This window comes from Brevundimonas sp. BAL450, assembly GCF_015767455.1.
Lineage (GTDB): Bacteria > Pseudomonadota > Alphaproteobacteria > Caulobacterales > Caulobacteraceae > Brevundimonas > Brevundimonas abyssalis.
Genome location: NZ_JADWOW010000031.1, coordinates 1 through 57,671 on the forward strand (window position 1 = coordinate 1; position 57,671 = coordinate 57,671).

The window sequence follows — 57,671 nt, forward strand, 5'->3', positions numbered from 1 at the left end:
GGGTGGGGCCAACTGGGCCAGATCCAGACGTTCCGGGGCGGCGGGCGCGCGGGGCGCTTCCGGCGCGGGCGGCGGCGCAGGCGGCGCCTGGAGCTCCACGGCGGCGACGGGGGCGGCGACGGCGGCCAGCAGGGCCACGGCGCCGAGGGCGACCAGGGGACGGCGGCGTGTGGGGACGGCGGTCATGATACAGGCGATCCTTCTTTTCAGGGCGTGGGGGCGAGCGGCCATGGCGAGGGCGGCCGAGGGGGCGGGGGCGCAGGCCAGGCCGATCAGGGCGTTTGCGTATTCGGCCCGGTCCATGCGGCCGGCGGCGATGGCGTCGGCGGCTTCCTCGGAGCGGGCGGCAAGGTCGGCGTGCAGACGCCAGACCAGCGGGTTGAACCAGAACAGGGCCAGGACCAGACGCGACAGGATCAGGAAGACCCAGTCGCCGCGGCGCAGGTGGGCCAGCTCGTGGGCCAGAATGGCTGGCGCGGCCTGGGGCGCCCTGAGGCTGGCGTCGTCGATCAGGACCACGCCGGGGCGCACGCCCCAGCTGAGCGGACCGGGCGTCTGGCGGCTGGACAACAGGCGGGGTCGGGGCTGATGCGCGGCCAGGGCCGCCAGCCAGCGGGGACAGCGCACGGGCGCGGCGTCGCTGGTCCAGCGGTGCAGGGTCCAGACCCCGGCGGCGAAGCGGGCGGCGATCAGCACGGCGCCGAGAGTCCACAGGCAGGCGAGGATGACGGCGGCGTCCGGCATGGCCAGGGCGCCGGATACAGCCACGCCCTCAAGCGGCTCGACCTGGCCGCTCCAGACCGGGGGCGCGATCGGAGCGGGAGCGGGCGCGGAAGGCAGGACCGCGAAGCGCAGCGCCGGACCCACGGCCATCAGGGCGGGCAGGGCCAGCAGCATCAGGACGGTTCCGCGCAGGATGTCGACCCGCTCCACCGGGCGGCGGGTGGCGAAGCGGGCCAGCAGCAGGCCCACGCCCGCGATCAGGCTGGTCTTGGCGAGAAGGGCGATGAGGAGGGCGAGCGTCATGACGGGTCTCCCTTGGCCCCGTCAGTCTTGGCCTTGTCGATCAGGCGGCGCAGGGCTTCGGCCTCGTCGGAGGTCAGGCGGTCGCCCATGCCCAGAAGGGCGGTGGCGGCGCTGACGGCGGACCCGGCGAAGAAGGTGTCCACCATGCGCTTGAGGGCGCCGGCGGCCAGGGCGTCGGGGCGCGGCGCCGGGCGATAGACGAAACCGCCCTGACCCGGTTCGCGGCGCACCAGATCCTTGGCCTCAAGCCGGGACAGCAGAGTGCGCACGGCGGAATCGCTGAGCGGATCGGACAGGGTGGCGCGGACATCAGCCGCCGTGGCGGCCTCAAGCCGACAGAGGGTTTCGAACACCTCCCGCTCGCGCCGGGGCAGGGACTCGATCACGGGCCGTCTCCTCTACAAATGTAGCGTTACACTTGTAGCGAATTGGGGCGGCAATGGGGCGGCCAGATGAAAAGGCGGTCAGGGTTCCGGTCAGACGCCGCTCTGACTCTGGCCGCCGATCCAAGTGCGGACGGTCTGGCCGTCGCGGTCCAGCAGGACCAGGTCGGCCATGAGGCCGGCTTCGATGCGGCCGCGCTCGTCGGACAGGCCCATGAAGGCGGCGGGGGCGGTTGCGGCCATGAAGGCGGCCTGGGGCAGGGTGAGGCCGAGGCGGTCGACGGCGTTGCGGACGGCCGAGGCCATGTCCAGATCGGCGCCGGCGAGGGTGCCGTGCTCGTCCATGCAGACGCCGTCCTGCACCGTGATGCGGCGGCCGTGCAGGTCGAAGACCTTTTCGGTCATGCCCACCGAGGGCATGGCGTCGGTCACCAGCATGAAGCGGTCCAGCGGCCGGGCGCGCAAGGCGATCTTCAGGGTCGCGTCATGCACGTGGCGGCCGTCAACGATCAGGCCGCACCAGCAGTCGGAATCATTCAGGGCGGCGCCCACCACGCCGGGCTCGCGATTGCCCAGCTGGCTCATGGCGTTGAAAAGGTGGGTGACGCCGGTGGCGCCCGCGTCCAGGGCGCGGCGGGCCTCGTCATAGCCGGCGTTGGTGTGGCCGATGGCGACCACCACCCGGGCGGCGGCGAGACGGCCGATCATGGCGGGCGTCGCCGCCTCGGGCGCCACGGTGACCAGGGTGCGGCCGCGCTTCAGCGAGGTGAGTCGGACCAGGCCTTCCTCGTCCAGGTCGCGCAGGTGATCCAGACTATGGATGCCGCGGCGCCGGGCGCTGAGGTAGGGGCCTTCGATATGGATGCCCAACACGCCGGGCACGCCCTGTTCGATGGCCGCCTCCACCGCGCGCATGGCCCGGTCGATGACGTCCAGATCGTCGCTGATCAGGGTGGGCAGGAAGCCGGTGGTTCCGAAGTGGCGGTGGGCGGCGGCGATGGCGGCGATGCCCTCCACGGTCGGTTCGTCGTTGAACAGCACCCCGCCGCCGCCGTTGACCTGGGTGTCGATGAAGCCGGGCAGCAGCACGCCGCCGTCCAGATCCACGCGCGCGCCGTCGGGCGCGGCGTCGGCGGCGACCAGGTCGGCGATGCGGTCGCCCTCCAGAACCACCGCCACGTCCTCGCGCAGGACTTCGCCGGTCAGCACCCGGCCATTGATCAGAACCGTGCGCATCAGACCGTTTCAGTGACCTTGTTCAGATGGGGCGGGCGATCGGGATCATAGCCCCGGGACACCGACAGGGCGTTGGCCATGCGGTAGAAACTCTGGATCATCAGGATCGGCTCCAGTCCCGGATCGGCGGCCAGGGCGGGCAGGCCGCCGGGCTCGCCCGATGCGGCCATCAGGACGTGGGCGCCGCGCGCGGCCATGTCGGCGGCCATGGCGCGGACGCCGTCGCGGGTCTCGTCATTCTGGGCGAAGACGAGGGCGGGAAAGCCGGGCTCCACCAGGGCCATGGGGCCGTGCAGAACCTCGGCGGTCGAGAAGGCCTCGGCGTGCAGGCCGCAGGTCTCCTTGAATTTGAGCGCCGCCTCCAGGGCGATGCCGTAACCGACGCCGCGGCCCAGCACATAGAGATTGCGGGCGTTCCTGAGGGCCTCGACCCCTTGCGACCAGTCCAGCGCCCAGGCCTGGATCAACTGGGCGGGCAGGGCGGACAGACCGTTCCGCAGACCCGCGTCATCGCTCCATTCCGCCGTCAGATGGGCGAGGGCGCTCAGCGATGCGATGTAGGATTTGGTGGCCGCGACACTACGCTCGGCGCCGGCGTGCAGGGGAATGACGATGTCGGCGAGCTCGGCGAGGGGCGAGGAGGCGTCATTGACCAGGGCGACCATGCGGGCCCCGGCGTCCTTGGCTGCGCGCACGGCGGACAGAAGGTCCGGGCTCTTGCCCGACTGCGAGATGGCCAAGCCTAACACGCCGTCGAGGGTCTGGAGCGTTTGATAGACCGAGCTGACCGACAGGCCGGCGGCCGAGGTCAGCACGCCCAGCCGGGTGCCCATCAGATAGCGGCCGTAGGTGCCCGCGTGGTCGGAGCTGCCGCGGCCGAAGGTGACGACGGCGCGGGGCGGTTCGCGGCGCAGGGTTTCGGCCAGGTCGCGCACGACCTCGGTGTTGGCCGCCAGCTGGCGCGCCACGACGGACGAGGCCTCGGCGGCTTCGGCGAACATGCGGGTGGACTCGGCGGGCGGGACGGTCACGGCGGCGGCTCTCACGACAGGGCGTTCAGTTCGGCGACGAAGTCATAGGCGTCGCCACGGTAATAGGATTGCGTCACCTCAACGGCCCGACCGTCCGCCAGGATGCCGCGCCGCTCGATCAACAGGGCGGGATCGGTGGGACGCAGGCCCATCAGTTCGGCGTGTTCGGCGCCCAGAAGCACGGCGCGCAGGCGCTGCAGCGCGCGGGCGGGGCGGTGGCCGGTCTTCTCCAGCGCCGCATAGAGGGAGTCGCCGACGTCATCGGGCGAGGCCAGGCAGAAGCCGGGAATGGTCGAGAACTCCAGCGCCATGACCGCGCCGTCGGCGTAACGGATGCGGCTGAAGCGATAGACCGGGGTGCCGGGTGACAGGCCCAGGGTCATGGACTCCTCGGGCGTCACGGCCCCGCGCGACTTGGTCAGCCAGGCGCTGTGCGGGGTGCGGCCGCGCGAGATCATGTCCTCGGTGAAGGACGACAGCTTGGAGAAGTTCTTCTCGACGCGGGCGGCGACGAAGGTGCCCGCGCCCTGGCGGCGGGTCAGCAGGCCTTCGCCGACCAGGCCGTCCAGCGCCTTGCGCACGGTGATGCGCGAGATCTTGTACTCGGCCGCCAGGTCCCGCTCGGCGGGCAGGGCGTCGTCGGGCGCCAGCACCTTGGCGTTGATGGCGTCGCGCAGGGCCTTCTGAAGCTGCTTGTAGAGGGGCGCGTGATCGCCCTGGTCCAGCGCGCCGATCCGTTCAGAAAACATGGACGAAACCTCCCCCGTGCGGGCCGATCATCCCGCGTCGTCGGTGACGGTAACACCGGACCAATGAGATACCAATATCAAATTTGTTCGGAATTGGCCTCATTTTGGGCTTGTCATTTTTTCGTAATGGGGCAGTGTTCGGTTCATTGGCCTGATACACCCGTGTTCCTGCAACGAGAAAGCGGGCTCATTGGTATTATATTGGGCTTCAATCGGCTTGGGGACGGGGGTCCCCATCTTTGAGGGGAGAGTGCCGGGTGACCAGAGTTCGTAAATCGCTCATTGCAGCATCCGTCAGCGGTCTGGCCATCATGGCCGCCGGCGCCGCCATGGCCCAAACGGGACCGGATGTGACAGAGGTCGACGAGGTCGTCGTCACCGGCATCCGCGCCTCGCTTCAGCAATCGCTGGAGACCAAGCGCAGCTCCAACTCCATCATCGACGTGGTGACGGCCGAGGATGTGGGCCGCTTCCCGTCCTCCAACGTGGCCGAGGCCATCACCATCATCCCGGGCGTGACCATCGACCGGGAGTTCGGCCAGGGCGAGAAGGTCTCGATCCTGGGCACCGACCCCGCGCTGAACCGGACCCTGCTGAACGGCCAGACGGTGGCCTCGGCGGACTGGTTCATCCTGGATCAGCCGGGCCGGACCTTCAACTATGCGCTGCTGGCGCCGCAGATCGTGGGCAGCGTCGAGGTCTACAAGACGCCCGAGCCGCGCATCGACGAGGGCTCCATCGGCGGCACGGTGATCGTCAACACGCGGCGTCCGCTGGACGCGGGCATCGACCCCATTTCGGGCGCGGTGACCTATCTGTGGAACGACCGCTCCGAGGAAGGCGACTTCCAGTATTCGGTCATGGGCAACTGGACCAACCCGGAGCGCACCTTCGGCGTGCTGGTGGCCGCCCAGCGGGCCAGCGACTTCCTGCGCCGCGACGGGGTGCAGTCCTACGGCACGGTGACGGCGTCGGACTATCTGCCGTCGACCCAGCCGTCGTGGAAGCCGGGCTCTCCCACCTGTGTCGGCGCCTGCGCGGACACCCTGGCGGCCAATCCGGACGCCATCGGCCTGAACGCCCTGGCGGCCTCCTATTTCGAGCAGCAGCGCGACCGCGACAGCTACATGGCGGCCCTCCAGTGGCGGCCGACGCCGAACCTGGAGATCAATTTCGACTGGCTGCGCATCGACGCCAGCTATGACAACACCAACCAGTCCATGTTCGCCTTCCAGGGCAACACATGGAACGCGCTCGACCGTCTGACCGACATCACGGTCGAGGACGGGATCATCACCCGGGCGACGTTCGACAACGCCCTGTCGGTGCTGGACGTGCAGTACCGCGAGGCCGCCATGACCTCGGACAGCTACCGGCTGAACCTGGAATGGACCGGCGACCGCTGGGATGTGTCGGCGGTGGCGGGCTACACCACGGCCGACGGCGGCACCCAGCGCCAGCTGTTCGGCGAGTTCCTGAACTGGTCGAACTATACGGTGGACATCTCGGGCGCGCCCGGGCGGCCCGGCGTGGTGACCTATGAAGACAACATCATGGACGATCCGACGGCCTTCGCCTTCGACGGCGGGTGGGGCGCGGGCGATCCGACCCAGGGCCCGACGGGCTGGAACTCGGGCTGGGGCGGCAACATCGTCGCCAAGCCGACCACCGACGAGGAGCAGTACGCCCAGATCGACCTGGGCTATGAGCTCATGGGCGCGATCAACCGCATCCAGTTCGGCTACAAGTACCGCGACCATGAGACCGACCAGCGCATGTCCGGCGTGTCGATCCCGATCTACGGCTATGTGGGCGACACCTCCATGTTCAACCCGCGCCAGGTGCCGTCGAACTATCTGGAAGGCTTCGACGTCAACGACCAGATGCGCACGCGCTTCGTCATCGACGGGGCGGCCCTGGCGGACTACCTGGCGTCGGGCGGCTATCTGCAACCGTGGCAGACCGCCCCGGAAGTGACCGTGTTCGGCAACGCCGAGTTCACCTCGCAGAACTGGAACATCCAGGAAGCGGCCCACGCCGCCTATGTGCAGGCCGACTTCGACACCGGCCGGATGCGCGGCAACTTCGGCCTGCGCTATGTGCGCACCGAATCCGAGAGCGGCGGCTACACCTGCATCAACCAGACGGCGTCCGGTTGCGGCACGACCGAGGCCGACTGGGAGTGGGTGGTGGCCACCAAGGAGTACGACAACTGGCTGCCCAGCGTGAACGTGGCCATCGATCTGGCCGACGACCTGATCCTGCGCCTGTCGGCGGCCCAGGTGATCGCGCGACCGAACTTCGCGGACATGTCCAACTACTTCTGGCTGTCGGACCAGATTCTGACCGGCGGCGGCGGCAATCCGGACCTGAACCCGTATGAATCGCTGAACCTGCACGCCTCGCTGGAGTGGTACTTCCAGCCCGAGGCCATCCTGGGCGCCGAGTTCTTCTACAAGGATATCGACAACTACATCCTGCAGCAGACCTCGCCCGAGGATCACTTCAACCAGGCCCAGCAGGCGGTCACCACCTATCAGATCAGCCGCCCGGCCAACGCCGGCTCGGCCCAGGTGCGCGGCGTGGCCCTGGCCTATCAGCAGACCTTCGCCTACGGCTTCGGCCTGCTGGCCAACTACACCTATGTGGACGCCGAGGCGGATAACGGCGATCCGCTGCCGTACAACTCCAACCACCAGCTGAACATCAGCCCGTTCTACGAGAACGGACCGTTCTCGGCCCGCCTGGGCTACAGCTGGCGCTCGGAGTATTTCACCGGCGTGGACCGGGCCAACAACATGTACGTGGACGACCATGAGAACCTGGACGCCACGGTCAGCTGGGCCTTCAGCGACCAGGTCAGCATGACCTTCGCGGGCCAGAACCTGCTGGACAGCGAGTACTACAACTATGCGGACACGGTGGCGCTGCCGCGCGGCGTGTACCGGACCGGCCGAAAGCTGATGGCGACGCTCGCCGTCAACTTCTGACGCAGGGGCGCGGGGCGGACGATCCCGCCGTCCCGCGCCGCCTTCGTCAGCCTATCCCCTGAGCGAACTGGGGCGGCCGCATTGCGCCGCCCCGTCTTTCGCCGGAAAGTCTTCCCGAGTGCGAGGGGCATTTCATGATCAAGACCATTTCATCCGCCGTCGTCCTGTCCGTAGCCGGACTGATGACGGTCGCGGCCCCGTCGTGGGCGCAGGCCCCTTCCCTGATTCCGGCGCCCGTCGCCGCCACGCCCGCTGAGGGCGTGTTCCGCCTGGACGCCGCCACCGTGGTGCGGATCCCGCCCGGCGATGCGGAGGCGGCGCGGGCCGCCGCATACTTCATCGACCTGATCCGGCGCACCCGAGGGCTTGAGCTGGCCGTGTCGGACGCGCCCGGGGCGGGCATCGTCTTCGAACGCAATGAGGGCGGCGCCGAGGACGCCTATGGGCTGGCGGTCGGACCGGGCGGGGCGACCATCGGCGCCTCGGACTTCGGCGGCCTGCTGTATGGCGGGGTGAGCCTGTGGCAGCTGGCCACCGCCGAGGCGGGGCAGGGCGCGGTCGAGATCGCCGCGACGACCATCGAGGATGCGCCGCGCTTCGGCTGGCGCGGGCTGATGCTGGATTCGGCGCGCCATTTCCAGAGCATCGAGATGGTCCGCGACCTGATCGACGTCATGGCCACGCACAAGCTGAACGTACTGCACTGGCACTTGACCGACGACCAGGCCTGGCGGCTGGAGATCAACGCGTATCCGCGCCTGACCGAGGTGGGCGCGTGGCGGCAGCAGGCCGGGGCGGCGGGCTTCGACGAGACCGGCGAGCCGCTGCTTTACGGCGGGTTCTACACCCAGGATCAGGTGCGCGAGATCGTGGCCTATGCGGCCGCGCTGAACATCACGGTGGTGCCCGAGATCGAGATGCCGGGCCACGCCCTGGCGGCCGTCGTCGCCTATCCGGAGCTGGGATCGGTCGAGGACCTGCCGGACGCGGTGTTCACCGACTGGGGCGTGTTCCCCTGGCTGTTCAACATCGAGGACGGGACGTTCGAATTCCTGGAGACGGTGCTGGACGAGGTCATGGCCCTGTTCCCCAGCGAATACATCCACATCGGCGGCGACGAGGCGGTCAAGGACCAGTGGGAGGCCAACGCCCACATCCAGGCGCGCATGGCCGAGCTGGGCGTCGCGGACGAGAATGAACTGCAGAGCTGGTTCGTGCGGCGCATCGAGCGCCACCTGAACGCCAATGGCCGACGCCTGATCGGCTGGGACGAGATCCTGGAAGGCGGCCTGGCGCCCAACGCGACGGTCATGTCCTGGCGCGGCATCGACGGCGCCATCGAGGCGGCGCGGATGGGGCACGACACGGTGCTGACGCCCGCGCCGGTCCTGTATTTCGACCATCGCCAGAGCCACAGTCCGGACGAGTCGCCCGGACGCGGCGCGGTGATCAGCACCCGGGATGTCTACGCCTTCGACCCGGCGCCGGACGCCCTGACCGAGGACCAGCTGGATCATATCCTGGGCGTGCAGGGCAATGTCTGGACCGAGCACATCCGCACCGAGGAGCGGCTGTGGGACAAGCTGTTCCCGCGCATGGCGGCGGTGGCGGAGCTGGCCTGGTCGCCGCCCCACGTGAACGACTGGGCGGGCTTCGCGGCGCGCCTGCCCGACCAGCTGGATCGTTATGAGGCCCTGGGCGTGACCCACGCGACCATCTGGCTGGAGCCGATGCTGTCGCTGGACCTGGCCGAGGACGACGCCGGGATCGCGGTGGCGCTGTCCAATGAACTGGGCGCGGGCGAGATCCGCTACACGACCGACGGCGGGGATGTGACGTCCGACGCGGCGGTCTATGAGGACGCAGTGATCGTCCAGTCGGGCGCCGTGGTCCGGGCGTCCACCTGGCTGAACGGCGAGCCCATCGGCCGCGAGCGCGAATGGACCGTGTCCGCCCGGGACGCGGTGATCCGCACCAGCCATCAGCTGGCCCAGTGCACGGGCGGGCTGGTGCTGGCGCTGGAGGATGACGCGCCGCGTGGCCCGGACACGGACGAACGCGCCGTGCTGGTGACCGACATCCTCAATCCCTGCTGGGTCTATGAGGCGGCGCCGCTGGACGGGGTGACCATGGTGACCGCGCATGTGGGGTCTCACCCCTTCAACTATCAGGTGGGCGCGGCGCGAGACTCTGTGCCGCTGCATCCCATGTCCACGCCGCACGGCGAGTTGGAGATCCGGCTGGACAACTGCGAGGGGCCGCTCATCGGCGCCCTGTCGCTGACGCCCGCCGTGGACAATGACGGCATCACTGTCCTGACCGGCGAGATCGCGCCGCAGGACGGCCGCCATGACCTGTGCCTGCGGTTCACGCGGGACTCGGTCGACCCGATCTGGGCGGTCGAGCGCATCACCCTCGGCAGCCGGGAGCGCCCATGACCGACATCGTCCTCGTCGCGCCCATGGCCGGCTGGGCCGCGCCGCTCTCCGAGGCGCCGGACCCGGTCTTCGCCGAGCGGATGATGGGGGACGGGGTGGCGGTGGACCCCATCGAGGGCGTGTTGCGCGCGCCCTGCGACGGAGTGGTGACGATCCTGGCGCCTGCGCTCCACGCGGTGACGCTCCGTGGCGAGAGCGGAGTCGAGGTACTGATGCACATCGGGCTGGAGACCGTGGCCCTGAAGGGCGAGGGCTTCACCGCCCGCGTCATCGAGGGGCAGGCGGTGAAGGCGGGCGACCCGCTGATCGAGTTCGATCTGGACCTGATCGGGGGGCAGGCGAAGAGCCTGATCACACCCATCATCATCACCAACGGCGAGGCCTTCGAGGTGGCGAACCGGGTCACCGACCGCGAGGTCCAGGCGGGCGATCCGCTGATGACACTGCGGGCGTCGGGCAGGACGGGGCCGGTTGTTGAGGCTGCGGGTGTCGAGGCTGAACGCAAGGTGGTGACGCCGCTGGCCCACGGCATCCACGCCCGCCCGGCCGCGCGCATCGCGGCCCTGGCCAAGGGGTTCGACGCCGAGGTGACGGTGGCGGCCTTCAACCGCCGTTCCAGCGCGAGGAGCCCGGTGGGCGTCATGGCCCTGGCCATCCGGCACGGGGACGCCATCACCCTGTCGGCCAGCGGGCCGGACGCGGCGCGGGCGGTCGAGGCCCTCGCCGAACTGATCGAGGGCGGCATGGGCGAGGCGGGGGCGGCGCCCGCCGCGAAGGTCACGCCGGAGCCGGTCCCAAGGCCCCGGCGGGCGCTGCACACCGGAGTGCTGCGCGGGGTGACGGCGGCGCCGGGCGTGGCCATCGGCCAGGCCGCGCGGCTGATCCGCACCGAGATCGAGGTTTCCGTCGACGGGCGCGGCGCGAGCGCCGAGCACGATGCTTTAAACGGGGCGCTGGAGACGGTGCGCGAGCGGCTGCAGGCCCTGACCGGCGGCGACGCCACGCGCGGCGCCATCGCCGGCGCCCATCTGGCCTTTCTGGACGATCCGGAACTGCTGGCCTCGGCACAGCGCGGCATCAACGAAGGGCGCAGCGCGGGACATGCCTGGCGAACCGCCATCGACGGTTTCGTGCAGGCCCTGAACGCCCTGGGCGACCGGCGCATGGCCGAGCGGGTGGACGACCTGAAGGATCTGGAGCGTCAGGTGCTGGCGGTGCTGACCGGCGAAGGCGAGGGCGGCCCCGATGTGCCGCAGGGCGCCGTGGTCATCGCCGAAGAGCTGGCCCCGTCGCAGGTCATGGCGCTGGACCCGTCGCGGATCGGCGGGCTGTGCATCGCGCGGGGCGGGCCCACGTCCCACGTGGCCATCCTGGCCGCGTCCATGGGCCTGCCGTGTCTGGTGGCGGTGGGCGACGCGCTGATGGATGTGATGGACGGGGCCGCCCTGATCCTGGACGCCGACGCCGGGACCCTGCGGGTGTCGCCCGACGCGGCGGCGCTGGGGGCCGCGCAGACCGAGCTGGCCCGGCGCCACCAGCGCCACGCCGCCGCTCTTGAGAACGCGGGCGAGGACTGCCGCCTGCTGGACGGAACCCGCATCGAGGTGTTCGCCAATCTGGGCGCTGTGGGCGAGGCCGAACGGGCGGTGGCCAACGGCGCGGAAGGCTGCGGGCTGCTGCGCACCGAGTTCCTGTTCCTCGAACGGGACACGGCGCCGGACGAGGACGAACAGGCGGCCCAGTATCAGGCCATCGCCGACGGGCTGGGCGGACGGCCGCTGATTGTGCGGACCCTGGACGCGGGCGGCGACAAGCCCATGCCCTATCTGCCCATTCCCCATGAGGAGAACCCGGCGCTGGGCCTGCGCGGGGTGCGGGTGGGCCTGTGGCGGCCGCAGATGTTGATGACCCAGCTGCGCGCCATCCTGCGCGTCGCGCCCGCCGGCCAGTGCAAGATCATGGTCCCCATGGTCGCCAGCCCCGACGAACTGGCCGCCGTGCGCCGCATGCTGGAGGAGGCGCGGCGCGACATGGGCGTGGCCACGCCGGTGCAGCTGGGCGTGATGATCGAGACGCCCGCCGCCGCCGTCACGGCCGACCTGATCGCCGAACAGGCCGACTTCCTGTCCATCGGCACCAATGACCTGACGCAATATGTGCTGGCCCGCGACCGGGGCAATCCGGCGGTGGCCGCCGACATCGACGGGCTGCACCCCGCCGTCCTGCGCCTGATCCGCCAGACCTGCGAGGCGGGTCAGGCGAAGGGGCGCTGGGTCGGGGTGTGCGGCGGACTGGCGGGCGACATGGCCGCCGCGCCGATCCTCGTGGGGCTGGGCGTCACCGAACTGTCGGCGGCGCCCGCCGTGCTGCCGGACCTGAAGGCGCTGCTGCGCGGCCTGACCATGGATGTCTGCCGCGATCTGGCGACGCGGGCGCTGGCGTGCGCGTCGGTGGACGAGGTGCGCGCCCTTGCCGATGATTTCCGAAGGGGAGCCGACCGATGAAGGCCCTGCTCGAACGCCTGCAGCCTCTGGGCCGCGCCCTGATGCTGCCCATCGCGGTGCTGCCCGCCGCCGCCCTGCTGCTCAGGCTGGGCCAGCCGGACCTGCTGGACATCGCCTTCATGTCTGCGGCGGGGGACGCGGTGTTCTCGAACCTGGGCCTGCTGTTCGCCATCGGCGTGGCGGTGGGCTTCGCCCGCGACGGCAACGGTGCGGCGGGACTGGCGGGCGTGGTCTGTTTCCTGATCGCCACCGAGGGGGCCAAGGCCCTGCTGGTCGTGCCGCCGGAAGTTGTGGCGGGCCTGCCCGAAACCGCCGTCGCCCTGGCCGAGGCGGCGTGGCGGGACGGGGCGCTGGCGCGGCTCAGCGTGCCCATCGGCATCATCTCCGGCCTGATCGCGGGCGATTTCTACAACCGGTTCTCGACCTTGAAGCTGCCAGAGTATCTGGCCTTCTTCGCCGGGCGGCGCTTCGTGCCCATCGTCAGCGGCGTGGCGGGACTGGCGCTGGCGGCCATCATCGGCTTCGGCTTTTCCGGCATCAGCGGGGCCATGGACGGCTTCAGCCGCGCCATCGTCGGCTCGGGCGAGGTGGGGCTGTTCCTGTACGGGGTGCTGAACCGGCTGCTGATCGTCACCGGCCTGCACCACATCCTCAACAACATCGCCTGGTTCGTGATCGGGGACTATCAGGGCGTCACCGGCGACCTGCGCCGGTTCTTCGCCGGAGACCCCGAGGCGGGCGCGTTCATGTCCGGCTTCTTCCCGGTGATGATGTTCGGCCTGCCTGCCGCGTGCCTGGCCATGTATCACGCCGCGAAACCGGAGCGGAAAAAGGCCGTGGGCGGCATGCTCATGTCGCTGGCCCTGACGGCGTTCCTGACCGGGGTGACCGAGCCCATCGAGTTCACTTTCATGTTCCTGGCCCCGGTGCTGTACGCCGTGCACACGGTGCTGACCGGCGCGGCCATGGTGATCATGAGCCTGCTGGACGTGAAGCTGGGCTTCGGCTTTTCGGCGGGGCTGTTCGACTATGTGCTGAACTTCAACCAGTCCACGCGGCCGCTGATGCTGATCCCGGTGGGGCTGGTCTATTTCGCGCTCTACTACGGCCTGTTCCGGCTGGTGATCCGCTGGATGGACCTGAAGACGCCGGGGCGCGAGGACGAACCGATGGCGGCGTCCGGCGCCGTGCAGACCACCACGTCCGGCGGACGCGGCGCGGCCTATCTGGCGGCGCTGGGCGGGGCGGCCAATGTGGAGAGCGTGGACGCCTGCACCACCCGCTTGCGGCTGATTCTGAACGACCAAAGCGCGGTGGATGAGGCCGGGCTGAAGGCGCTTGGCGCGCGCGGGCTGGTGAGGCCCTCGGACCGGGCGCTGCAGGTGGTGCTGGGCCCCATCGCTGATCAGGTGGCGGATGAGATCCGCGCGGCTCTGACCGCTGCGCCCGTTGCGGGCGCCGGGAACGCCGACGACTGGCTGGCGGCCTTGGGCGGACGGAGCAATGTCCTGTCGGTCGAGCGACGTGACGGCCGGGTGCTGCTGCGCCTGAAGGCCGTGTCCGGACTCGACGTCGCCGCGCTCAAGGCCTTGGGCGCGCGGGGGGTGGCGGTGACGACGGTCGGGGCGCACCTGATCCTGGGGCCGCGCGCCGAGGCCGTGGCCAGAGACCTCGCCGCCGCGTCCTGACCGGGGCCATCGCGCGCCGGCGTCACGGGATCACGGAGAACCGCCAGATCGTGTGGTGGCGATAGCGCTGGCCCGGATCGAGCCGCGCCGAGGGGAAACCCGGCTGGTTCGGCGCGTCCGGGAAATTCTGGGGTTCGAGACACAGGCCCTGGCCCTGGCCATAGGCGACGCCGTTGCGGCCGATCAACTCGCCGGTCAGGAAATTGCCGGAGTAAAACTGCAGCCCCGGCTCGGTGGTCAGCAGCTCCATCGCGCGGCCGGAGGCTGGATCGGTCACCCGCGCGGCGAAGGTCGGCGTGTCGGTCCGCCCCTCGTCGCGGACGAAATTGTGGTCATAGCCGCGGCCGATGCGGATCTGGGCGTCGTGCGCGTCCCGGACCCGGTCGCCGATGCGTCGCGCGGTTCGGAAGTCGAAGGGTGTGTCGTCCACGGGGCGGATTTCGCCCGTGGGAATCAGGCCCTCATCCACGGGCGTATAAGCCGAGGCGGCGAGAGTCAGATGGTGATCCATCACGTCGCGCCCGCCGTCCGCCCCGGCCAGGTTGAAATAGCCGTGGGGCGCCAGCGACACCACGGTGGGTGCATCGGTGACCGCTTCAAGGATCAGGTCCAGCTGGTCGGCCTCGGGGGCCAGCCGGTAGGTGGCGGTGATGGTGAGCTCGCCGGGAAAGCCCTGATCGCCGTCGGGGCTGACGTGGCGCAGCACCACCTGATGCGGGTCAGCCGACTCGATGCGCCAGACCACCTTGTCCAGCCCCCGGACCCCGCCGTGCAGGGCGTTGGAGCCTTCATTGGCGGTGATGCGGAAGCGGCGGCCGTCGAGGGTGAAGGCGGCGCCGCCGATGCGATTGGCGTAACGCCCGACGCAGGCGCCCATGAAGTGGGGCTGGCGCAGATAGGGCTCCAGCGTGTCGTGGCCCAACAGCACATGGCCGAGGCGGCCCTCGCGGTCCGGAACCTGAACCCCCTGCAGGGACGCGCCCAGGGTGATGACGTCCACCTGCATGCCGCCGGCGTTGCGCAGGGTGACGCGCTCGACGACCTCGCCGTCCGGGGTGACGCCGAACCGGGTCCTGTCCGCAGTGGGCATGGTCATCTCCTTGCGCCGGACGATAGCGCGCGCAGCCGGTTCAGCCAGCGGCTGTCGCCGGCGGCGCGCAGCACCAGGAACAGCAGGATCATCAGGCCGATGACGATCTTCGCCCACCAGCTGGTCAGCGAGCCCTCGAAGGTGATGTAGGTCAGGATCAGCCCCTGGATCATCACCCCGAAGAACGAGCCGATCATGCCGCCCGAGCCGCCGGTCAGAAGGGCCCCGCCGATGACCACCGCGGCGATGGCCTCAAGCTCCACGCCGACCCCGGACAGGGCGTAGCCGGCCCCCGTGTAGATGGAGAACACCACGCCCGCCAAGGCGGCCATGAAGCCGGAGAAGGCGTAGATCAATATGGTGACCCGGCCCACCGGGGCACCCATCAGCAGGGCGGCGCGCGCGTCGCCGCCGACGGCGTAGACCTGGGATCCGAAGCGGGTGCGGTGCAGGATCAGGCCCCCTAGCACGAAGGCGGCGATCATGATCACGGCGATCAGGGTCAGGCCGCCGCCGCCCGGCAGCGGCACGCTCCATGAGGCCATCTGCGCATAGAGCGGATGCTGCACCGGCACGGAGTCCTGCGACAGCACCAGCGCCGCGCCCCGCGCCAGGAACATGGCGGTCAGGGTGACGATGAAGGGCGGCGCCTCCAGATAGTGGATGGCCGCGCCGACCAGGGCGCCGAAGCCTGCGCCGAGGGTCAGGGCAACGGCGAAGGCGGCCAGCGGGTGCAGGCCCCAGTTGCCGATGGCGATGGCGATCAGCAGGGAGGAGAACGCCATCACCGCGCCCACCGACAGGTCGATCCCGCCGGCCACGATCACCATGGTCATACCCACGGCCAGGATGCCCAGATACGCGCTGTCGGTCAGCAGGTTGCCGGCCACGCGCGGGGTGGCCATGTAGGGAAACTGCAGGGCGAAGACGGCGTACATCAGCACGAACAGGCCGATGGTCACCATCGTCGGGGCGCGAAGACCGATCATGGGGCGATCTCCCGGCGAGAAGGGGTCAGGCGGCGCCACGCGCGCCCGCCCGCCGGCGACTGCAGCGCCAGGATGACGGCGATCAGCAGCGCCATGACGATCAGATTGTATTCCGCCGGCAGGCCCGAGCGCAGGATCGCCAGCTTCAGGCCCTGCAGGGTCCATACGCCCAGCAGGGCCAGCGACAGCCCCAGACGCCCGCCGTACAGGGACGCGCCGCCGATCACCGCCGCCAGAATGGCGTCCAGCTCCAGCCAGAGGCCGGCGTTGTTGGCGTCGGCCCCGCGAATGTCGCCGGCCACGATCAGCCCGGCCAGGGCGGCCATCAGGCCCGACACCATATAGACGCAGATCAGCACCATGCGGCTGTTGACGCCCGACAGGCGGCTGGCGGCGGGATTGACGCCGATGGCCTCGATGAACAGGCCCAGCGCCGTGCGGCGGGTCAGGACGATGAGAGCCATGGCGGCGGCCAAGGTGATCCAGACGGGAATGGGCAGGCCCAGCCAGGCGCCCCCGCCGATGGCCGCCAGTCCCGGATCGTTGAAGGTCAGGATGCGACCGTCGGTGATCAGCTGGGCGACGCCGCGCCCCGCCACCATCAGGATCAGGGTGGCCACGATGGGCTGGATGCCGATGACCGCCACCAGCACGCCGTTCCACAGGCCGCAGGCCAGCCCCGCGCCCAGGGCCGCGGCGACGGCGACTGGCCACGGCGCCCCGCTGTTGACCAGCACGGCCGCCACCGCGCCCGCAATGGCCATGACCGCGCCCACCGACAGGTCGATGCCCCGGGTGGCGATGACCATGCTCATGCCCAGCGCCAGCAGGGCCACCGGCGCGGCGCGGTTCAGCAGATTGATCGGGCTGCCGTACAGCCGCCCATCGGACCAGGTCAGCTCCAGAAAACCGGGCGCGATGACCATGTTCAGGCCCAGCACCAGCGCCAGGGCCGCCAGTTGCGGCCGGGCGGTCATCAGCCAGCGGGTGGTGTCCTTGAAGGCGCTCATGCGGCGTCCGTGTCCGCGATGGCGCCGAGGATGCGGTCAGGATCGATCTGGTCGTGGGACAGGACCCGGACCTGACGCCGGTCGCGCATGACCGAGACGGTCTGGGACAGGGCGGTGAGCTCCTCGATCTCGGAGGAGATCAGATAGACGGCCATGCCGTTGGCCCGCATCTCGTCCACCAGCTTGAGGATTTCGGCGTGGGCGCCGATGTCGACGCCTTGGGTGGGCTCATCCAGCAGGAACAGGACGGGCTCGGTGGCCAGCCAGCGGGCGATCAGGGCCTTCTGCTGGTTGCCCCCCGACAGCTGCTCGATGGGCTTCTCCGCATCCGGCGTGCGGATGTCGAGCAGGCGGATGAAGCGGTCGGCGATCTCGTTCTGGCGCGCGCGCGGGATGGGTTTCAGCCAACCCTGACGGGCCTGAAGCGCCAGGATCATGTTCTCGCGCACGCTGAGGGCGCCGACGATGCCGTCGGACTTGCGGTTCTCGGGCAGCATGGCGAATCGCCGCGCGAGGGCCTGACGCGGGGTGCTCATCCGCACCGCCTCGCCGTCGATCTCCAGCGCGCCCGCGTCCGCCGTCAGGGCGCCGAACATCAGCAGCGCGGTCTCGGTGCGGCCCGATCCCAGAAGGCCGGCGGCGCCCACCACCTGACCGGCGCGGAACTCCAGATCGAACGGCTCGACCACGCCTTTCAGGCCCAGCCCGTTCGCGCGGGCGACCACCGGGGCCTCCGGGTCTGGCGGCGGCGCGGTTCGGCGCGCGTCATCGAAGGCCCGGCCCAACAGCAGCTCCACCAGTTCGCGGCGCTCCAGCCCGGCGATGTCCCGCTCGCCCACCATGGCGCCGTTCCGCAGGACGGTGAGCCGGTCGGCGACCTCGAACACCTGATCCAGAAAGTGGGTGATGAAGATGATGCCGACGCCCTGTTCCGCCAGACCGCGCATGACGCGGAACAGAGCCTGCACCTCGGCCTTGTCCAGACTGGCCGTGGGCTCGTCGAGGATAAGCACCTTCGCCCCAAGATCTACAGCGCGGGCAATGGCGGTCAGCTGGCGCACGGCCAGGGAGAAGGCCGACAGGGGTCGCGACACGTCGATGTCCAGGCCGAAGGGCTTCAGCAACTCGGCGGCCTGCCGGTTCATCTCTCCGCGCCGCACAAGACCGAAGCGGGTCGGCTGGCGCCCGAAGAAGATGTTCTCAGCCACGCTGAGGTTGACCGGCGCGGGCGCTTCCTGATGCACGGCCGCGATCCCCAGCCGCTCGCTTTCGGCCGGGGCGTGGGGATCGATCTCGCGGCCGTTCAGGAACAGGTCGCCCCCGTCACGGCGCAGGACCCCGGTGATGACCTTGATCAGGGTCGATTTGCCCGCGCCGTTCTCGCCCAGCAGGGCGTGGATCTCGCCGGGCCGAAGGGCGAAGTCCACGCCGTCCAAGGCGCGGACGCCGGGGAAGATCTTGTCCACGCCCCGCGCCTGCAGCAGGGCCGGGGCGTCGGTGGCGTGCGCCATGGATCAGTACCGGTCGCGGCGCTGTGCGTACTCAGCCTCGGCCGTGTCCGCCAGATAGAGCGGCGAGTCCGTGCGCACCCACTTCTCGGGGGCGGTTCCGTCGTCCAGATAAGCCTCCAGCAGGTCAAAGGCGGGGCCCGCCATGTTCGGGGTCAGCTCGACCGTGGCGTTGGCCTGACCCTCGGCCATGGCGCGGAAGATGTCGGGCACGCCGTCGATGGAGACGGTCAGGATGTCCTCGCCGGGGTTCAGGCCCGCCTCGGTCATGGCCTGGATGGCGCCGATCATCATGTCGTCGTTGTGAGCGTAGACCGCGCAGATGTTCGGGCCGCCCACCGAACGGATCAGGCTCTCCATCACCTCCTTGGCGCGGGAGCGGGTGAAATCGCCGGACTGGCTGCGCACGATGGTCAGGTTGGGGTTCCCGGCGACGATCTCGGCGAAACCTTCGCGTCGGTCATTGGCCACGCTGGCGCCCACGGTGCCCTGAAGCTCGATGACGCCGCACTGACGGTCGCCCACTTCTTCCGCCAGCCAGCGGGCCGCGACACGGCCCTCCTCGACGGCGTCAGAGGCGACGGCGGCCAGATAGAGATCCTCGTCCGCTGTCTCGATGCGGCGGTCCAGCAGGACCACGGGGATGTTGGCCTCACGCGCCTCGGCCAGGACGGCGTCCCAGCCGGTCTCCACCACCGGGGCCAGCAGGATGGCGTCCACGCCCTGGGCGATGAAGGTGCGGATGGCGCGGATCTGGTTCTCCTGACGCTGCTGGGCGTCGGACACGCGCAGGTCGATGCCGCGCGCCTCGGCCTGCTCGCGGGCCACGCGGGTCTCAGCCGCGCGCCAGCCGGACTCCGATCCGATCTGGGAGAAGCCGACCACCAGCTGGTCGCTGTCCTGGCCCTGACCGCATCCGGCGATGACGGCGCAGGCGAGGGCGGCGACGCCCAGTTTGAGCAGGGACTTCATGGCGTTCTCTCCTTAGCGCCGACTGAGCCGGTCGTTCGTCAGGAGCGCACCATCGAATACTCAGACATTTCCCGCAAGCCTCCCACTCGCGGTAAATGGATACGCCGTGTGGGCGCCTCAGAAATGAAAGGCCGGCGCGGCGACCCGCTCGCCCAGCATGAAGGCGTCCGCCACGTGGCTGAGCGGCGTCAAGTCCACATCACTGCGCCCGGCCGCGATCAGGTCGGCGAAGCGGTCATAGAGGGCCGCATATTCGCCCCCCAGCACGACGTGGTGGGCGGGGCCGGACTGCTGTTCGCCGTCGATGAACAGGTCCGCGCCGCCGTTGGTCAGGGTCAGGACCCCGCCGTCGGTCTCGACCCGGATGGACCAGGTCTGGTCGCCGGTCTGCAGGAAGTCGAACACGGCCGTCACCGGCGCTCCGTCCACGGTCTCGAAGGCCAGGTCCGCAAGGATGGGGGTCTGGCGGTTCTCGGGGAAATGCAGCCGCGCGGCTCTGAGCAGGAAGGCGACGGGCAGGATGCAGGTGACGATGGACAGAGCGTTGATGCCGGGATCGAACACGCCCAGGCCGCCGGGCGCGAAGATCCAGTCCTGTCCCGGATGCCAGACCCGGACGTCCTCGCGCCATTCGATGTGGACGCGCCGGATGGTCTTGTCGGCCAGCCACGCGCGGGCCGGCTCGACCCCGGCGGCGTGGCGCGAATGCCAGGTGGCGAACAGGGTCAGGCCCGCCTTTTCCGCCTGCTCCGCCAGGGCGCGCACCTCGGCCAGGGTGGCGCCGGGCGGCTTCTCGAGCATCAGGTGCCGCCCGGCCGACAGGGCCAGCCGGGCGTCGGTGAAGCGGGGCGCGGGGGGCGTGCACAGGGACACGGCCTGGATGTCGGGCACGACGTCCAGCAGGTCCGCCAGGCTGGTCCGGGTCGGGACGCCGTCGAGATCGCCTTTGCGGTCGGCGGCGCCGATCAGGTCGAAACGCGGGCTGGCGGCGATGGCGGGCAGATGCTGGCTGCGGGCGATGACGCCGACGCCCACGAGACCCAGCCGGATGGGATCGGCGCTCACAGCGAACGCACCGTCACGGACGCGGGCGCCTCGATGGCCAGCGGATTGCGCACGGGCGTCAGGAACGGGGCGGCCTCGACCTCGAACACATCGCCCGGCCGGGTCTCGATTCCGTCGCTGAACGACAGGGTGGCCGTGCCCATGAAGTGGACGTGCACATCGCCCGGCCGCCGGAACTGGGCGTATTTGAAGTGGTGATGCTCCAGGTTCGCCAGGCTGTGGCACATGTTGGCCTCGCCGCTGAGGAACGGCTTCTCCCACAGCACCGCGTTCCCGCGATGGATGCGCACCGTCCCGCGCACATCGGCAGGCGGCTCGCCCAGCAGAATCTCGGCCCCCAGCGAGCAGGCGCGCAGCTTGGAATGGGCCAGGTAGAGGTAGTTCCGGCGCTCGGTGACATGGTCCGAGAACTCATTGCCCAGGGCGAAGCCGAGCCGGAAGGGCGTTCCGTCCGGGCCGATGACATAGATGCCGGCCAGCTCCGGCTCCTCGCCGCCGTCCAGGGCGAAGGATGGGGAGGTCAGGGGCGCGCCGGGCGCGGCGATGACGCCGCCGTCCCCCTTGTAAAACCATTCCGGCTGGACGCCGATCTGGCCGGGCTCCGGCTTGCCGCCCTCCAGGCCCAGCCTGAACATCTTCATGGAGTCGGTCAGGGTCGCCGCATCCTTCAGGTCGCGGTGCATCTTGTCGCGGCCTTCGGCGGAGCCCAGGTGGGTCAGGCCGGTTCCGGTGACCAGCAGGTGGGCCGGGTCGGGGTGGTCGATGGGGGCGCGGACCCGGCCCTCGGCCAGGGCGTCGCGCACGTCCACGGCCTCGCCCAAGCCGGCGGCCTCGACCGCCTCGCCCAGGCTGGAACCGGCCGCGATGGCCGCCCGGGCCAGATCATAGGTGGTGTCATGGCCGTTGACCCGGCGGGCCCGGCCGTCGTCGGTCATGGCGGCCAGCAGACGATCGCCTGCGGCGTCGTCCAGCTGCACGAGTCTGAGAGGCATGGGGGCTCCATTGTCCGGCCAGACATAACTCATACAAAATATGCCGGCGGAAAGGACCCGCTCCTGGCGAGAAATATTCCGGGATGCTGAAGCTCCCGCCTCAGGATCGCGGCAGAACGCCGTTTTCGATGAAGCGGCGATCGGCCCAGACCGAGTGGGTGCCGCTGGAGATCTTGTGTGGCAGGGCGATGCGGACCACCGGCCCGGCCTCGAAGTCCTTGCAGTCGATCAGCACGCACTCCGACGTCTGGGTGTTTTCGTCGATCAGGAAGCTGACCAGATAGCCGTCGTCCTCGTCCTTCGCGTCGATGCGCGGGACGAAGGGCGACTCGCTGGCGTAGACGCCTTCGGGCAGGTTGACCGCCCATGACTGGCCGGTCTCGAGGTCATGCTTGACGAAGCCGGTGAACAAGAACCAGCCGGGCTTTGTGGTGGTGCTGTAGGCGTAGCGGTAGGGCACGCCGGCATGGCGCTGGTTGAACGTGCCGAACTCCAGCAGCCGGTCATCCATGTGATGCTCGCGGGTTTCGCCGGTCTTCAGGTTGAAGCGCCAGCGGTGCAGCCGGGGACGGAAGCTGTGCTCATCCAGGAACGCCATCATGTGGCTCATGCCCGGGGGGTAGCCCTCCAGCGGCTCGGGGCAAGGGTTCTCCTGAAAGTAGCCGTCCAGAACGATCTCGTCGCCGTCCTCCCAGGCGTTCAGGAAGTGCAGCACATAGGTGGGGTCGGCCTCGAACCAGCGGATGTCCTCCGGCCGGCCATACCGGGGAATGATGCCGAAGCGCGACTTCAGCCCGTCGTGCATGCGCGAGGCGTGGACGCCCTTCTTCAGGAGATCCTGATCCCAGAACAGCGGGAAGTCGTTGAGGATCGAATAGTTGGTGGTGAACGCCATGTCGTGGGGCAGGCGCGGCCCGGGCAGATCGATGGGCACGTAGTGGACCAGCGTCCCGGTCCGGTCCACAACCCCGTAGTGCATGTAGGGCGCATGGACGCCGTAGTTGAAGAACAGCATCTCGCCGGTGGCCTCGTCCACCTTGGGATGGGCCGAGACCCCGTCCAGCGGACCCCATGGCGCCACGCCGGACTGCTCCAGGGTCTCCGGATCGAGGCGATAGGCCTCGCCGCACTGGTAGAAGGTGGACAGGATCTGTCCGGCGTGAACCACCACGTCGGTGCTGGAGGAATCCTTGATGCCGCCGTGGGCCCCGAACCCCGGACGCACGGATGTGCCCGGCGGGTCCATCAGCCCGCCCCACAGCGACCCTTCCGCCTCCTGTTCGGCCTGGAAGCAGCGAGTGCGCACGAAGCGGTTGCGATAGTCCGCCTTGCCGCCGCGAAAGCTGATGGTGTGGACCATGCCGTCCCCGTCGAAGGGGTGATAGCGGCCCAGCGGCTGGTGAATCTGGTTCTCGGTGTTGCGCACATAGACGCCGTCGATGTCGTCCGGGATGCGGCCTTCCAGCACCGTCAGATCCGTGGCGTCCACCTCGGTGAGGATCGGCGTCCAGGCCCCGGTCAGATAGGGGTGGTTGGACGGCTTTAGCGACGATTTGATCGGCGGCAGTTGATGGACTGACATGGTGCGGCTCCTCGGGCGCGAACGCGACGTGCGAGGACCATAGGACTCGATGGTCTGCTTACGCAAGTAATGGGGTGAGGATAGCCGCCCGCTCCGGCGCGACAGATTGTTGCGCCCCCGCGCCCCTGTGTTAGCTTGGTTGCATAAGCAGACCAAAGAGAAGCAGGGAAACGTCCATGACCGCGCAGGCTGCCCAGTCCCCGACGACGGACGCCCCGCCCTTCCGCGATGCGGGGCTCATGGCGGTGGACCTTGAGGTGACCGGGCGTCCGGACGGCGCGCTGCTGGTGCGCTCCCGCATTCCTTTGGCCGAGCACGACTGGAACGTGCCGCGCGCCATCCTCGCAACGGCGCGGTCGCGTCCGGAGGCGCCCGCCATGGCGCGGCGCGAAGGCGGGACGGGGGATTGGCGTTTCACCACCTATGGCGAACTGGCCGACCAGATCGATGGCTTCGCCCAGTGGCTGCTGGATCGCAAGCTGCCGTCCGGCGCCGCGGTGATGATCATGGGCGCCAACTCGCCCGGTTTCGCGGCGGCGGCGCTGGGGGCCATGGCGGCAGGGGCCCCGGCCGCTCCGGTGAGCTTGCTGTACGCCATGCTGGGCGGCGATCTGGGACGGCTGCGCCATGTGATGGACCGCATCCGGCCCGCCGTTCTGGTCATCGAGGACGCCCGGCCCGTCGCCGCTGCCCTGGCGTCGCTGGATCTCGACGGCGTGACGGTGGTCACCGCGACCCCCGAGGTGGTGGACGCGCCCCATGTGGCGGATCTGGCCGAGGTCTTCGCCACGCCCGCGACCCCGGCGGTCGAAGCCAGTCTCGCGGCGCTCAAGCCCGACGACCACGCCAACTATCTGCTGACCTCCGGCTCCACCGGCCTGCCCAAGGTGGTGGCGGTATCCTACGCCAATCTGGCCGCCAATACGGCCCAGGGCGTGCAGGCGACGGGCGAGAGCCTGCGCTGGGACGGCCGCATCCTGAACTGGCTGCCGTGGCACCATACCGCCGGGGCCAGCGTCCTGCGCGCGACCCTGCTGGCGGGCGGCGTGTTCTATGTGGACGACGGCAAGCCGTTGCCGGGCCTGCTGGACATCTCCCTGCGGAATCTCAAGGAAATCCCGGTCGAGTATTACGCCAATGTGCCGCTGGGGTTCGCCCTGCTGGCCGACGCGCTGGAGGCGGATGCTGATCTGCGCCGCACCTTCTTCTCGGAGCTGCGTCTGATGCTGTTCGGCGGGGCGGCCCTGGCCCAGCCCGTCTACGACCGCATCCAGAAGATGGCGGTCGCGGAGACCGGCAAGCGCATCATGATGACCTCGGCCTATGGCTCCACCGAGACCACGGCCGGGTTCCTGGCGGGCTATGCCTATACCGACAAGGTCGGGCTGGGCCTGCCCCTGCCGGGGGTGACCCTCAAGCTGGTGCCGCACGACGACAGCCGCTGGGAGGTTCGGGTCAAGGGCCCCAACGTCACCCGCGGCTATCTGGACGACCCGGAGCGCAGCGCCCAGGCTTTCGACGACGAGGGCTTCTACTGCATGGGCGATCTGGCCACCTTCATCACCCCGGGCGAGGTGAGCGGCGGCCTGGCCTTCGCCGGGCGGCTGGCGGAAGAGTTCAAGCTGTCCACCGGGACCTGGGTCTATGGCGGCCCCGCGCGCGAAGCGGTGCTGACCGCCCTGTCGCCGCTGATCACCGAACTGGTGCTGTGCGATGAGAACCGGCCGTATCTGGGCATTCTCGCCTGGCCCTCGGTGGAGGGCGTCAAACGCGAGCTGGGGCTGGAGATCGGCGAGGCGATCACCTCCGGGCGGCTGGGCGAGGCTGTGCGCGAGCGGCTGGCGGCGCACAATGCGGCACACCCCATGGCCTCCATGCGCATCGAGCGGGCCGTGATCCTGACCGCGCCGCCGAACCCCAACGCCCACGAGGTGTCGGACAAGGGCAGCATCAACCGGCGCGGGGTGATCGACAACCGCAGCCAGGACGTGGCGCGCCTCTACGCCGACCAGCCCGATGCGGGCGTCATCGTCGTTGCGAAAGGAGATTGATCCGATGGTCTATATTCTCGGCGGCTGGCAGTCGGACTTCAAGCGCAACTGGGTCCGCGAGGGCATGGAGATCGCCGACGGGTTCGCCGAAACCCTGACCGGCGGGCTGGAGGCGACGGAACTGGAGCCCGGCGACATCGACGTGGGCCATGTGGGCAATTTCGTCGGCGACCTGTTCGCGGGCCAAGGCATGCTGGGCGGCTTCTTCGCCCTGTCAGACCAGCGGTTCGACGGCATGCCGGCCTCGCGCCACGAGGGGGCCTGCGCCTCGGGCTCGCTGGCCATCCTGGCGGCCATGGCGGACATCGAGTCCGGCCGCTACGGAACCGCCGCCGTGCTGGGGCTGGAGCTGATGCGCAATGTTCCGGGCCAGACGGCGGCCGAGCATCTGGGTGCCGCGGCCTGGGCGGGCCACGAGTATCAGGATGCGCGCTATGTCTGGCCGCGCGCCTTTTCTGACCTGACCGAGGAATACGACCGCCGCTACGGCATCAACGAGGCGCACCTGCGACGCATCGCCCAGATCAATTTCGCCAACGCCCGGCTGAATCCCAACGCCCAGACCCGGGAGTATGTCTTCCCCGACGCGGCCTTCGCCAATGACGACGAGGCCAATCCGGTGATCGAGGGGCGGGTGCGCAAGACTGACTGCGGTCAGGTGACCGACGGCGGCGCCATGGTGGTTCTGGCCTCGGCCGAGCGGGCGGCGGACTACGCACGCCGCCGCGGGATCGCGCTGGAGTCCCTGCCGCGCATCAAGGGCTGGGGCCATCGCAACGCGCCCATCAGCTACGCCCGCAAGATCGCCGCCAGCGCCGATGAGGCTTACGTCTTCCCGCAGGTGAAGCGCGCCATCGACGAGGCCCGCGCACGGGCCGGAATGTCATTGGACTCCATCGATGCGGTGGAGACCCACGACTGTTTCTCCATGACCGAATACATGGCCATCGACCATCTGGGCCTGACCGCGCCGGGCGAGGCGTGGAAGGCCATTGAGGCGGGGGATATCGAGATCGGCGGGCGGCTGCCCATCAACCCCTCCGGCGGCCTGATAGGCTGCGGCCACCCGGTGGGCGCGACGGGCGTGCGCATGGCCCTGGACGCGTTCAAGCAGACGACGGGGACGGCGGGGGCCTATCAGGTTGAGGGCGCCAGCACCGTCCAGACCCTGAACATCGGCGGGTCGACCACCACCACCGTCAGCCTTGTGATCGGCGTCTAGTTCTCGCGCCTTCGGATCGAGACGGCGGCGGTGCCGTGGGCCACCGCGCGGCCGTCGGGCAAGGACACCGTCACCTCGGTCACCACCTTGCGCGGGTCGGCATAGGCGGCGCGCGCCTCGGCGATCAGATGATCCGCCTCGATGGGAGCCGCGTTCAGGAAGCGCAGACTTAGATCAGTCGACAGCAGGTGCTCCCCCGGCTTCAGCAGGGTCATGGCCACCCCGCCCCCGGCGATGTCCACCAGCGCCGCCGTCACCCCGCCGTGGACCAGTCCGACGAAATTGGCGTGACCGGGATCCAGATCGCAGCGGATCACCATGCGGCCCCGCTCCACCTGGACCGGCCAGGCGCGCAGCCGCTCGGCGAAGCCCCCCGCGAAACGCGCCTCGGCCCAGCGCCGCGCCAGCTCGAGCCCGTCGGCGGCCGGGTCCAGCTGGAAGCGCGAGGCGAGGGACGGGGACGGCTCGCTCACGCCGCCGCCGCCCGGCTGTTCAGTCGGATGAAGCGGTCGGCCGCCGCGCGGTATTCGCGCTCCAGCCGCGCCACCACCTCGGCGGTGGACTCCACAGCCTCGATGCGGCCCACGCCCTGGCCGGCGGCCCAGATGTCCTTCCAGCGTTTGGTGCTCTGGCCGCCGGAATAGTCGCGCTGGATGGCGCCGCCCATGGCGTCGGGGTCGAGGCCCGCGGCCTTGAGGCTGGGCTTGAGCCAGGAGGCGTCGGTGCCGGTGACGGCGGGCGAGACGATCAGGTCGTCGGCGTCGCAGTCCACCACCATCTGCTTGTAGGCGTCCTGGGCCAGGCTCTCGCGCGTGGCCAGGAACCGGGTGCCCATGTAGACCATGTCCGCCCCCGCCGCGATGGCGCCCGCCACCCCCGCGCCGTCGGCGATGCCGCCGCCGATGGTCAGATAGCCGTCGAAGAACTCGCGCACCGCCGAGACGAAGGCGAAGGGCGACAGGTGGCCGGTGTGCCCGCCCGCCCCCGCGCTGATGCAGGCCAGACCATCCACGCCCGCCTCGGCGGCCTTTCGGGCCAGCTTCATGTTGACCACGTCGGCGAAGACCATGCCGCCGTAGCCCTTGACCGTCTCCATCACCGGCTTGGGCGACCCCAGGGCGGTGATGACGATGGGCGGCTTGTAGCGCGCCACCATGGCCAGGTCGTCGGCCAGCCTGGGGTTGGTGGAGTGGGTGATCAGATTGGCGATCCACGGCCCGTCGCCGGGCTTAAGCGCGCTTGTGATCTGGTCCATCCAGCGGTCCAGATCCTCGGGCGTCCGACAGTTGGGCGTCGGGAACGCGCCGCCGATCCCCGCCTTGCAGGCGGCGATGACCAGCTCCGGCCCGGAGACCAGGAACATGGGCGCGGCGATGACGGGCAGCCGCATGGACTGGGGGAAGGCGGAACTCATGCTTGAGCTGTTTCTCCAAGACGGTCGCGCAGATCCCGTTTGAGGACCTTGCCGACCGGGTTGCGCGGCAGGGCGTCGATGATCTCCAGCCGCTCGATCTGTTTGTAGACGGCCACCTGTTTCTCTTCAGTCAGATAGCGGTTGATCCCGGCCATGTCGGCGCTCTGGTCGGGGCGGAACACCACGAAGGCGCACAGGCGCTCGCCCAGCCGCTCGTCGGGCGCGCCCACAACGGCGGCCTCGGCGATGGCGGGGTGGCCCATCAGGTGGCCCTCGATCTCCTCGGACGAGATGTTCATGCCGCCGCGGATGATGATGTCCTTCAGCCGGCCCACGAAGCGGATGAAGCGGTTGTCCTCGCCCGCCAGCTCGAACAGGTCGCCGGAGCGGAACCAGCCGTCGGCGTCGAACGCCCGCTCATTGACCTCCGGCGCGCGCCAGTAGCCCGAGAACACCGTCGCCCCCTTCATGCGCAGCTCGCCGGGACGGCCGGGTTCGCGGATCTCCTCCTCGGTCTCGGGGTCCACCAGACGGGTGGAGATGCGGTCGTGCAGCATGGCTTTCCAGCGCAGGCCCTCGCCGAAGCGCGGGAACAGCACGGCCCGCTCCGCCGGGTCGGGCACGTCCTGCCAGGCGCTGGGGAACGAACAGCCCTCGTTGGAGCCGAAATAGTTGACGATCTGGACGCCGTATTTCTCGTGGAAGGTCTTGACCATCCACGGCGACAGGGGCGCCGAGCCGGAGCCGATGGCCTTCAGCCGCTTGAAGTCGATGCCCGCCAGCAGGGCCTCGTTCTGCAGCAGCAGGTTCAGCACGGCGGGCGGGGCGACGGTGTAGTCGATGGTCTCGTCGCGCATCTGCTTCAGCAGCACCTGCAGGTCGAACGGGTGGTGCTGGATCAGCACCCCTCCGGTCAGCAGCCAGCTGACGAAGCCGGTGGAGATTCCCGCCATGTTGACCATGGGAAACGGATTCAGGATGCGCGCGCCATGGCCCAGGTCGGCGGCGTCCACCACCCCCGCGCCCATGATGATCCACTCGTTGTGGCTGCGCGGCACCCCCTTGGGCTGGGCCTCGGTGCCGGAGGTCCAGCAGATGGTGAAGACGTCGTCGGCGCTGATCTTCGCCGTCTTCATGGCGTCGCGGGCGGCCTTCATCTGTTTCGGCGTCACCGCGTCCAGCAGCGGCTCCAGATCGATGGCGCCGGCGGGGCAGGTCTCGCCCATGACGAACACATGCTTCAGGGCGGGCGAGCGGCCGGCCACGGTCATCAGCATGTCGCCGTGAGCGTGCTTGCCGATGCGGTCGGTGGTCAGGGCGGCCACGGCGTCGGTCTTGCCGACGATGTAGCCCAACTCGCTCTCGCGGTATTGCACCGGGGCGGGCGAGACGATGATCCCCAGCCGCGCCGCCGCCAGATAGGTCAGGCTCAGGTCATTGATGTTGGGCAGCTGGACGACCAGCACGTCGTCCTTCTTCAGGCCGTGGGCATGGAACACCGCCGCCAGCCGGTCGACCGACGCGTCCGCCTCGGCCCAGGTCAGGCGCTCCGGCTGGCCGCCCATGATGTCGGCGGCGTTGAACGGATCGATCAGGGCCTCGGCATCGGGATGAGCCTTCAGATGGCGGCGGAACAGGTCGTCCAGGGTGTCGTCACCCCACCAGCCCTTTGCGCGGTAGTCGCGTATGCGATCCTGCGGCACGACGATCATGGCGTTTTCCTCCGTCTCTCGTTTTGTCTCCCGGTCATTGAGGCGCCGGGTAGATCAGGGTTCTCACATCCCCGCGCACCACCTTGCCCACCGGATTGCGGGGCAGGGCGGCCAGCGGATGCAGCGTCTTGGGGGTGCGCACCGGGCCGATGGTCCGGCGCACATGGTCGATGAGGGCGGCCTCGTCGGCAAGGGCGGGATCGTAGGCCACGGCGGCCTCCAGCCGTTCGCCCCACACCGGGTCCTCCACGCCGAAGGCGCAGGCCTCGCGCACCGCCGGATGGGCGCCCAGGGCCGCCTCCACCTCGGCGGGATAGATGTTGTACCCGCCCGAGATGATCATCTCGCGCGACCGGCCGAGAATGGTCAGCAGGCCGTCGGCTTCCAGCCGTCCCAGATCGCCGGTCCTGAGCCAGCCGTCCTGGCGGGCCTCGTCCGTGGCGTCTGGATCGTCCAGATAGGCGGTGTCGGCCAGATCGCCGCCCACCAGGATCTCGCCCTCGCCCTGGTCCGCCACATCGCCCCCGGCGGTCAGCACGCGGACGGGCGTGTCGGGGAAGGGATAGCCTGCGGCGCCGCGCAGCTCCGGCCGCGCCACCTGTTCAGGCGTCAGGGCGGCGATGGTCATGGGCGCCTCGGTCTGACCGAACAGGGCGCCCAGCACCGGGCCGAAGCGCGCGACCGCCTGTTCGATGCGGGCAGGCGGCATGGGGGCGGCGGACCAGGTCAGGTGGCGCAGGGCCGTGAAGTCCCCCGGCCCGAAAGCGGCCTCCTCCATCAGCAGATAGATCAGGGTCGGCGGCATGAAGGCCACGGTGACCCGGTGCTTCAGTTCGTCCAGCATGGCCGCCCGGTCCGGCTGGGCCATCAGCACATGGGCCCCGCCCACCGCCAGCACCGGCAGCACATAGTGGGACGAGCCGTGGGTCAGGGGCGCGACCGCCAGATTCACATCGTCGGCGGTGAAGCCGTAATAGGCCTGCATGGACCGCAGGGCCGCCATGGCGCTGCGCCGGCTCTGCACCACGCCCTTGGGCTTGCCGGTCGAGCCGCCCGTGAACTTGATAGCGAAGACGCCGTCCGGGTCGTGGTCGATGGCGGGTGGCGAGCCGGGCTCGACCGCGTCGACCCAGTTTTCCAGCTCCAGACGGCGGGCGCAGGGCGCGATCTGCTCCCGCGAGGGCTGATCGACGAACAGCATGTCCAGCTCGGCGCGGCGCTGGAGGTCCGCGTTCAGGCCGGGGCCGTTGCGGGGGTTCAGCGGAACCCAGACGGCGCCCGCGCGCAGGATGGCCAGATAGGCGACCACATGACGCCAGCTGTTGGCCGCGCACAGACCGATGCGGCGGCCCCGGTCCAGCCCCCGGCGGTGGAGGTCGGCAGCCAGGGCGTCCACTCGCGCGATGAGCTCGCCATGGGTGACGATCCGGTCGCCGTCGATCAGGGCAGGGCGGTCGGCCCGCGCGCGCCAGCCGTCATAGATCACGCCGACCGGGTTCATGCGGCGCGCTCCAGAACAGTGACCACGGTGGCCGCCTCCTCGACGCCCAGAAAGCCGCCGCCGTTCTCGGCCGCGGCCATGCGCGCGCCCTCGATCTGGGCCGCCCCGGCCTCGCCCCGCAGCTGGCGGGTCAGGTCGTGCAGCTGGATGATGCCCGTGGCGCCCACCGGATGGCCCTTGGCCACCAGACCGCCCGAGGCGTTGACCGGGGTGCGGCCGCCCAGGGCGAAGTCCCCCCGCCGCAGCCGCTCGCCCGCGGTCCCCGGCCGGGCCAGACCCAGGTTCTCGATCTGCTGGATTTCGGCGTAGCTGGTGGCGTCGTGGACCTCCACCGCGTCGATGTCGTCCGGTCCGACGCCGGCCTGCTCCCAGGCCGCCAGCGCCGCGCGACGGCCGATGTGGTTGTCCATGTCCGCCGCCTCGCGCGCCGAGGCGCTGACGAGGGCGCAGCCTCGCACCCGCACGGCCCGCGCGGCGGCGCCGAGCCGCTTCAGCCCGGCCCTGTTGCACACCACCATGGCCGCCGCCCCGTCGCTGACGGGCGCGCACATGGCGCGGGTGAAGGGGAAGACAATAGGCTTGTCGGCCAGCACCTGCTCCGCGGTCATGGGGGTGCGGTATTGGGCCAGCGGGTTCAGGGCGCCCGCCGCGTGGTTCTTGGCCGCCGCATGGGCGAAGTCGGCCTGGGTCGTGCCGTGCCGGGCCATGTGGGCGCGAGCCTGGGCGGCGTACAGATCCATGAACAGGCTGCGGCCCTCGCCCGGCTCCTCGCCGCCCATCTCGCGGATGTAGGCCAGCACGCCGTCGCGGTCGTGGATGTCTGTCCCGCCCGCAAAGGCCGCAGCCACCCGCTCCGGGCGGTCGGGCCAGACCATCTTCTCGGCCCCTGCGACCAGGGCGATGTCGCCGGCGCCCGACCGCAGCCACTGCATGGCCAGCCACAGGGCGGTGGAGCCCGAGGCGCAGGCGTTTTCAACGTTGATCACCGGGATGCCGGTCAGGCCCAGCGGACGCAGGGCGATCTGGCCGCGCACGGTGTTCTGGCCCTCCAGCATGGGCTGGCGCGTATTGGCGAACCAGGCGGCCTGGATGTGGGCGGTTTCCGCGCCCGCGTCGGTCAGGGCGGCCTGCACCGCCTTGGCGGTCAGTGATTTGACGCTCTGATCCAGCCGCTTGCCCAGCGCCGTCATGCCGACCCCGGCGATGAAGACATCCGCTGTCATGCCGCCGCCGGGCGACGCCGCTGGACGATGCGGAAGCGGGAGGCGACGAAGGCGAGGTCGGCCAGACAGGCGTTGCCCGCCGGGTTCAGCCCCGAGACATGATAGTCGCTGTAGGCGGCTGCGAAATTGATCCACATGGCGCCGGTCAGATTGACGGTCAGATTGGCGCCCGCCTGCTCGTACAGCGGCGTCGCGCGGTCGATGAAGGCCTCGTCGGTGGAGTACAGATAGGACGAGATCGAGCCATGTTCGCGGGCCAGCCGGGTCGCCTCGGCCACCGCCGCATCGCCGTCCATGCGCACGACGAACAGCACCGGCCCGAAATGTTCCTCGGCGTAGAGGGCGGGGTCTGACCCGTCGACCGCGACCACCAGCGGCGTCAGGGTGCGCGCCTCGGGGAACTGCGGGTGGACGTAGGGCGCGGCCTCGCGCAGCACGCGGGCCTTCGGATGCTGGTCGAGGGCGGCGCGCACATCAGCCACGGCCTTCAGGCTGACCGCGCCCTGGATGGCACCCATGATCCCTGCGGCCAGCGCCGGATCGCCGGCGATGGCGTCGATCTGCTCCACCAGCGCCTGCCCGAAGGCGTCGGCGAGATCCGGGCGCACATAGATCACCTGCGGGCTGGTGCACATCTGGGCCGAGAACAGGCACGAGGCGCGGGCGATGGCGCGGGCGGCGGCGTCCATGTCCCCGGCGGACTCCACCACCACGGTGTTGACCCCCGCTGTCTCGGTGAACAGCAGCTTGCCGGTCACCGTGCGCTCCAGATGGCCGCCGTAGCGGGGGCTGCCGGTGAAATCGACGATCTGCACCGCCGGGTGGTCCACCAGATGCTGGGCCACGGGCGCCTCAAGCGTGTCCACGGCCAGGGTGACGAGGTTGGGATCAAAGCCGTGGTCCGCCAGCACCCGGCGGCATTCGCGCACCACGATGGCCATGGGCAGCACGGCGATGGGGTGCGGCTTGACGATCACCGGGTTGCCCGTTGCGAGGCTGGCGAACATGGCCGGATAGGCGTTCCAGGTGGGGAAACTGGCGCAACAGATGACCAGACCGACGCCGCGCGGGACGATGGAATAGGTCTTGTCCAGAACCACCCGCTCGCCCGCGAAGTCGCGCTCGTAGCGGCCGTTCGGCGCCACGTCGCGCATGGCCTTGACCGCATAGGCCAGGGCCTCGATGCCCCGGTCCAGCGCATTGGGCCCCGAGCCGCTGAAGGCCTGGGTGTAGCTTTGCCCCGCTACGTGCATGACGCCGTGGGCCATCTCGAAATTGACGTCGTAGAGCCGCACCGCCATCTCGACGCATAGCGCCGCGCGCAGGTCGGGCGAGACGGCGGCCCAGTCCGGCATGGCGGCCTGCGCCGCCGCGATCAGGGCCTCTGGCGTGCTGACCGGATAGGTGACGCCCAACGGCTGCTGCGTATAGGGTGAGACCTCGGCCCCGACCCACTCGGTGACGCCCGGCAGATCCAGCGCGAACCGCTGGCCCAGCTGCGCCTCGAAGGCGGCCTTTCCGGCCACCGGCTTGTCCGGGCCGTGGATCTTCGTCGAGGGCGAGTCCTTGAACGGCGACCAGGCGCGGCGGGTGCGGATGGCGTCCAGCGCGCTTTCGATCAGGTCCGCGTGACGGGCCACGACGGCGTCGCGGGGCGCGGGCGAGCGGGCGTCCATCAGCGGCCTCCCATGCGCTCGACGATCATGGCCGAGCCGACTCCTTGCGCGCCCGCCGCGACCACCAGGCCATAGCGGCCCTCGCACGCGTCCAGCGCGTCCAGCAGCGACGACAGCAGGATGGCGCCCGTGGCCCCCATGGGGTGCCCCTTGGCCAGGTGGCCGCCGCCTACATTGACCTTGTCCGGATCCACGTCCCGCTCACGCAGGAAGGTGACGATGGTGACGGCGAAGGCCTCCATGAACTCGATGCGGTCCATGTCGGACAGGGTCAGGCCCGCCCGCTCCAGCACCCGGTCCATGGCGGTGAAGCCTGCGGTCAGGGAGGCGGCCGGATCGCCGCCGACCTCCACATGGGCCACGATGCGCGCCCGGGCGCCCTCGGTCTCGGACGAGACCAGCGTCAGCCCGGCGCCGTCGGCCATGGGCGGGGCGTGGGCCACGGTGTGTCGATGATCGATGGCCCGGCCTTCCAGGGCGTCCGCATAGGGCGCGGCCATCTCGGCGAAGGCGGCGGGCAGCTTGCCCAGTTTCTCCAGCGTCGTCGGCCGGGCGCATTCGTCGCTGTTCAGCCCGTTCAGCGCGATGCGCGAGGCGACCAGCGGGCCGCCTTCGGCGTCGACCGTGCGGGACTGGGAGACCAGCGCCGCCTGATCCATCTCGGCTCGGGACACGCCCGCATCCTCGGCCAGCCGGTCGGCGGCGACGGCCACCGGCAGATAGCGGGTGCGGGCCGGGAAGGACGCGTCGGCGTAATAGTCGGCGCGGTCGCCCATGAACGGCACGCGCGACATCATCTCGACCCCGCCCGCCAGCACCGAGCGGGCGCGGCCGGTCTGGACCATGTCGGCGGCCTGTCCGATGGCGGTCAGACCCGACACGCAATAGTTGTTGATGCTCCACGCCGCCGTTTCGTCCGGCAGGCCGGCGTGCAGCTTGGACACCAGCGCCACATTGGCGCCCTGGGCGCCAACCTGTCCGACACAGCCGACGATCAGCGCCTCGGCTCCGCGGGCGTCATGGCCGCGGGTCTCGATGGCGTCGATCAGTCCGCCGATCAGTTCGTGGGGCTTCAGCGCCGCCAGCCCGCCGTCGGGGCGGGCCCTGGCGCGGGGCGTGCGGACGGCGTCGTGGATGTAGGCGTTCATCAATCAGGCGGCCTTCAGCTGGTCGCCGCGCGCCCAGGTGCCATGGAAGCCCGCGGGCACACGCACCGGCAGGATGACCCGCGCCACCGGCCCGGCCTCCATGTTCTGCGCATCGATCACCTGCACCTCGGACTTGCCGGTCTCGGCGTCGGTCACGAAGGCGATGACATAGCCGTCGTCCTCGGCCGTCGCGCCGACGCGCGGGGCGAAGGCGGGCTCGGAGCCGAACTGCGACGGCTGGTAGTCCCAGGTCCGCGCGGCGCCGGTCTCGAGGTCGTACTTGATGAGGCCCTTGAAGCTCTGCAGCTCCCTGGGCGCCATGGCCACGTGATAGGACCACTTCGTGGGCCGCGAGGCATAGTCCAGATTGACCACCGGGAACTCGCCGATGCGGTCGTCCAGCTGGCGCTTCTTCACCTCGCCGGTCTTCATGTTCATGCGCCATTCCACCGGCACGGCGTGCAGGGCCAGCACGTTCACCATGGCGGCGTAGGGGCCGTACTCCGGGTTCGGCGGGAAGCCGTTGGGCGTCATCATGCAGGCGGTCATGACCACCTCGTCGCCGTCCTCCCAGGCGTTCACCACGTGATAGATGTAGCAGCTGTCGGTCTCGAACCAGCGGACCTGATCCCCCGAGCCGTTGCGCGGGACCACGCCGAAGCGGGCCGGCTGGTCGGCGAAATGGATGTTCCAGGTGCTGCGCTTCAGCCCGCCGTCGGTGAACACCACCGGCAGGTCGTGCAGGATGACGTAGTTCTCGGTCAGACCCATGTCGTGGGGCAGGCGCGGTCCCGGCAGCTCGACGCGGGCGAAATGGGTCAGCTCATTGGTCGGGCTGACCACGCCGAAGGTCATCCAGGGTTCGTAGAGCGAATAGTCGAAGAACACGAACTCGCCGGTCTTCGGATCCACCTTGGAGTGGGCGGAGACGTGGCGCGACAGGGCTCCGCCGAAGGTCTCGGTCCCGATGGTCTCCAGGGTCCGCGCGTCGATGCGCACCGGATGGCCCGAGATGTACCACAGCGCCATCAGCGACCCGTTGTGCAGCACCAGATCGGTGTTGGCCGTGTCCTTGTAGACCTTGTCGCCGCGCGTGGACGACGGATCGGCGCGGGTGGAGGGCTCCATCACCCCGCCCGCGCCGCAGCCGCCGTTGAGGTCCGCCACATGGTCCGCCGAGCGGACGTAGCGGTTGCGGTACTCGGCCTTGCCGTTCTCGAACCAGACGGCGTGGACCATGCCGTCGCCGTCGAACCAGTGGTGCATGCCCTGGGGCGCCTGGGCGGGATTCGGCCCGTTTCGATAGAAGGCGCCGTGCAGATCCTGCGGGATTTCCCCGATCACAGGCAGGTCGATGGCCGTGGTCTCACGTGAGACCGGCTCATAGGCGCCCTGGATATAGGGGTTGAGCGTATTCAGCGGGCTCAGCGGCCCGGTTTCGATACGGCGTGCGGCGGCGGCGTCGTCGGCCATGGCAATTGCCTCCAGAAACTTTTCAGAACAGACCTTCGGACATTTGGTCGCTTAACGCAAGCGTTGGCGTCACGCCTCGACCCCGCCGCGAATTGGAGTAGAGGGAGATATGCAGACCAGTGAAGAGCGTGCGGACGAGCCGGACATGCGGGCCCTGATCATGGGCAATCCGGTGGCGCGGGCCTTCGCCATCACCGGCGACGCCTGGACCCAATTGATCCTGCGCGAGGCGTTCTACGGCGTGCGCCGCTTCAGCGCCTGGCGCGATCAGCTCGGCGCGCCGCGCAGCGTTCTGGCTGACCGCCTGCAACGCCTGACGGCCGCCGGAATGCTCGAAACCCGGCCTGTGGCCGAAGGCGGGGCGAGGCTGGAGTACCGCCTCACCGCCATGGGGCTGGACATGTTCGGCGTGGCGGTCATGCAGGGACAGTGGGAACGGAAATGGGCCCGCTCGCCGCTGCAGGAGCGCTATGCCTTGCGCTTCTATGACCGCCAGACCGGAGACCGGCTCGAGCCGGTGGTGCTGGGCTATGAGCATGGGACCCCGGCGGGGATCGACAATGTGGTCTGGGCGGTCACGGCGCCCATGACGCCGATCGCCCCGCCGACCTCGCGCAGACGCCGCTCGCAGCCCATCGAGACGGACCGGCCCATCATCGACCGCTCCACCGACATCATGGGCGACTATTGGAGCTGGGCCGTGCTGTCGGCGGCCTATTTCCGTCTGCGTCGCTTTGACGAGATTCACGCCGCCCTGGGCGTCGCCACCAATATTCTGGCGGACCGGCTGTCGCGTCTGGTGCTGCACGGGGTGCTGGAGCGCAAACCCTATCAGGACGCGCCCGTGCGTTACGAATACCGCCTGACCGAGGCCGGGCGCGACATGTACCCCATCGTTCTGGCCATGCACGGCTGGAGCGAGCGCTGGCTGTATCCGGATGAAAGCCCGCCCCTGCGGCTCAAGAGCAGGACGACGGGGGAGATTCTTTCGCCGGTGGTCTGCGACCGGTCGACGGGCCGGGCCATCGACCCGCGTCGGGTGCGCTGGGAAGTCGAGCGTGAAGCCGCGCCTAAGGGCGGCGCCCCCTGACGCGAAAAGGCCGCCGCCGCGGGGATGCGGCGACGGCCTGGTTTCAGTCTCGATGTGACCTCAGAACGTACGGCTCAAGGCGATGCCGAACGAGCGCGGCGGCCCGAACACGCTGAAGCCGACGCCCACGTTCTTGATGACGTGGTTGCGGTACTCCTCGTCGGTCAGGTTTTTGCCGTAGACCGACACCTTGAAGCCGTTGTCCGTCTCCCAGGACGCGAAGGCGCTCAGCAGGCCGTAGGAGGGGATCAGCACCTCGGGGTTGTTGGACGGGTCAAAGAAGTAGTCGTCCGTCCATTGGTAATCGATGCGCGTGGCCAGGGTGCCTTGCCCCACACGCCATTCACCGTCGGCGTAGAGGGTGTACTGGCTCTCCGGAGAACGCGGCAGGATGTTGCCCTCATAGGGCAGCGTGCCGCCCGCCGAGATCGCGTCCGAGGTGAACTGGGCGTCCAGGCTGGTGTACGATCCTCCGATGGTGATGGCGGAGGTGACGGCCAGGGCCGTCTCGATCTCGAAGCCCTCAACCTCGGCCTGGGCGTTGGAGGCGACCAGGTTCAGTCCGGCCAGCTCATTGACCTGCAGGTCGGTGTAGTCCAGCCGGAACGCCGCCGCATTGAAGCGCAGCCGTCCGTCAAACACCGTGGTCTTGGCGCCGATCTCGTAGTTGTCCAGCAGTTCCGAGCTCAGCGGCTGCACAGCCTGGGCGCCGGTCTGGGCCGCGCTGATATAGGCGCCGGCCTTGTAGCCCCGGTCGTAGCTCGCATAGAAGCGCACGTCCGGCAGGGGCTCCACCGACAGGGCGACCCGCCAGGTGGGCTCCTCGAAGGTGGTGCTGGCGCTGACGTCATAGGGTGATCCCGTCGGTCCCAGGGGGATGCCCGGCGGCCCGTTCAGACCAAGGTCGTTGTCGATAGCCACCTGATGGACTTCGCGCTCGTCGTGGGTCCAGCGGGCGCCCAGGGTCAGCTCCCAGATGCTCGCGAAGGGGATCGCCGCCTGACCGAACACCGCATAGCTGGTGTTGGTGGCATCCTGGAAGAAGGTGGTGTCGCCGCCGAAAATGGGCGGGGCGATGGGCAGGGCGGTCTCCACAATGAAGCGCTCGGTGCGGACCACGTTCTCACGGAAGAGATAGACGCCCGCCACCCAGTTGATGTTGGAATCCGCCGCCGAAACGAAGCGGAACTCCTGGCTGAACTGGTCGGCCTGTTCTTCGGCTCGATTGTCCACCCGCAGGGGGAAGGCCGGATAGGTCAGGCCGCCCAGATTGTCGCGCCAGTCGTAGTCGTTGTCGCGATAGGAGGTCAGGGATACGAAGCCGAAATTGTCGCCCTGCCATTCCGCCCGGCCGGTGATGCCCCAGTTGGTGCGGTTCTGATAGGTGGCGTCCGGGTTCAGGGTCTCGCGGATGTCGAGGCCGGCGCGCAGGTTGTTGATGACGGCGACGAAAGGCGCGGGGGTCGTGGCGACGGTGACCGGAATGCGCGCCTGGCCGTCCATCTCCTCCATGCTGCCGTCGAAGCCTGCCAGGAAGCTCCAGTTCCCGGCCTCGCGCAGAACCTGGCCGCGCAGGCCGAAGGACGTCCCGCCATGCAGGTCCGCGCCCGTGAGCACGTTCTCGGCGTAGCCGTCGTTGGTGCTGAAGCGGAAGGCGATACGGCCCGCGGTGTCCTCGGCGATCTCGCCATTGAACACGCCTTCCAGGCCCATCTCGTTGAAGCTGCCATACCGGGCCGTCAACTGGCCGAAGGGCGCGAAGTCAGGCCGGTTCGTATAGACGTTCAGCGCCCCGCCCGAGGCGTTGCGTCCATACAGCGTGCCCTGGGGCCCGCGCAGGATTTCCACTCGTTGCACATCCATGAAGGCCAGGGCGCTGGCGCCCGCGCGGCCGATGGAGACCTCGTCGATGGACACGCCGATGGACGGGTCGCTGGCGGCGGAGTCGCTGGTGGTGCCGACGCCGCGCACGAAGATCTGCGGCTCGCCAACGTTGAACTGGGTCATGGTGACGCCCGGGGCCTTGCCCGCGACGTCCTGAAGACCGGTCGCGGCCGTGCGCTCCAGCATCTCCTGACTGAAGGCTGTGACGGCGATGGGCACTTCCTGAAGGCCCTGTTCCCGACGCTGGGCGGTGATGATGATTTCGTCGAGCGTGACAGAGCCCGGCTGGGCCTGCTCGGTCTGTTGCGCGACGGCCGGGGCGGCGAATCCGGCCGTCACGGCCAGGGCCGCCGTCGACACGCCGGCCAGACGCCGACGCCAGGACGAACCGCGCATATTGATGCTGGTCAAGACATTCCCTCCGGTGTGTTCGGCCCTTTACGGGCTCGTTGCAGGAGTAGCTTGCGCTAATGAACCAGTTTTGCAAGTCTTTTTACGCAAGCGTGATTGAGGGCGACGAATGACGGACATTTCATCCATGGGCGTGGTCGGCGTTTTATGGGCGGCCATGGCTGTCCTGTGGCTGGCCCTGATCCCGGCGGGGACGCGCGGGCGGGCCTGGCACTACGGCCTCGCCGCCGCACCACTGGCGTTCATCGGCCTGGCGGCGGTCGCTCCGGAATCCGCCCTGCGCGACAGTCTCCACATCTGGATTCTGCCTGGCGGGGCAGGGGTGCTGGGCGTGATGGCCGTGGCCTGGCTGTGGGGAACTCTGGCCCGGAATCACGGCGTCATGGACATCTGCTATCCCGCTGCGGCGGCGGCCGTGGCGGTCCTGACCCTGGCGGCTTCAGGGCGCGCGCTCACAGGACCCGACCTGCTGCTCATAGTGTTTCTGGTGATCGGGGCCGGGCGGCTGATCATCCAGACCTGGGGCCACAACATGGGCGCCGAGCGCCAGCCCTACGCCCACTGGCGGGCCCGCCACGGGTCACGATGGCTGTGGTGGAGCGCCTTTCAGGTGCACCTGCTTCAGGGCGTGACCCTCTGGCTGTGGTCGGCGCCCATCGTCTTCGCCCTGACCGTCCCGGAGAGTGTTTCCGGGACCACCCGCTGGGGCTTCGCCATCGCGGGCGTCGCCGTCTGGCTGGGCGGCTTCACGCTACAGACCCTCGCTGACCGGCAACTGGCGGCCTTCAAGGCGGACACCGCCAACCGCGGCCGCCTGCTGGACACCGGGGTGTGGGCCTTGGTGCGGCATCCCAACTATCTGGGCGAGACGGTGATGTGGGCCGCGTGGTTCGTGTTCGCCCTGGCCCATCCGTGGGGCTGGATCACCCTGTTCGCGCCGCTCTTCACCGGCTGGTTCATGGGCTACGCTTCCGCCGCGCCGTTCAAGGAGGCGCACATGGCCCGCACCCGCGGCGAAGCCTGGACCGCCTACTGCGCCCGCACGCCCCGCTTCCTGCCCTGGCCGCGCGCCCGCGCCGCCGACACTCTGAGGAAACCGTCATGAGCGCCCTGAAGGATCGCGTCATCGTCGTCACCGGGGCGGGCAGGGGCCTTGGCCGCGCCTATGCCCTCGATCTGGCGGCGCGCGGCGCCCGGGTGGTGGTCAACACCCGGCCCCGCCCCGCCGATGCGCCCGGCTCGGCCGAGGCTGTGGTGGCCGAGATCGAGGCCCGGGGCGGCCGCGCCGTCGCCGCGCCCGTAGCGGTGGAGGAGGCGGACTCCGGCGAGCGCCTGCTGGCGGCGGCGCTCGACGCCTTCGGCCGCATCGACGGCCTGCTGAACAACGCCGGCGCGCCCGAGGCCTCGACCCTGCACAAACAGACCGCCGAGGAATTCCGCGCCAATTTCGAGGTCAATTTCTTCGGCACCCTGACTCCGACCCTGCCCATCTACAGGCACATGCGCGAGAGGGGCGGCGGCCGGATTCTGGTGTCCACGTCCACCGCCGGGCTGCACGGGGTTCACGGCATGGCGGCGTATTCGGCGTCAAAGGCCGGCCTGATCGGCCTGATGCGCGTCATCGCCCTGGAAGGGGCCAGCCGCAACGTCGCCGCCAACGCCATCGCCCCTTTCGCCGACACCGGCATGACCGGCGAATACCTGTCGCCCGAGCAGGCCGCCCGCCTGTCCCCCGAGCGGGTCGCCCCCGTGGCCAGCTGGCTCATGTCGCCCGACTGTCCGCTGACCGGCGAGACCGTCACCACGGGCGCCGGCGGCGTGCGCCTCGCCGCCCGCGTGGAGGGCGAGGCCCAGTGGCTGCCCGACGGCTTCGGGCCCGACGACCTGACCGCGCGGGTGGATGCTCTCAAGGCCCGCGAGGGCTGGCGCGACTACCCGGAGGGCATGGCCGCCTTCGCGCATCTGATGGCGGGCGGCTAGACGGTCCCGGCCGCCCGCCGCCTTCATCATAGGCGGTTCGCACGACATCCCGTTGACCTGGATACCGGACCCGGCGACGTTTCGCAGGCCGGGCGTGAGCAATGGAAAAGGGGTGCTGTCAGTCCAGTACCGACTTGTGCCTGCCGGTTGCAGACTGGCATCGACGTCGTCATTCACGAACGGTGACCCTTCGAGCAGGGTGACCACAGTAAGAGGCTTTCCCCATGCGTATCCTTCTCGCGCTCGTGATGTCCGCCGCCGCGACGCCGGCGATGGCCCAGTGCCCGCCCGACGCCGATTTTCTGACGCTGAACCGCCCGCTGGATGCCGCCCGCGCCGCGGTTGCGGACGGGCGCCTGACCATCCTGGCCATGGGGTCGTCCAGCATTGAGGGCATAGGGGCTTCGGCGCCGGACCTGAGCTTCGTGCCGCTGCTTGAGCGCGGACTGGAAGCGCGCTTGCCGGGCGTCGAGGTCACGGTCGTAAACCGGGGCATCGGCGGCGAGAACGCGGGCCAGACCGCCGCGCGGTTTCCCGCCGAAATCGAGGCGGCCGACCCCGACCTGATCCTGTGGCAGCTGGGCGCCAATGACGTGCTTCAGGACCGGACCGAGGACGCCTTCCTGACGGACTTCCGTGCGGGTCAGGATCTGTTGTCCGAGAGCGAGGCGGACGTGATCGTGATCGATTCCCAGCGGGTGCCCGAGGACCGCGACCTGGACTTCATCCGGGGCCGCAACCCGGCGCTCGGCGCCTTCGCCGCCCTGACCGCGCTGGAGGCGGGCCGCGTCGGCTACGGGGTGTTCAACCGGTTCGAGACCATGACCGGCTGGGCCGACGTGGACAACGGCGGCGTCGGGCCGGACGGGCTGCATCTGAATGACGCGGGCTATGCCTGCTGGGCCGAACTGACCGCCGAAAGCCTGGCCGGCGCCTTGCGTTGACCCCTCGATGTAAACGTTTACCTTGAGGCCCGGAAACGCTCACGGACAAGAGAAACAATGGCGAATGTCACCCTCGAAGGGGTCAGGAAGAACTTCGGCGCCACGGAGGTGATCCGGGGCGTGGACCTCACCATCGAGGACGGCGAGTTCGTGGTCTTTGTCGGCCCGTCGGGCTGTGGCAAGTCCACGCTGCTTCGCCTGATCGCGGGGCTGGAGGACCTGACCGGCGGCGACGTCCTGATCGGCGACCGCAACGTCAGCGGCGAGGCCCCGGCGGACCGCGGCATCGCCATGGTGTTCCAGTCCTACGCCCTCTACCCCCACATGACCGTGCGCCAGAACATGGGCTTCGGCCTCAAGCTGGCGAAGACCGACAAGGCCGAGGTCGACCGCCGGGTCAACGCGGCGGCCGAGGTGCTGACCATCACCGACCTGCTGGACCGCAAGCCCAAGCAGCTGTCCGGCGGGCAGCGCCAGCGCGTCGCCATCGGCCGGGCCATCGTGCGCGAGCCCCAGGTCTTCCTGTTCGACGAACCCCTGTCCAACCTGGACGCCGCCCTGCGCGTGCGCATGCGCTACGAGTTCGCCCGACTGCACGGCGAACTGAAGACCACCATGATCTACGTCACCCACGACCAGGTGGAGGCCATGACCCTGGCCGACCGCATCGTGGTGCTGTCGGCGGGACGCATCGAGCAGGTGGGCGCGCCCATGGACCTGTACGAGCATCCGGACAATCTGTTCGTGGCCGGATTCATCGGCAGCCCGCGCATGAACTTCCTCACGGCCGAAGTGGTGGAGGCCTCAGCCGGCGGCGCCATGGTGCGCACGGCGGCGGGCGAGGCCTTGACCGTGGCGGTGGACGCCGCGCGCGCGAAGCCCGGCGACCCCGTCACCCTGGGCGTGCGGCCTGAACACCTGACCCTGACCGGGGGCGACAACGCCCTGACCGCCCGCGCCGATTTCGTCGAGACCCTGGGCCACGCCACCTATGCCTATCTGGCCCATGACGCGGCCGCAGACGGCATCACCTGCCAGCTGCCCGGCGATGTGCGGCCGAAGGCGGGCGAGGCCCTGACGGTCCATGTGCCCCGCGCCCAGGCCCATCTGTTCGACGCGGACGGGCAGGCGTTCCAGCGGCTAGCGTAAGATCTCAACCCGCCGGGCGTTGGCGGGGATGGTCAGGTTCAGCCCGTCCCATGTGACCGGTTCGCTATCGATGACCGTGCGGCCCGGCGCGGGCGCATCCGATGGCCAGGACAGAACGAAGCCCGCAGGCGGCGCCGCGTCGCCGTCCAGCGTCAGGGTCCAGCCGCCCTGCGACGGCGTCAGGGCCCAGGTCATGGCGCCCCAGGGCGTGCGCACATCTCTGACCCCCACGCCCGCCGGGTCGTCCAGCCAGCGGCCGGGCACGCCTGCCGCCAGCACCAGGGCCTCGCCCCGGTCGTGCACGAACAGGTCCAGCGCCGAGCGGATGTAGTCCGAGCTGATCCAGGCGTGGGGCATGTCGCCGATGAAGCGCGGCTCGCGCTTGTCGCGCACCACCACCTCGGCCCAGCCGTTCCAGGCCCGGGGCCGCACGTCGCCGAAGAAGAAGTCCAGCGCCGCCAGCGCCCGCTCCCGCTGCCCCAGCCGCACGAAGGCCCCGACGTTGCGCAACTCGTAGGGGGTGTAGTCGTCCCAGTCGCGGCGGTTCTCGATCCGCTGCTCGAATTCCGTCCAGTAGCGCTCGAAGGTGTTGGCCAGCAGGGCAGGGTCCAGCCGCGCCTGCTCCCCGCCCGGCGACAGCCCAATGGTGGTGGAGGTGGGATCGAAGTCCCCCCGGTCCGCCGCCCCGGCGATGAAGTCGATGCCATGGTGATCGGCCGTGGCGCGGATGGAGGCGTGCAGGTCCCCCGCGAACTCATCGCGCGCCGCGGCGATGCGGGCCGCCGCTTCGGTCTCGCCGAGCGCCTCGGCGATGAACACCGCGTCCTTGTAGCCCAGCAGACCCCAGAAATCGTCCCAGTAGGAATAGGCCGGCTGGTCCGAATAGCCCTCGTGGCTGATGGTCGGCGGCAGCAGGCCGTACAGATGGCGCCGCTCCGGCGTCCGGTTCTCCGCCGTCCGCTCCGAGGCGCGCAACTGGTCCATATAGCCGATGGCGCCGCGCACCTGCGGCCACACCGACCGCAGCAGGTCGAGGTCGCCGTTGTAGCGATAGGTCTCGGCGGCCAGGAAGATGAACTCGCCGTGGCTGTCGTTCTCCGGCACCGGGTCGGCGCCGCGCGCGTCGACGCAGCACGGCACCTTGCCGTCGCTGAAGATGTAGGGCGTGAACCAGCGCAGATAGTCCGCCGACACATCGACCCAGCCCAGCCGGTTCAGCCCTTCGGCGATCATGGCGCCGTCCCGGATCCACGAGCGATTGTAGGAGCGGGTGCCCGGCTTCAGGTTGGGCCCGTCGCGCGACATCAGGATATGGGCCAGCGAGGAGCGCATGGTGTCGACGATGCGCTGTCCCTCGTCGGGCACGGTGATGTCGAAGCGGTCCAGCTTCTCGCGCCAGACGGCGGCGGTACGCTGCTCCACGCCGTCCAGCACCGCCTCCGGCGCGCCGGTCAGGGCGGGCAGGGCGCCCTCCAGCGGCGCGGCCCAGCCGACCACGCGGCTTTCGCCCGGCGCCAGCGTCACGCGCCAGGTCATGGCGGCGGCCGCGAGGCCGGTATCGTCCTGAACCGAATGGGACGCCTCGCGACCCGAGGCGATCAGGCTCTGCGGATCGGCGCCCGCGTCGAAGGTGGCGGCCGTCACCGCGTCCGGCGCCGACAGGGGCGTCACGGCGAAGGCCTCGCCGAGGCGCAGGCGCCGGCCGTCCCAGTCGATGCGCGTCACGGGGCTGACCCCGCCCGGCGTGGACAGGAACTGCACCGGGCCGTTCACCTGCAGAGGTCGAGCCGCCAGCGCCAGGGTCAGGTCCAGCGTCCGGTTGGAGATGTTGGTCAGCACATAGCGGCCGTACAGTGCGGCCTGCTCCGGCGCGCCCTCGGCCATGGCGGTGACGTCCAGCGTCCAGTCCTCGGCGGTCCAGCGCACGGACGGGATGGGCAGATAATCGTCCATCAGGCTCTGGGCCACGCCCACGTCCGCCCAGGTGATCAGCCGACCGTTCTCCACCACGAAGGGCTCCACCGAGGGCCCGCCGCGGCCCAACTCGATGGCGCCGTCCTCGCCCATCAGACCGCTGTCGCCGCCGCCGTCCACACCCACCAGCGTCCAGTAGGGCTGCTCGCCGTGGAAACCGCGCGGATACAGGCCCCGCCGCGCCTCCTCGGCCACCGCCGTGACGAAGCTGGTGGCGTCCTCGCCGAAGCTCAGGGGTTCGATCTCGATCTCGTTCAGGGCGTAGGCCTCGCCCGGCCCGTCCATCAGGTCCAGCCGCAGCCAGCGTGCGGCGGTCTCGGTCAGCAGGATCGGGTCGGCCCCGCCGTTGCCCCCGGTCACCTCGCGCAGCCGGGTCCAGCGCCGCCCGTCCGACGAGGTCGAGACGGTGTAACGGGTCGCCTGTTCGTCTTCGGCCCACCGCAGGGTCACGCCCCCGAACTCGCGCTCATAGCCCAGATCAAGCGTCAGGCCCTGGGCCCCGACCGCCGCGCTGCGCCACGGGGTCTCGGGGTCGCCGTCCACCGCCTGTCCGGCGGCGAACACGCCGGCTTCGGAGGTGGCGGCGGCGATGGGCCGGGGCGGCGACGACGGCTCGGGCGGCAGTTCAAGCAGGGTCAGCTGATCCACCTCGATGAAGCCCACGCCGCCTTCGCCCGCGGCGATGACGAACTCGATGCGCTCCGATCCGCGATAGACGGGGTCGGGGTTCGGGCCCCACGCCTTGACGATGTGCCGGCGGCGGATGGTGACCAGGGTCCAGTCGTCGGGCGCTTCCCAACGGGTGACCTGACGCCAGTGGACATTGTCCACCGAGGCGTCCGTGAACTTGACCTCGAAGGTGTTGGCGGGCCCCGCGCCGCGCACCCGGAAGCTGATCTCGTAGTTGGCGGGGGGGGCGATGACGAGCGGGCGCGCCGCGAAGGCGTAGCCGGACACATCGTTGAAATCATAGTCCAGCCGCAGGGCGTGCCCGTCGTAGCCGTCCACCTGGCTGACCCGGGCGCTGATGTCGGTTGAGGCGTCCGCGCTCCAGGCCGAGATGTCCTCGAAATCGTCCAGCACGGTCTCCTGCGCCATGGCGGCGCCGGGCAGGATCAGGACGAACAGGGCGATCAGAAGACGGGTCAGCATGGCTTACGCACTCACAGGGTCAGCCCTTCACGCTCCCCGCGAGCATGCCGCGGATGTAGTAGCGTTGCAGGGCGAGGAAGAGGATCAGGACGGGCAGGACGGTGATGACCGATCCGGCCATCATCATCTCGATGTCCTGCACGTGCTCCCGCGACAGCGTCGCCAGCGCCACGGGCAGGGTGTAGTTCGACTGGTCCGTCAGGATGATCAGGGGCCACAGGAAGTCGTTCCACGACCCCACGAACACGAACAGGGCCAGGGTCACCAGAATCGGCTGCAGCGTCGGCAGCACCACGCGGGTGAAAATCTGGCGCTCCGAGGCGCCGTCCACCCGCGCGGCCTCCAGCATCTCGTCCGGAATCGACAGGGCGTACTGGCGCACCAGGAACAGGCCGAAGATCGACGTCAGCCACGGGACCAGCGCCCCGGCGTAGGTGTTCACCAGCCCCACCTGCTTGAGCATCAGGAACAGGGGCAGGGTGCCGATCTGGGCCGGGATCACCAGGGCGCCCACCAGCATCTGGAACAGCCGGTCGCGCCCGGTGAAGCTCAGCTTGGCGAAGGCGTAGCCCGCCGGCACCGTGACCAGCAGGCACAGCCCCGTCGCCAGCCCGGCCAGGGCGACGCTGTTCCACAGATAGCGCCCCATGCCCTGATTGGCGAACAGGTCGCGGTAGTGCTCCAGCGTCGGCTGGGCCGGCAGCAGCGGCGGCGGGAAGGTGGCCGCCTCGCCCGCGCTCATGAACGACACCGAGACCATCCACGCCAGCGGGAACAGCACGATCAGGCCGATCAGGGCCACCGCGATGTTGAGCAGAACCTTGGGCAGGGCGTGCTTCATGTCTCGCTCCCCAGACGGCGCGAGACCCACAGCTGCACCAGGGTGATGGCGAAGATGCACAGGAACAGGATGAAGGCCACGGCGCTGGCGGAACCCAGGTTCCACCATTTGAAGCCCTCTTCGTACATGAAGTAGAGCACCGTCACCGTGCTCTGGGCCGGGCCGCCCTGGGTCATCACATAGGGCTCGGCGAACAGCTGGAAGAAGGTGGCCACCGAGATGATGCTGACCAGCAGGACGGTCGGCGCGATGGCCGGCAGGGTCACATGGCGGAACTGTTTGACCGGACCGGCGCCGTCGATGCGGGCGGCCTCGTAGAGCTCCTCGGGCACGGTCTGCAGCACGGCCAGGAAGATCAGCATGGAATAGCCGAACAGCTTCCACACCGCGAAGATCAGGATGGCGGGAATGGCCGTCTCCGGCTGGCCCAGCCAGTCCACCGGCGGGATGCCGAACCCGTCCAGCACCCAGTTGATGACGCCGTAGCGGGTGTGCAGCAGGTAGCGCCACACCACCGCCGTGGCCACGAGGGTGGTCACATAGGGGGCGAAGAACGCCACCCGCCAGATGGGCCGCCACTTCACCATCTTCGAATTCAGCAGCACCGCCGCCAGCAGCGAGGCCACGATGGTCGCCGGCACGCCCAGAACGGCGAACCAGGCGGTATTGCGCATGGCCGTCCAGAAGAGCGGATTGCCCAGCAAGTTGACGTAGTTGTCCAGCCCCACGAAGCGCATGTTGCGGATGTCGGCCAGGGCGTAGATGTCGAAATCGGTCAGGCTCAGCAGCAGGGCGCCGAACACCGGAATCACAAGAAACAGGCCCACCGCCGCCAGCGCCGGCGACACGAAGCCCCAGGCCGCCCGTTCGGTCCGCGCCGCGCTCATGCCGCGCGCCCCTGATCCAGCATCCAGCGACGCTTCTCCAGCAGCCGGTCGGCGCGGCGGTCGATCTCAGCGCCGGCCGTTTCAGGCGTGTATTCGCCGCGCACCATGCGTTCGGCCACCACCTGCATCTCGGTGACCACCCGTTCCCACTCGGGCGCCTTGGGCACCGGCACGGCGCGCTCAAGCTGGCCCTCGAAGGGCGCCAGCTTGTCGTCGCTGCGGATGCCGGCGGCCGCCCAGGCCTCGACCTTGGCGGGCAGGTTGCCGGTCAGGGCGTTGAAACGCGCCTGGGTGTCCACCTGCGACAGATACCGCACCAGCCGCCAGGCGGCGTCCTTGCGCGGCGAGCTGTCGAACACGATCAGGCTGGAGCCGCCCGGCGCCGAGGCGCCCGGTCCGTCGGGGCCCGGCACGCCGACGGTGGCCCAGTTCGCCTGCATGGCGTCGGACAAACGGCGGCGGAAGTCACCCACGCTCCATGGGCCGGAGAAATAGAAGCTGAAGAAGCCCCGGCTGAACTCGTCCCAGACGTTGGAGATCTGCGTGGCCGACATGGTGGGCGCCAGGCCCTCGTCGAACAGGCTCTTGTAGAAGGCCAGGGCGGAGACGAAGGCCGGGCTCGAGAAATTGCCCCGGCTGTCGTTGTCACGCAGCAACGGTTCACCGGTCTGAAGGCCGAAGGTCAGCAGTTGCTCGAACTCGTTGACCGGCATGAGGATGGCGTAATTTCCGTCACCGGCCGTTCGCTTCACCGCGTGCATGGCGCGCTTCCAGCCCGCCCAGTCCTGGGGCACGGCGTCATAGCCCGCGCGCGCCAGAAGGTCTGTGCGATAGAACACCAGCCGGGTGTCCACGTACCAGGGCGCGCCCATCATCCGGCCGCCGACGCGGTTGGTCTCCATGACGCTTTCGAACCCGCCCGCCACGATGTCGTCGGCGTCAGCGGGCACCGGCGTGGCCGCGCCGATGGCGGTCATCTCGGCGATCCAGGTGTTGCCCACCTGGCTGACGTCCGGCAGCGAGTCGCCGGCATAGGCGGTCAGCAGCTTCTCGTGGGCGGCGGTCCAGGGCAGGGCCTGAACCGAGACGCGCACGTCCGGGTTCAGGCGGTGGAACTCCTCCAGCAGGGCGGGGGTCGCCGCCCCCTCGTTGCCCATGGCCCACAGGGTCAGGCGCGTGACTCCGTCGTTCGGCCCCGCGCAGGCCCCCGCCGACGCGGCCAGACCCCCGGCCATCAGGCCGAGCGCCGCGCGTCGATGAAGGCCGGACCCGGTCATGCGCTCAGCCAGCCTCCGCTGAATCCGGCGCGCTCGAGGCCCCGGCGCAGGTGCGGGTCGGTGCGCATCAGCCGCCAGACCAGATCCGACTTGTGGTTCTCGATCATGATGACGATGGGCCCTTGGTCGATGCCCAGATAGTCGTCGGCGATCCAGCCGACGCCGGGATGAATGTCGCCGTGCAGCAGGTCGTTCCCGCCGGTTTCGGTCAGGGTGGGGTTGAATGCATCAAGGAAGCCGTAGCGGGTGTAGATGGCCGGATAACGGGCCTTCATGGCCTTGACGCAGGGGATGACAATCTCGGGCGCGAAGGCGATGGAGGCCGCCGCCGCGGTCGGCGCGATGGTCCCGTCGTCCCGCTCGCCCGGTCCACGCGCCGAATAGCTGAAGAACTCACGCTCGCGTCCGGCGATGTCCAGGACGAAATCGCCGGGCCCGTCGCAGGCGGTCAGGCCCCAGACCTGATCCGAATAGCCTGTCCAGTTCCCCGTGTTGGCCCGTGCATAGGCCTGCTGCGCATAGGCGGCGCGGCGGCTGTTCTCGAAATAGTCGAAGCCCTTGTCGCGCATGTAGGGGTCGAGGATGCCCCGGAAATCCACCCACATGTGGCTGTACTGATGGCCGAACAGCGGGGCGAAATGCAGGTAGGGCTGACCCCAGCGGTCCGTCCAGCTGAGGGTGTCGTAGGTGGAGCACCACGCCGCCCACGCCGCCGGATCCACCGGGTGGGTCGGGCTGGCCATGGCCAGCAGGATCACCAGCATGCCCTCGTTGTAGCCGTCCCAGTCATGGGGGATGAAGCCGGTCTCCGGGTGCCAGCCCATGCTGATCTTGTGGCCGCGCACCTGGGCCCAGGGCCATTCGACCCGGGCGTACACCGCCTCGACCAGCCGCCGGATCTCGACCTCGTCTGCGTGCTCGCCGTCGAAATAGCGTGCCGCGAACAGCATGCCGCCCAGCAGCAGGGCGGTGTCCACGGTGGACAGTTCGGTCGTGCCGAAGCGATGCCCCGTCTGCATGTCCAGGAAGTGATAGAAGAAGCCCTTGTGACCCGAGACCCCCGTGGCCTGCGGCCCCTGCGGCGCGTCGTGGAAGAAGCGCACGGTGCTCAGGGTCCGCTCGCGCGCCTGGTCCCGCGTGATCCAGCCGTTCTCGACGCCGATGGGATAGACGGTCAGGGCGCTGCCCACCGCCGCGACGGAACAGAAAGACGGCGTCGGCCAGCGGTCCGGCGTCAGTCCGGTTGCATGGGGCGTCACGTCCCAGAACCAGCGGAACGTCCGTTCCTGGAGTTCGGCGATCTCGGGGTCGAGCGCCCCCGTCGGGCCGGTGGAGGCGCAGGCGCCGAGCCCGGTGAGCGAGAGGCCGCCGGCGGCGGCGCATGAGGTCAAAAGGAAACGACGGCGGTCCAAGGCGGAGCCTCCTTACGCGATACTATAGCAAAAAAAGCGGCCGCTCCCGGGGAGAGGTGGGAGCGGCCAAGGCTCAGGAGAAAACCGTCACCAGCGGTAGCGCATGCCCACCTGGAAGCTGCGCGTCGGCAGCGACACATTGTTCGGGCGGCCGTACTCCGCTGAGTTGAAGTCCTGGTTGAAGCCCGAGTAGTTGCGGAAGCCGAACACATTGATGGCGTCCACGTAGATCTGGGCCTGATGACCGTCGAACAGGTCGAAGTTCTTGGTCAGGCGCAGGTCCAGCTGACGGTAGGCCCAGGCGTCCGGAATGATGAAGCTGAACTTCTCCGGACGGCCCTCGTTCCAGCAGATGTTGGGCCCGCCAGCCGGGGCGTCGGGGCAGTTGAAGATGGTGTAGGGCCGGCCCGATCCCAGGGTCAGGAAGCCCGACAGCTGGAAGTTCCAGGGCAGGTCCACCAGACCGCTGGCGGTGATGCGGTGCCGTTCGTCGGTGGGCGAGTAGAAGGTCGGGGTCGTATCGATCCAGTTGTAGTCGAAATCGAAATTGCCCAGGCCCTGATCGCGGCTGCCGTTCTGGGTGGCTTCGGACAGGGTGTAGTTGATCTGGAAGCCCCAGCCGTCGGCGCGGTTGTAGGGCTTGTCGGCCTGCAGGTGCAGGGCGGCGTATTCCCGTTCGCGGTCGTGGTTGGAGATGAAGATCAGGTTGCGGAATTCTGTGAAGCCGACCGAGGCGGGCGTCGGTCCGCCGAAGCGGTTGCCGTCCGTGGCCGGGTTGCCGATGTACCAGCTGAACTCGTTGTCGGTGAAGGCATAGGCCAGGGTGGCCGACAGCTGCCAGTCGTTCCACTGCTGACGCACACCCAGGTTGAACTGGTCGGTGCGCGGCGGCGGAGCGTCGTTGCGGATCAGGAACACCTCGCCGGCGCCCGGCGTGGCCGCAAGCAGCGGGTCCAGGCCCTCCGGCGTCAGATAGGCCGGATCCCAGGCGACGGTGCCGGGCCGGGACCCATCCGCCGAGAAGAACACCTCGCGAATGAACTGGGTCGGCTTGAACCGCTCGTCGAACGGGAAGTTGAAGCCGATGCGGTCGTAGTAGCGGCCGGCGCCGCCGAAGATCACCGTGCTCTGGTCCCCGAACACGTCGTAGGAGAAGCCGATCCGCGGCTGGAAGGCGTCGGTGAAAGCGTCGCGGTCGCCGTCGGTGACATAGTCGTCGGGATTGAAATACTCCGGGAAGCTGTAGCCCGGCAGGGCCTCCATGGCCGCCAGCATGCCGCGGATATTCTGGGGCGTGGTGTAGTCGTTGTTGACCGCGTTGTCCTCGTAGTCCCAGCGCAGGCCCAGATTCAGCTCCAGCCGATCTGTGATGCGCCAGTCGTCCTGGATATACAGGCCGATGACCGCGTTCGAGATGTCGGCCGGCGCCACCGCTGTGCCCAGCGAGACGCGAACCGGGATTTCGGTCGATCCGTTGATTTCAGGCCGGCCGTCGACATCAAACCAGAACTGCGGATTGCGCCCGAACTCCTTGTTCACGAAGTAGCTCTGGTCAGAGTACTTGAAGCCCAGCTTGATGGTGTGCTCGCCGTTCCATTCGATATTGGTGAAGGTCAGGTCGTTGCGGAACGTGATGCTTTCCTGCTCGATGTTCTGATTGTCGCTGCGTCCCCCGAGGGTGAAGACGGTCGCTTCCCGGTTGAACACGTTGAACTGGAAGCCCGGCGTGTTCACGTCGTTGTCCCGGAAGACCGCGTATTCAGCCCCGTAGGTGTCGAAGTTCAGCGCAGTGGGATTGTACGTGTAGTTGAAATAGTCGAGCGCCATCTCGTTCAGGAAATTGTCTCCCTGATACTGGTGTCGCAGCACGATCGAGCGTGTCTCGCCGTTGATCTGCGTGGCGCGTTCAGGACCGTTCTGACCGCCGACATCCCGGATGTCGGATTCCTCGCGCCAGGTGCCGGTGAGCTCGATGCGGTTGCGGTCGTTGACCTGCCAGCTCAGCTTTCCGAAGAACAGGTCCTGCTCGAACGGCGTGGCGAAATTGCCCAGCTGATCGGTGAACAGCGGCTCGTATTCAGGCCGGGTCAGGAACGTCTGGGCCGAACGGGTTTCGTCCTTGCGCTCGTAGGACGCCAGGAAGTGCAGCGTGTCCTCGATGATGGGGCCTGACAGGACGAAGCCGTACTGTTCACGGGTCAGCTCGGGCTGGTCCGCGCCCCGCAGCTCCGAGAAGTAGTCCTGCTGGATCCACTCCTCGTTCTGATAGGTGGCGAAGACCTCGCCCTCGAACGCGTTGGAGCCCGAGCGGGTCACGGCCGTGATGATGGCCGAACCGGCCTGTTCGTATTCGGCCTTGAAGTTCTGGGAGACGACCCGGAACTCCTGCACGGCGCCTTGCGGGAAGGGGTTGCCGCGGCTGTCGTCCTGACCGGCCACGCCGCCGTCGACGATGGTGGATTTCTGGTTCTGGCCGTCGATGAAGACGTTGATGGCCGAAGCGGGCTGCCCCCCGGCGGTGATGGTCCGTTCGGTCTCGCCCTCGGTCACGCGCACGCCCGGCGCCAGGGCCGCAAAATTCAGGAAGTTGCGGCTGATCTGCGGCAGGGTGTCGATCTGGGTGCGGCTGACGTTGGTCGCGACTTCGGAAGTGCGAGTGTCAGCCAACTGGCGGGCCACGATGACGACTTCGGCCACATCGGTGACGCCGGGGGCGGCGCTGGCAACGTCCACGTCCAGGGTGCCGGTCTGGCCGACACCGATGCTCACCGTCTCCGTCGTGCTCTGTCCATCGGCGGTGGTGACGGTCACCTCATAGGAACCGGGGCGCAGGCCGGACAGCACATAATTGCCCGAGGCGTTGGCCGTGGCGCGCGAGACGTAGCCCGAGGCGCTGTCACGCGCGACGATCTGGGCGCCGGCCTCGGCCTGCCCCTGGTCGCTGACGTTGCCGCGAATGGTCGAAGTGGCCGTCTGCGCCATTGCGCCGCCCGCGAGGAGCAAGGAGGTGGCGATGGCGGCGGCCGATGCGCCCATCAGGCTGCGGTGACGTCTGGTGTTCCGGATCATGGTCTTCATCCTCCCTGAGCGAGCGCGGATTTGGATCCGCTGTTCCCGCTGTTGCTGCTGTTGCTGGATTGGCGCGCGACGAGCGTTGGCCGCACGATTTCGTGGTTGATGGGGGCTTCCCCTGCCGCGTCGATCAGGCTCACCAAGCGTTCCAGGGCGCGGCGGCCGGTCTCGGCGATGTCGATTCTCATGGTGGTCAGGGCGGGCCGGACCAGGGACGCGATGGGCACGTCATCGAACCCGCCGACGGCCACGTCCTCGGGACAGCGCAGACCCGCTTCCTGCAGGGCCAGCAGCACGCCGAGCGCCATCATGTCGTTGCCCGCGAACACGGCGTCGGGACGGATGTCCATGGCCGCGATCGCGGCGCCGGCGCGAAAGCCGGACGCCTGATCGAAGTCGCCGTCCAGAACCACCGGCTCGATCCCCGCCTCGGCCATGGCGGCCAGGTAGCCGGCCCGGCGCGCCTCGGCCTCCAGGTTGCCGACAGGCCCGGCCACATGGGCCACGCGGCGGCGGCCCTGAGCCAGCAGGTGGCGGGTCATGACCTCTGCGCCGCCGTGGTTGTCTACGGTGATGGAGGGCCGGTCCACATCGCGGGCCCCGCCGTTCATCAGCAGGACGGGCAGGGACCGCGGCATGCTGGCGGCGAGCGCCGCGGCGTCCAGATGGGGCGACAGGATGATCAGCCCGTCCACCCGGCCACGCATGGACTTGATGGCGAAGGACGCCTCCTCGGCGTCGTCGTGGGAGCTGGACACGATCAGGTGCAGCCGCTTCTCGCGCGCCGCCAGATCCATGCCCCGGATCAACTCCGAGAAGAACTCGCCGAACAGATCCGGCAGAATCACGCCCACCGTGTCGGTTTTTCGGGTGATCAGGCTGCGGGCGCCGGAATGGGGCACATAGGACAGGGTCTCGACCGCCTCCATGACGCGGGCGCGGACGTCCTCGCCGACGACGCCCTGGGCGTTCAGGACGCGGGAAACCGAGGCCACGGATACGCCGGCGCGGGCGGCGACGTCCTTGATGGTCGCGGGCCTCAAGACCACGTCACCCGGGCTGATGCAGAGGCTTTCGCCATCATCTGTTGCCGTCTCCCTAAACCCCTCTGAACCGTCCCGGCGGCCTTGACGGCGGTCCGGCGTTCAGTGTGTAATCGTTTACATGACACGGCTGTAATCGTTTACGCAAGCGTTTGTCGAACGCTCGAACATGACGTATTGGCCGCTACACCAGTGCAGGAACGTCCCCGATGACTCGAAGCTACGAATTTCCCGAGGGATTCCTGTGGGGAGCCGCCACGGCCGCCTATCAGATCGAAGGCTCGTCCATGGCCGACGGCGCCGGAGCGTCCATATGGGATCGCTTCGCCCATACGCCGGGGAACATGAAGGACGGCGACACGGGCGATGTGGCCTGCGACCACTACAACCGCTGGCGCGAGGACGTCGCCCTCATGACGCGCCTGAACCTTCAGGCCTACCGCTTCAGCGTGTCATGGAGCCGGGTGATGCCCGAGGGTCGCGGACGCATCAACGAAGCGGGCCTGGACTTCTATGACCGGCTGGTGGACGGCCTGCTGGAGGCGGGCATCGAGCCGCTCTGCACCCTGTACCACTGGGATCTGCCCGCCGCGCTGGACGATCGTGGCGGCTGGCTGAACCCCGACATCGCCGACTGGTTCGCGGACTACGGCCAGGTGCTGTTCGAAAAGTTCAAGGGCCGCATCAAGACCTGGGGCACCATCAACGAGCCCTGGGTGATCGTCGACGGCGGCTATCTGCACGGGGCGCTGGCCCCGGGCCATCGCTCGGCCTTCGAGGCGGTGATCGCGGGTCACAACGTCCTGCGCGCCCACGGCGCCGCCGTGCGCCGCTTCCGCGAGGTGGGCGAGGGCCGAATCGGCATCGTCCTGAACATCGAGCCGAAATACCCGGCCAGCGACAAGCCCGAGGACGAGGCCGCGCGCAAACGCGCCGAGGCCCAGATGAACCGCTGGTTCCTCGATCCCCTGATGGGACGCGGCTATCCCGAGGAGCTCAAGGACGTCTATGGGCGCGCCTGGCGCGAGTTCCCCAGGGAGGACTTCGACCTCATCGCCACGCCCACCGACTGGATGGGGCTGAACTGGTACACGCGCGCCGTGCCCGAGAACGACCCGTCCGCCTGGCCCGTGCGGGCCAAGCCGGTGAAGCAGGTCCAGCACGCCCACACGGAGACCGGCTGGGAGGTCTATCCCCCGGCCCTGACCGACACACTCGTCTGGCTGCACGAACAGACGGGCGGTTTGCCCCTGATGATCACCGAGAACGGCTCGGCCTGGTACGATCCGCCCCACGCCATCGACGGCCGCATCCATGATCCCATGCGGGTCGAGTATCTGAAGAACCACCTCAAGGCCGCCCATGATGCGATCAACAAGGGGGTCAACCTGACCGGCTACATGGCCTGGTCGCTGCTGGACAATCTGGAATGGTCTCTGGGCTTCTCCAAGCGGTTCGGCATCACCCACGTGAACTTCCAGACCCAGGAGCGGACCATAAAGGACTCCGGCCTGCTCTACGCCGAGGTCATCAGCACCCACGGCAAGGTGCTTGATACGGTCTGACCCGCGATCGTCCTGCCTGCGGCGGCCGTGCCGCGGCGCAGGGCGTTTCGACGGACAGGTGCAGCGACCCATGCCGGACCCGTCGAACAGGCGATTTTTCTAGCCTGGGCTGCGAAGGCGAATGGCGGAGAGGGTGGGATTCGAACCCACGGTACGCTTCCACGTACGCCGCATTTCGAGTGCGGTACATTCGACCACTCTGCCACCTCTCCGCGGTCGCTGTTTCCCCTAGGGGTGGTCGAGCGAGGCGGGATACCTAATCGGCTCGGGCGTTTCCCGCAAGCGTTCCGTTGCGATTATCGCTGGCCGGGCAGGGA

The 57,671-nt window shown here is 69.2% G+C and carries 42 protein-coding genes and 1 tRNA gene (1 of these 43 running past the window's edge); 12 read left to right on the plus strand and 31 right to left on the minus strand.

Annotated elements, in window-relative coordinates; all coding sequences use genetic code 11:
- The 5 genes from IWC96_RS01930 to IWC96_RS01950 all read right to left on the minus strand — a co-directional run.
- Nucleotides 1-1,026: M56 family metallopeptidase (locus IWC96_RS01930; RefSeq protein WP_196838265.1), on the minus strand; the 1,026-nt coding region annotated here is incomplete at its 3' end.
- The gene (locus IWC96_RS01935) at nucleotides 1,023-1,412 is read right to left on the minus strand and encodes a BlaI/MecI/CopY family transcriptional regulator (RefSeq protein WP_021696859.1); all 390 of its coding nucleotides are present in this window, start codon (nucleotides 1,410-1,412) and stop codon (nucleotides 1,023-1,025) included. The genes IWC96_RS01930 and IWC96_RS01935, both read right to left, overlap by 4 nt.
- A 90-nt stretch (nucleotides 1,413-1,502) precedes the next feature.
- Nucleotides 1,503-2,645 carry an N-acetylglucosamine-6-phosphate deacetylase gene (gene nagA / locus IWC96_RS01940; protein WP_021696858.1) on the minus strand — a complete coding sequence of 381 codons (1,143 nt, stop codon included), beginning with the start codon at nucleotides 2,643-2,645 and terminating at the stop codon, nucleotides 1,503-1,505.
- A complete protein-coding gene (locus tag IWC96_RS01945; protein WP_081703427.1) occupies nucleotides 2,645-3,646 on the minus strand; it encodes an SIS domain-containing protein in 1,002 nt (333 codons plus the stop codon). The genes nagA and IWC96_RS01945 overlap by 1 nt, the downstream gene beginning before the upstream one ends.
- A 41-nt stretch (nucleotides 3,647-3,687) precedes the next feature.
- Nucleotides 3,688-4,425: a GntR family transcriptional regulator gene (locus IWC96_RS01950; protein ID WP_021696856.1), complete on the minus strand. Its 738-nt coding sequence runs from the start codon at nucleotides 4,423-4,425 to the stop codon at nucleotides 3,688-3,690.
- Nucleotides 4,426-4,682: 257 nt separating this feature from the next.
- Here IWC96_RS01950 and IWC96_RS01955 point away from each other — a divergent pair, with 257 nt between their 5' ends.
- The 4 genes from IWC96_RS01955 (at nucleotide 4,683) to nagE (ending at nucleotide 14,045) form a co-directional block, all read left to right on the plus strand.
- Entirely contained in the window at nucleotides 4,683-7,415 is a 2,733-nt protein-coding gene (locus IWC96_RS01955; RefSeq protein WP_196838266.1) for a TonB-dependent receptor, read from the plus strand.
- Nucleotides 7,416-7,549: 134 nt separating this feature from the next.
- The gene (locus IWC96_RS01960) at nucleotides 7,550-9,853 is read left to right on the plus strand and encodes a family 20 glycosylhydrolase (protein WP_196838267.1); all 2,304 of its coding nucleotides are present in this window, start codon (nucleotides 7,550-7,552) and stop codon (nucleotides 9,851-9,853) included.
- A complete protein-coding gene (gene ptsP / locus IWC96_RS01965) occupies nucleotides 9,850-12,357 on the plus strand; it encodes a phosphoenolpyruvate--protein phosphotransferase (RefSeq protein ID WP_196838268.1) in 2,508 nt (835 codons plus the stop codon). Before IWC96_RS01960 ends, ptsP begins: the two co-directional genes overlap by 4 nt.
- On the plus strand, nucleotides 12,354-14,045 hold the full coding sequence (nagE, locus tag IWC96_RS01970; protein WP_021696852.1) for an N-acetylglucosamine-specific PTS transporter subunit IIBC: 1,692 nt from the start codon (nucleotides 12,354-12,356) through the stop codon (nucleotides 14,043-14,045). The genes ptsP and nagE overlap by 4 nt, the downstream gene beginning before the upstream one ends.
- A 22-nt stretch (nucleotides 14,046-14,067) precedes the next feature.
- On the opposite strand, the gene IWC96_RS01975 is transcribed toward nagE, so the two are convergent.
- The 8 genes from IWC96_RS01975 to IWC96_RS02010 form a co-directional block, all read right to left on the minus strand.
- Nucleotides 14,068-15,135: an aldose epimerase family protein gene (locus IWC96_RS01975; RefSeq protein ID WP_021696851.1), complete on the minus strand. Its 1,068-nt coding sequence runs from the start codon at nucleotides 15,133-15,135 to the stop codon at nucleotides 14,068-14,070.
- Between the two features lie 2 nt (nucleotides 15,136-15,137).
- A complete protein-coding gene (yjfF, locus tag IWC96_RS01980) occupies nucleotides 15,138-16,124 on the minus strand; it encodes a galactofuranose ABC transporter, permease protein YjfF (protein WP_021696850.1) in 987 nt (328 codons plus the stop codon).
- On the minus strand, nucleotides 16,121-17,134 hold the full coding sequence (locus IWC96_RS01985) for an ABC transporter permease (RefSeq protein WP_021696849.1): 1,014 nt from the start codon (nucleotides 17,132-17,134) through the stop codon (nucleotides 16,121-16,123). Before IWC96_RS01985 ends, yjfF begins: the two co-directional genes overlap by 4 nt.
- The gene (locus IWC96_RS01990) at nucleotides 17,131-18,645 is read right to left on the minus strand and encodes a sugar ABC transporter ATP-binding protein (protein ID WP_196838269.1); all 1,515 of its coding nucleotides are present in this window, start codon (nucleotides 18,643-18,645) and stop codon (nucleotides 17,131-17,133) included. Before IWC96_RS01990 ends, IWC96_RS01985 begins: the two co-directional genes overlap by 4 nt.
- A 3-nt stretch (nucleotides 18,646-18,648) precedes the next feature.
- The gene (ytfQ, locus tag IWC96_RS01995; protein WP_021696846.1) at nucleotides 18,649-19,614 is read right to left on the minus strand and encodes a galactofuranose ABC transporter, galactofuranose-binding protein YtfQ; all 966 of its coding nucleotides are present in this window, start codon (nucleotides 19,612-19,614) and stop codon (nucleotides 18,649-18,651) included.
- Nucleotides 19,615-19,731: 117 nt separating this feature from the next.
- Nucleotides 19,732-20,679, minus strand: coding sequence for a Gfo/Idh/MocA family protein (locus IWC96_RS02000; RefSeq protein WP_021696845.1), 948 nt, complete (start codon nucleotides 20,677-20,679; stop codon nucleotides 19,732-19,734).
- Nucleotides 20,676-21,671, minus strand: coding sequence for an AraD1 family protein (araD1, locus tag IWC96_RS02005; RefSeq protein ID WP_196838270.1), 996 nt, complete (start codon nucleotides 21,669-21,671; stop codon nucleotides 20,676-20,678). Before araD1 ends, IWC96_RS02000 begins: the two co-directional genes overlap by 4 nt.
- 100 nt (nucleotides 21,672-21,771) lie before the next feature.
- A complete protein-coding gene (locus IWC96_RS02010; RefSeq protein ID WP_196838271.1) occupies nucleotides 21,772-23,253 on the minus strand; it encodes a carotenoid oxygenase family protein in 1,482 nt (493 codons plus the stop codon).
- A 176-nt stretch (nucleotides 23,254-23,429) separates the two neighbouring features.
- Here IWC96_RS02010 and IWC96_RS02015 point away from each other — a divergent pair, with 176 nt between their 5' ends.
- Complete coding sequence (locus IWC96_RS02015; protein WP_045318888.1) at nucleotides 23,430-25,304, plus strand: AMP-binding protein; 1,875 nt, start codon at nucleotides 23,430-23,432, stop codon at nucleotides 25,302-25,304.
- A gap of 4 nt (nucleotides 25,305-25,308) precedes the next feature.
- A complete protein-coding gene (locus tag IWC96_RS02020; protein WP_021696840.1) occupies nucleotides 25,309-26,526 on the plus strand; it encodes an acetyl-CoA acetyltransferase in 1,218 nt (405 codons plus the stop codon).
- Here the strand turns inward: IWC96_RS02020 and IWC96_RS02025 are convergent.
- The 8 genes from IWC96_RS02025 to IWC96_RS02060 are packed head-to-tail and all read right to left on the minus strand — an operon-like array spanning nucleotide 26,523 to nucleotide 36,673.
- A complete protein-coding gene (locus tag IWC96_RS02025) occupies nucleotides 26,523-26,999 on the minus strand; it encodes a PaaI family thioesterase (RefSeq protein ID WP_021696839.1) in 477 nt (158 codons plus the stop codon). The two genes, IWC96_RS02020 and IWC96_RS02025, sit on opposite strands and share 4 nt — an antisense overlap.
- Complete coding sequence (locus tag IWC96_RS02030; protein WP_196838272.1) at nucleotides 26,996-27,940, minus strand: nitronate monooxygenase family protein; 945 nt, start codon at nucleotides 27,938-27,940, stop codon at nucleotides 26,996-26,998. The genes IWC96_RS02025 and IWC96_RS02030 overlap by 4 nt, the downstream gene beginning before the upstream one ends.
- A complete protein-coding gene (locus tag IWC96_RS02035; RefSeq protein WP_196838273.1) occupies nucleotides 27,937-29,652 on the minus strand; it encodes a class I adenylate-forming enzyme family protein in 1,716 nt (571 codons plus the stop codon). The genes IWC96_RS02030 and IWC96_RS02035 overlap by 4 nt, the downstream gene beginning before the upstream one ends.
- Nucleotides 29,653-29,686: 34 nt before the next feature.
- A complete protein-coding gene (locus tag IWC96_RS02040) occupies nucleotides 29,687-31,153 on the minus strand; it encodes a class I adenylate-forming enzyme family protein (RefSeq protein WP_021696836.1) in 1,467 nt (488 codons plus the stop codon).
- Complete coding sequence (locus IWC96_RS02045; RefSeq protein ID WP_021696835.1) at nucleotides 31,150-32,376, minus strand: thiolase family protein; 1,227 nt, start codon at nucleotides 32,374-32,376, stop codon at nucleotides 31,150-31,152. The genes IWC96_RS02040 and IWC96_RS02045 overlap by 4 nt, the downstream gene beginning before the upstream one ends.
- Nucleotides 32,373-34,052 (minus strand): aldehyde dehydrogenase family protein, encoded by a 1,680-nt coding sequence (locus tag IWC96_RS02050; RefSeq protein WP_196838274.1) that lies wholly within the window; start codon nucleotides 34,050-34,052, stop codon nucleotides 32,373-32,375. Before IWC96_RS02050 ends, IWC96_RS02045 begins: the two co-directional genes overlap by 4 nt.
- Nucleotides 34,052-35,200 (minus strand): acetyl-CoA C-acyltransferase, encoded by a 1,149-nt coding sequence (locus IWC96_RS02055; protein ID WP_196838275.1) that lies wholly within the window; start codon nucleotides 35,198-35,200, stop codon nucleotides 34,052-34,054. Before IWC96_RS02055 ends, IWC96_RS02050 begins: the two co-directional genes overlap by 1 nt.
- A 3-nt stretch (nucleotides 35,201-35,203) precedes the next feature.
- Nucleotides 35,204-36,673 carry a carotenoid oxygenase family protein gene (locus tag IWC96_RS02060; protein ID WP_196838276.1) on the minus strand — a complete coding sequence of 490 codons (1,470 nt, stop codon included), beginning with the start codon at nucleotides 36,671-36,673 and terminating at the stop codon, nucleotides 35,204-35,206.
- A gap of 109 nt (nucleotides 36,674-36,782) precedes the next feature.
- Here IWC96_RS02060 and IWC96_RS02065 point away from each other — a divergent pair, with 109 nt between their 5' ends.
- Nucleotides 36,783-37,763, plus strand: a complete 981-nt coding sequence (locus IWC96_RS02065) for a helix-turn-helix domain-containing protein (RefSeq protein ID WP_021696830.1) — start codon at nucleotides 36,783-36,785, stop codon at nucleotides 37,761-37,763.
- 60 nt (nucleotides 37,764-37,823) lie between these two features.
- Here IWC96_RS02065 and IWC96_RS02070 read toward each other — a convergent pair whose 3' ends face one another.
- Nucleotides 37,824-40,058: a TonB-dependent receptor gene (locus IWC96_RS02070; RefSeq protein WP_021696829.1), complete on the minus strand. Its 2,235-nt coding sequence runs from the start codon at nucleotides 40,056-40,058 to the stop codon at nucleotides 37,824-37,826.
- A gap of 109 nt (nucleotides 40,059-40,167) precedes the next feature.
- Between IWC96_RS02070 and IWC96_RS02075 the strand changes: the two genes are divergently transcribed.
- The 4 genes from IWC96_RS02075 (at nucleotide 40,168) to IWC96_RS02090 (ending at nucleotide 44,131) form a co-directional block, all read left to right on the plus strand.
- Nucleotides 40,168-41,163: a DUF1295 domain-containing protein gene (locus IWC96_RS02075; protein ID WP_021696828.1), complete on the plus strand. Its 996-nt coding sequence runs from the start codon at nucleotides 40,168-40,170 to the stop codon at nucleotides 41,161-41,163.
- The gene (locus IWC96_RS02080; protein ID WP_196838277.1) at nucleotides 41,160-42,038 is read left to right on the plus strand and encodes an SDR family NAD(P)-dependent oxidoreductase; all 879 of its coding nucleotides are present in this window, start codon (nucleotides 41,160-41,162) and stop codon (nucleotides 42,036-42,038) included. Before IWC96_RS02075 ends, IWC96_RS02080 begins: the two co-directional genes overlap by 4 nt.
- A gap of 224 nt (nucleotides 42,039-42,262) precedes the next feature.
- Nucleotides 42,263-42,982 carry an SGNH/GDSL hydrolase family protein gene (locus IWC96_RS02085; protein WP_045318886.1) on the plus strand — a complete coding sequence of 240 codons (720 nt, stop codon included), beginning with the start codon at nucleotides 42,263-42,265 and terminating at the stop codon, nucleotides 42,980-42,982.
- Nucleotides 42,983-43,039: 57 nt separating this feature from the next.
- Complete coding sequence (locus IWC96_RS02090) at nucleotides 43,040-44,131, plus strand: ABC transporter ATP-binding protein (protein ID WP_021696825.1); 1,092 nt, start codon at nucleotides 43,040-43,042, stop codon at nucleotides 44,129-44,131.
- On the opposite strand, the gene IWC96_RS02095 is transcribed toward IWC96_RS02090, so the two are convergent.
- From IWC96_RS02095 to IWC96_RS02125, 7 genes are all read right to left on the minus strand, one after another.
- Nucleotides 44,123-47,257 (minus strand): discoidin domain-containing protein, encoded by a 3,135-nt coding sequence (locus tag IWC96_RS02095; RefSeq protein WP_021696824.1) that lies wholly within the window; start codon nucleotides 47,255-47,257, stop codon nucleotides 44,123-44,125. The genes IWC96_RS02090 and IWC96_RS02095 overlap by 9 nt on opposite strands.
- A 19-nt stretch (nucleotides 47,258-47,276) precedes the next feature.
- On the minus strand, nucleotides 47,277-48,098 hold the full coding sequence (locus IWC96_RS02100) for a carbohydrate ABC transporter permease (RefSeq protein WP_196838278.1): 822 nt from the start codon (nucleotides 48,096-48,098) through the stop codon (nucleotides 47,277-47,279).
- Nucleotides 48,095-48,985 (minus strand): carbohydrate ABC transporter permease, encoded by an 891-nt coding sequence (locus tag IWC96_RS02105; protein ID WP_021696822.1) that lies wholly within the window; start codon nucleotides 48,983-48,985, stop codon nucleotides 48,095-48,097. Before IWC96_RS02105 ends, IWC96_RS02100 begins: the two co-directional genes overlap by 4 nt.
- On the minus strand, nucleotides 48,982-50,262 hold the full coding sequence (locus IWC96_RS02110) for an extracellular solute-binding protein (RefSeq protein WP_021696821.1): 1,281 nt from the start codon (nucleotides 50,260-50,262) through the stop codon (nucleotides 48,982-48,984). Before IWC96_RS02110 ends, IWC96_RS02105 begins: the two co-directional genes overlap by 4 nt.
- Entirely contained in the window at nucleotides 50,259-51,674 is a 1,416-nt protein-coding gene (locus IWC96_RS02115; RefSeq protein WP_196838279.1) for a glucoamylase family protein, read from the minus strand. Before IWC96_RS02115 ends, IWC96_RS02110 begins: the two co-directional genes overlap by 4 nt.
- Nucleotides 51,675-51,761: 87 nt before the next feature.
- On the minus strand, nucleotides 51,762-54,743 hold the full coding sequence (locus tag IWC96_RS02120; RefSeq protein ID WP_021696818.1) for a TonB-dependent receptor domain-containing protein: 2,982 nt from the start codon (nucleotides 54,741-54,743) through the stop codon (nucleotides 51,762-51,764).
- Between the two features lie 5 nt (nucleotides 54,744-54,748).
- Nucleotides 54,749-55,789, minus strand: coding sequence for a LacI family DNA-binding transcriptional regulator (locus tag IWC96_RS02125; RefSeq protein ID WP_045318885.1), 1,041 nt, complete (start codon nucleotides 55,787-55,789; stop codon nucleotides 54,749-54,751).
- A gap of 209 nt (nucleotides 55,790-55,998) precedes the next feature.
- Between IWC96_RS02125 and IWC96_RS02130 the strand changes: the two genes are divergently transcribed.
- Nucleotides 55,999-57,354 (plus strand): GH1 family beta-glucosidase, encoded by a 1,356-nt coding sequence (locus IWC96_RS02130; protein WP_021696816.1) that lies wholly within the window; start codon nucleotides 55,999-56,001, stop codon nucleotides 57,352-57,354.
- A gap of 122 nt (nucleotides 57,355-57,476) precedes the next feature.
- Here the strand turns inward: IWC96_RS02130 and IWC96_RS02135 are convergent.
- Together IWC96_RS02135 and IWC96_RS02140 are read right to left on the minus strand one after the other, a co-directional pair.
- Nucleotides 57,477-57,566 (minus strand) — tRNA-Ser (locus tag IWC96_RS02135).
- Nucleotides 57,567-57,650: 84 nt separating this feature from the next.
- Nucleotides 57,651-57,671, minus strand: the 3' portion of a protein-coding gene (locus IWC96_RS02140) for an NAD regulator (protein WP_196838280.1). 930 nt of this gene lie beyond the right edge of the window; 21 of the gene's 951 nt are visible here — the last part of the coding sequence; the start codon falls outside the window, past its right edge; the stop codon is at nucleotides 57,651-57,653.

What these genes read in the sequence shown, in the direction of transcription:
- IWC96_RS02120 (WP_021696818.1), bottom strand. Translation starts at nt 54,743, where the DNA reads ATGATCCGGAACACCAGACGTCACCGCAGCCTGATGGGCGCATCGGCC.
- IWC96_RS02020 (WP_021696840.1), top strand. Translation starts at nt 25,309, where the DNA reads ATGGTCTATATTCTCGGCGGCTGGCAGTCGGACTTCAAGCGCAACTGG.
- IWC96_RS01945 (WP_081703427.1), bottom strand. Translation starts at nt 3,646, where the DNA reads ATGTTCGCCGAAGCCGCCGAGGCCTCGTCCGTCGTGGCGCGCCAGCTG.
- IWC96_RS02080 (WP_196838277.1), top strand. Translation starts at nt 41,160, where the DNA reads ATGAGCGCCCTGAAGGATCGCGTCATCGTCGTCACCGGGGCGGGCAGG.
- IWC96_RS02040 (WP_021696836.1), bottom strand. Translation starts at nt 31,153, where the DNA reads ATGAACCCGGTCGGCGTGATCTATGACGGCTGGCGCGCGCGGGCCGAC.
- IWC96_RS01985 (WP_021696849.1), bottom strand. Translation starts at nt 17,134, where the DNA reads ATGAGCGCCTTCAAGGACACCACCCGCTGGCTGATGACCGCCCGGCCG.
- IWC96_RS02065 (WP_021696830.1), top strand. Translation starts at nt 36,783, where the DNA reads ATGCAGACCAGTGAAGAGCGTGCGGACGAGCCGGACATGCGGGCCCTG.
- IWC96_RS02130 (WP_021696816.1), top strand. Translation starts at nt 55,999, where the DNA reads ATGACTCGAAGCTACGAATTTCCCGAGGGATTCCTGTGGGGAGCCGCC.
- IWC96_RS01990 (WP_196838269.1), bottom strand. Translation starts at nt 18,645, where the DNA reads ATGGCGCACGCCACCGACGCCCCGGCCCTGCTGCAGGCGCGGGGCGTG.
- IWC96_RS02110 (WP_021696821.1), bottom strand. Translation starts at nt 50,262, where the DNA reads ATGACCGGGTCCGGCCTTCATCGACGCGCGGCGCTCGGCCTGATGGCC.
- IWC96_RS02060 (WP_196838276.1), bottom strand. Translation starts at nt 36,673, where the DNA reads ATGGCCGACGACGCCGCCGCCGCACGCCGTATCGAAACCGGGCCGCTG.
- IWC96_RS02075 (WP_021696828.1), top strand. Translation starts at nt 40,168, where the DNA reads ATGACGGACATTTCATCCATGGGCGTGGTCGGCGTTTTATGGGCGGCC.
- IWC96_RS02050 (WP_196838274.1), bottom strand. Translation starts at nt 34,052, where the DNA reads ATGGACGCCCGCTCGCCCGCGCCCCGCGACGCCGTCGTGGCCCGTCAC.
- IWC96_RS02045 (WP_021696835.1), bottom strand. Translation starts at nt 32,376, where the DNA reads ATGACAGCGGATGTCTTCATCGCCGGGGTCGGCATGACGGCGCTGGGC.
- IWC96_RS02030 (WP_196838272.1), bottom strand. Translation starts at nt 27,940, where the DNA reads ATGAGTTCCGCCTTCCCCCAGTCCATGCGGCTGCCCGTCATCGCCGCG.
- nagA (WP_021696858.1), bottom strand. Translation starts at nt 2,645, where the DNA reads ATGCGCACGGTTCTGATCAATGGCCGGGTGCTGACCGGCGAAGTCCTG.
- IWC96_RS02085 (WP_045318886.1), top strand. Translation starts at nt 42,263, where the DNA reads ATGCGTATCCTTCTCGCGCTCGTGATGTCCGCCGCCGCGACGCCGGCG.
- IWC96_RS02090 (WP_021696825.1), top strand. Translation starts at nt 43,040, where the DNA reads ATGGCGAATGTCACCCTCGAAGGGGTCAGGAAGAACTTCGGCGCCACG.
- IWC96_RS02035 (WP_196838273.1), bottom strand. Translation starts at nt 29,652, where the DNA reads ATGATCGTCGTGCCGCAGGATCGCATACGCGACTACCGCGCAAAGGGC.
- yjfF (WP_021696850.1), bottom strand. Translation starts at nt 16,124, where the DNA reads ATGATCGGTCTTCGCGCCCCGACGATGGTGACCATCGGCCTGTTCGTG.
- IWC96_RS02010 (WP_196838271.1), bottom strand. Translation starts at nt 23,253, where the DNA reads ATGTCAGTCCATCAACTGCCGCCGATCAAATCGTCGCTAAAGCCGTCC.
- IWC96_RS01975 (WP_021696851.1), bottom strand. Translation starts at nt 15,135, where the DNA reads ATGCCCACTGCGGACAGGACCCGGTTCGGCGTCACCCCGGACGGCGAG.
- IWC96_RS02095 (WP_021696824.1), bottom strand. Translation starts at nt 47,257, where the DNA reads ATGCTGACCCGTCTTCTGATCGCCCTGTTCGTCCTGATCCTGCCCGGC.
- IWC96_RS02100 (WP_196838278.1), bottom strand. Translation starts at nt 48,098, where the DNA reads ATGAAGCACGCCCTGCCCAAGGTTCTGCTCAACATCGCGGTGGCCCTG.
- IWC96_RS01960 (WP_196838267.1), top strand. Translation starts at nt 7,550, where the DNA reads ATGATCAAGACCATTTCATCCGCCGTCGTCCTGTCCGTAGCCGGACTG.
- IWC96_RS02055 (WP_196838275.1), bottom strand. Translation starts at nt 35,200, where the DNA reads ATGAACGCCTACATCCACGACGCCGTCCGCACGCCCCGCGCCAGGGCC.
- IWC96_RS01950 (WP_021696856.1), bottom strand. Translation starts at nt 4,425, where the DNA reads ATGTTTTCTGAACGGATCGGCGCGCTGGACCAGGGCGATCACGCGCCC.
- IWC96_RS02105 (WP_021696822.1), bottom strand. Translation starts at nt 48,985, where the DNA reads ATGAGCGCGGCGCGGACCGAACGGGCGGCCTGGGGCTTCGTGTCGCCG.
- IWC96_RS02015 (WP_045318888.1), top strand. Translation starts at nt 23,430, where the DNA reads ATGACCGCGCAGGCTGCCCAGTCCCCGACGACGGACGCCCCGCCCTTC.
- ytfQ (WP_021696846.1), bottom strand. Translation starts at nt 19,614, where the DNA reads ATGAAGTCCCTGCTCAAACTGGGCGTCGCCGCCCTCGCCTGCGCCGTC.
- nagE (WP_021696852.1), top strand. Translation starts at nt 12,354, where the DNA reads ATGAAGGCCCTGCTCGAACGCCTGCAGCCTCTGGGCCGCGCCCTGATG.
- araD1 (WP_196838270.1), bottom strand. Translation starts at nt 21,671, where the DNA reads ATGCCTCTCAGACTCGTGCAGCTGGACGACGCCGCAGGCGATCGTCTG.
- ptsP (WP_196838268.1), top strand. Translation starts at nt 9,850, where the DNA reads ATGACCGACATCGTCCTCGTCGCGCCCATGGCCGGCTGGGCCGCGCCG.